The organism is Marinobacter sp. L-80 (assembly GCF_056859395.1).
This window is the reverse complement of the sequence record NZ_JBSXOI010000031.1, coordinates 1-47789: the sequence shown is the minus strand read 5'-3', so window position 1 is coordinate 47789 and position 47789 is coordinate 1. Positions and strand designations below refer to the sequence as shown.

The window sequence follows — 47789 nt, the reverse complement described above, 5'->3', positions numbered from 1 at the left end:
AGGCTGTGCTGTCTGACCTGGTGTGCGCCTGCCATTCGCGGCAGGGGAATGTTTCGTGTCCGCTGATTGCGTCGTTGCAAGGTGGAACGAGCTTGGCAGGGGCTTCCACAGCTTAGCGTGCTTTATTTTCCGTTTTCTGAGACGACCACAGATCAGAAAAGACTGTGCAGCCGACTCTTGATATTCCGTGCAGTCACCTTCTGAAAATGACAAAAGACAACGGATTTGCAGTATATCCCAAGTTAATATACTCGGTTAATATTTCAATGTTAATATACAGCCTAGAATTACGAGTAAATTAACTTTTTTCGAGCGATGACCGGGTAGCTGCGATAACCGCCAACTTTTTTGGCCCGGCGGAAGAACCCCCAAATCTGTAAAGTTTGCCTGGAGAGTGAAAAGCACATGCTGGTTGGTTATGCACGAGTATCGACTGACGATCAAAACCTCAACCTGCAACGAGACGCCCTCGATCAGGCTGGGTGTGAGCAAATCTTCGAGGATCAACTCAGCGGTGCCAAAGCGGAACGCCCAGGGCTACACCAAGCTTTGCAGTACGCTAGAGCGGGTGACACCATAGTGGTCTGGCGACTGGACCGCCTGAGCCGGTCACTCAAAGACCTGATTGAGATGGTGACATTGCTTGAATCCAAGGGAATCGGCTTGAAGAGCCTCCAAGAAGCCATCGACACCTCATCCAGCTCCGGAAAGCTAATTTTCCATATATTCGGAGCGCTGGCCGAATTTGAACGGAACCTGATCCGTGAGCGCACACAGGCGGGACTCCAGGCAGCGCGAGCGCGAGGACGAAAAGGCGGTAGACCTAAGTCGCTCAACAAAGATAAGCAGGCCTTGGCCGTGAAGCTTTACGATGAAAAGAAACACACCGTGGATCAGATCTGCGAAATGATGGGGATTTCAAAGCCCACACTCTACAAATACATCGAAGCTGCTAAAAGTTGATGGTGGAAGAACCCTCGAAAGTGACGAGTAATCAATATGTGGATTAATTGCAAAGAAGAAATGCCGGAGGATATGGAGGTTGTCATTGCCTTGTATCTGGGGCACTGGCCAGGACGTGGTAACAGCGGCATTGCGGATGTTTACGCTGCGGATGGCGAATGGTTCAACATTCCTGAGGGTGTTGCCATCATTGGGTGGATGCCGGTACCGGACACTGGGCATTTACCTATTGCTGAGCACTATGCTGGCTCAACAGTCGCGTCCAGGCCAGGCAATCTCCTTGGAAGTATCGAAACCGAAGTTCCTTCGATTTTCGAATGCATATTTGAAGGGGATTATTCAGAGGTAAAACGACCAGAGTGATTTTGCACAGGAATTTACGGTTTGAGGTGGATCCGCGAGGGCGAAACCGTAAGTTTCTGTTCAAATGCCCCCGCTAGTCCATATTGACCTCACAGACGTCATTGCTGGGGCACAGACTCTTATTAGCCCCGAATGCTGACGATTTCCTTTGGAATCACCACCGGTTGTTTTTCTACGACTTGCCAGCCATCGTTATGCCGGCGGAATTCGAGCGTTCCCGTTTTTTGGATAACGTCGCCTTTGCTGAATTTGCCAAAGGACCGGCGAGCCCAGTATGCGTTCTCCCCTTCTTCCCCTTCCTTGGTGAACACATATTCCCCGTAGTCCATGGTGAACTCCAGGGTGCCATACAGTTCGACAACATAGAGATCCTGACTTTTCAGACTGCCCTTCCCGGCTCGCCATTGAACAGTCTTCAAGAAGCTTTGCTCAGATACTTCCTCGCCGGGCTTCCAGCGAAGTACTTCCAACGCAGATGGGGCGTTCACCTGCAGAGCCTGGCTGATGAATTCTTCACTGGGTTGCTTGGATTGACTGTCAAGACAACCGGTTAAGAGGAGACCTGCAATCATAAGCAGGACATACCGTATTTTCATGGGTCTTTCTCTCGCTGTCTTGTGGGGGTGTGATTTTAGATTGGTGCGGGTGGGGCTGCCACCCGCTGCAGCATCACTTCGAACTCAGACGTGCATTCAGAGTCTTGCTGGCGTTGACTCTTTTCATCTTGTGAACCGCTACTGCCTGCTCAACCAGTTCCTTCGTTGTGTTGGATCCTTCGAATACCGCTAACTGGTACTCGTTGAAGCCTTGGGGAATGAACCGGACAATGACCGTCCACGGAACCCGCTTGTCATTGTTCATTTCCGAGTAGCGCAAACCTCTGAGGATCTTGTCGTAACTGCCCTGATCGATCTCAAATTCAGTCTCCTGCCCAGGCATAACAACCCCTTGTGACCGCAAATCGATCGTAGCTTCCCGATAGCCCAGCTTAACGGTCATGGACTGCAGTGCGGCGGGGAGTTCACTGTGGTTGTGAATCACCCAGGGGTTCAGGTTGGTCGGGTCGTGTTTCAGGGTCAGGCCAAGGCCGATTTTCTTCTCGATTACCGGGAACGTGCTTTCTGGCACCCTGGCGCCCATGACGAAGAAATCCACGGTGACTTCATCCAAATGAGCCGGTATGTCGCTTGGGCAATTGAAATCCATCCGCAAGATACTGTTGGTGAAGTCGCATTCGGCGCTGTAGGTAAAGATGGCTTCGCCCGGGGACGGCAAGCGATCGTGCAGCTGCTTGAGTGACTGGAATTCGCCGAGATTCCCCAGTACGGCCGTCGCCGGTTTGGCTTTGACGGTCACTTCCGGAAAGCTGCTGACGTAGACGTCGCTCAGGGCATCGAGCAGGCTTTCGCCATTGTTGAGCCGCGGCATCTGGTCAATCGCATTAAGCTTCACTTTGGGCATTGGCTGCGCCTGGTAATCCTTGAACGCCTGAGACTCTGAGACGTTCAGTTTCTGCTGGATCTGGCGCATGGTCGCATCGAAATTCGGAATCTTGCCCTTGGCATCGTCCACGGCATCCTGAAAATCACCTTCCTGGAAGGTCGGCTCCATCGGCAACCCGCCGAGCAGCGACAGGCCCATGGTCAGGGTGGCAACGGCGGCCGTGCCGCCCAGAGCGCTGCCATCAACTTCCGCTTCCATGAACAGGGCCGGATTGTCCTGCTCACACCAGCTGGGACGCATCGTGGCGGATTCGCCGCAGGACTCAGGTGCGTTGGTGTTCCACATCGGATCAAAGTCATTGAGCCTTACCCACGGTAGGTCAGATCGGATATCGTCGCGATCCAGAGTGAAGCGGGTGAACTCGTAGCCTTGGCCGGCCTGTGTCAGGTACCCGTAGATGGGTGCCTGGTCATGGTCGGCAAGGCCAGTGGTGCCGGTGGCAGTCGGTGTGCTTGAGCACCCGGCGAGAGCTAGCGAGCCGAGACACAAAGCGGCGGTCAGTCGTGTTTTCTTCATCATGTAGCGATTCCTTGTCATGCGATTCGTTCGTAAATCCGGGTGGCCGTTCAGGGGTTAAGGGTGTGCGGACGGCCCTTTTTCATTCAGGGCCTGCGAGCTCGGTGAATCCGGAATCGGCATGGCATCGGCGATCGCGCCGATGAATGCGAACACGATCAGCACGTAGCCATCGGAAAACCCCAGCAGCGCACCCAGCACGCCGGCGCCGGCCAATGTGAGCCACAAAATCCGCAGTGATCTGACCATGTTCATCCTCCCCGGCCGCGCCGGTCCAATACCAAAAGGTCGACTCAATACCAGTTCCCGGCCCCGGTTTTCACCGTGAAAATGACCACCTCACTACCGGCCGACCGCCATATCTATGAGAACAATTAGAACACACGGTCAAGCATCAAGCAATAATTTACCCCCCAACCAGAGCGAACGCCGATCTCACGCCAGCCTGCCAGTTGAGAGTCCAAACCGATAACCAGGAGGGGTCCTTTCGTCCTGAGAAATTTGGTGGCAACTTACCTTCGTTTTCTCTGGTGATTCGAACCTGCCTACAACATCGGCACCGTATGTTAGTCAACACTAAATTATTTTTGCGCGGCGCGGCGCGGGCCCTGCCCCACTTTCGGTAAGGCAACGGCTTCGCCGGCTGGGGAACGGGGCGCACCGGTGCTGGTTGGGGGGTAAATTATAAGGGGAGAGTGCGGCTCGACCGTGGTGGGCGGCGCGGGGCGCCAGGTCAGTTGTATTGGTGTGAGGTTGGCGATAAGATAACTTTAACTTCAAGACAACAGGAGCGGCTGGTGCAAACACCGGTGCAATTGGAACCTTTTCCCAAAAATGGAACCCCGAGACTGCTGGCCCGGCCGCACCCGATCGAGCTGGCCCGCGGACTGGGGTTCAGTCTCTGGGGTGTCGCCCTTGGCGTGTTCGCCGTGGCCACCGCCTTCACCGATCAAAACACCGTCTTTATGTCCGGGCTCAAGACGCTGTTTTGCGTCGGCGCCGGCGCCCTGGCGGTGGACGCGCTGACCACCGGCCTGCGGCACATTGTCCATTACCGGCACAGCGTCCTGATGATTTCCGATCAGTACATCGCCACGCTCTCCGGCGCCGCCGGCATCGTCCGGGCCTACCCCCGAACCAGCTGCCACGTTCATGACCTTCGCTACTCCTGGCTGGGCAATCGGCTAAACTACGGGTTGATAAGGATCGATGACCCGAACGGCCATCACCTGATTGGCCTGCCGGTTCGGAACCCGGACTATGCCTTGATGGTTGCCAACCCCGGCGAGCCGCAACCTGCGGAGGCACATGGATAGTGAGTGCGCACGAGCTGGACGTCATTATGACCATCGCCTCGAGCATCAACCAGGTGCTTGAGGAATATCGGGATGACCCACGCCTGAGTGCCATTCACGGTCGCAGTTGTGTGTACCGGGCCGCCCTCACCCGCGCCCTTCTGGCCCGTCAGGGCATTACAAACACGTTCTGGTCCGGCGATGTTCGCTGGGCCGCCACCGGCCAACCGCCTCGCTACCTTGATTGTTTCGAGCGCGATGCCGCAAAAGGTGATCTTGGTGGCCACGTCTGCAACCTGGCTCAACTGCGCGACGGCACCTGCTGGTTACTCGACATTACCATGGACCAGTTTCACCGGTGCGCAACCATACGCGATGGAGTTGACCTTCCCGCGATTCAGCCTCCGCAAATCTTACTGGCCCTCACACCCAACAAGCGATTTGAAGCCATTAAGAAATCAGGCTGGCTATTTTACAGGGCCTTCCCAGGCACCAATACCTGGTGCGAATACCGGTATGAGAGTCTGATCGGTTTTCGCCGGCTTCGTAAATTGTACAACCAGGGCCAGGAGACCGGGCTCAACGCCCAGCGGTGGCCGGATGTTTACCGGGATATCCTGACGAGACTGGATTTCCGGCTTCACACTCTGGCAACGTTACCCTCCGTCGCTGACACCGCAAATTACTAAGAGCTATCGCTAACTCCCGGCAAAACCGGTTCGGAGGAACATTGAAAACCCCACCACTGCTTGAGCCCTACGAAAAAGGCGCCAAACGGCTCTGGCTGACACGACCCCACCCGATTGTTCTGATTGCCTGCCTCTTCTATCTATCGATCACGATCGTCTGCGGATACGTAATCTTTGAGGCGGTCTCCGGCGGATCTCGAAATTTCATTACCGGGCTGATTGTCTTTTTCTTCGGCCTACTCGCTCTGCAGATGCTCGGCCTGGCCACGATGCGCGGGATTACCTATTACACCAGCTACTTGATGGTGACCAACCATTGCGTGATCGTTCAGCAAGGTATTGCCCGCCAGCTCTCAAAGCTTGACCATTCGGACATTGAAAGCACCGGGACCAGCGAGACTCTGCTGGGGCGCCTGCTGGGCTATGGTCGATTGCTGGTGGCGCCGGCCTCCGGCATCAACCTTCCCACCTTTCCCCTGCGCAACCAGAATGAACTGGAAGTTCTCGTGAATGATTGCCGTACAGCCAGGGCACAATAACACTGAGACGTTGCCGCAGATTGCCTGTGAGATGTTTTTGTTTTATCATAATTCGCATGTCGATTTGTTTTTCTACAACACTGAATTCACGGACGGGTTATGAGTGAGATGCCCTATGATGTGGCGAGGCCGGGTTCCAATCGGACCAGAGAGCTGTCGCTGACGGATGCCAAACGATTCTTTCTGGAATTGGCTCAGGCAACGTGGTCCCCGGATCTGGATACGTGTGCTGATTACGAAGACTTGACCCAACACCTTCTTTATATCATTTCCAGTTATCAGGAGAACAAGCACTCCCTCGCCAAAGAGCTGTTTCTGTGGAAGAACCAACAGGACTTTTCAATTACGGAGCGTCTGGCCAACTTGCGAGCCAAAGTCGAAGAACTCTGTCCGCCAGACACTGAGGAAGGCAAAGCGCTTCAGAAGGACATCCAGGCTCTGCACAGCCATCTCAAACTGATTCAAAGCGAGAAAAACTCGTTCTATCACCCATCCCGGTACCAGCTGACCTATTTCGAAAACGGCATCCCGGTACCGCTCAACCCCTTGCGCATTATCCAGGTTCTTGAAGGAAAGGAAGGCCTGGTGAACCTGCATATCAATCACAACAAGCGTCTCTAATCTGGGACGCCTGCGGCCTACCCGCCACAACAGCACACATTGACTTGAAAACTGATCTCCGCAGAGGTAACCTTGCAAGGTGTACTCTAATGGTGCTTACCCATGTCCGACAAGACTTCCGAAGGCGTTCCCAGCGAACTGATTGAACCGTTGCAAGCTGCCTGGCGTGAATACCAGATGGCTCGGGGTGCCGTTCGCAAAAATCTTGTCGACGATGAAAGGGCCGGTTATCAGGGCATGGCACTTGATGAAGATGGGGAACCGGCGAACCCGCACGAATTGGCATCTCAGCTTTACACTGACTGTGAGCGAGAGGAAGGCGATGATCCCAAGCGTTCAAACCATGCTTTCGGCGTCATCGTGGTTTCCACCAAAACCCAGACCTCATTTGAATACCTTAACCGAACCAAGGCCGATCTGATTGCTGTCCTTGATGACCTCAAAGGGCATCCAAAATATTCGCTCGAGTCCATAAAGGCTGCCGCCGGCCTTACCCGCATTCATTACTACAAGATCAAACGGCCGGTGAAAGGCCTCAGTGGAGAGCGACCGGAGAGTGTACGCCTATCCATTGAGCAGAAGATCGATGTGGGTAAGCGCAGTGTTGAAGAATGCATGGAGCTACTCGAGGAGTTCGACACCACGCAGATGCACATCCAGGTGCAGCTTGATGCGTTACGCCGTGTTCCCCGATCGGAACCACTGGCCTACGTCTTCGAGACCTCGAACATGCGCATTCTGGCCAACGTTTCGTTCCCGAAGGATCCCAATACCGGGCGCCGGCGGCACATGAAGCTCCGTAGCGTTATGCCTTTTTATGTGACGTCTCAAACCCCCGACTGGGCTCCCGCTATCAAGCTGCCCAGTGCAGTTCGCCTAGAAGAGAGAGTTGAGCGCAAAGAGAGAAAGGATCGGCGGATTGATCCAACGCCTTTCCTGCCAAGCATCCACGTCCATCGTTATATCGGTTGAACACGCTCCCAGGCTTTCTGGGAGCATTCTCAACGTGTTTAACGCTCGCTGAGCACCCCCACTTTAAATCCTAAAGCACTCGCTTCACTCATAAATTCGTGCACCCGGGCGTTATAGACCTCCCTGAGCTTCTTGCAACTTTTTGCCTGCCCACCCGGGGCAACGCCGCGAATCCCGTCCTTCTCTAATACGATAACTTTGCAATCACCTCGATTCGTGAACGTATCAGAAAGGGCTTGAAGCATCTCCCGCAACTCTTCGACTGACTCGTAGTAAAGACTCTCTACAAGAAACGCTGCATCAATCGGAACGGTTAAGGTCTCTTCACACTCGCAAAGGGCATAATAGAAAGAGGTCATTTCGTCAGATATCACGTCGAACAAGTCAAAATATCCATCAATGGGGAATTCGTTTTCATTATTGAGGTAGACCCCACCGAGGGTATGCTTTCTCCCACAGGTATCAACGGTGACATAGTGCAGACCGAATGGATATAAGATCGGAGCGCCATACCTCTCTGCCATCCACTCTTCACCAAACCCCTCTTTCAGTTCATTTACCAGTTCGTCACGCTGCTCTTTTAAATCCGATTCCTCTTCATCCTTACTCCATGCTATACCTTCCTCCGTAACCCACTGGCGGTACTCCTCCCGACGCTCAGGAATGCTCTCCTCAAACTCCGCAAGCAAGGGTTTTGAATGAGCCTCCCAGGCTTCCTCCCTCTGTACCTTGAGCTCGGCTTCGTAATCTGCCCCACTCACGTCCTCTATAAAGCAGGTGTGCTCAACCTCTTCGTCCTCATACATGTCTTCAAGAACACCTTTACCAAAACTCACCCGATTAATCCTCAGTGATTCGGAGACCTGGATAACGGCATTGTGGCGCTCTGCTGCCCGCAATGAAGAGTTAAGCGATGGGATAGGTTCGATTGGCCTTGGTTCAAACAGCATTTCGAGAGGATCGTTCCAGAACTCTTGCTTCAACAGCCAGGCTTCAACCATCTTCTCCAGGGTTAATTGAACGCTGGGCATTCTGTAAATGCAAAGCAAAGCTGGGCCTGTAACTTCTTCAGGCACGGAATCGAAGCGCCCTTCAAATACCAACTGCTTTAGAGTGGATGAGAATTCGGGATCTTCGAAAAGCTTTTTAATAACTCGCTCTACTCCATGGAATGCTTCATCAGAAACCGACTTCCAGATTGTCTCGGGTGCCTGGACCATGCGGTTGTCTTCGGGGCTAAGCCATGGAGATGGGATGACAGAAAAATTGATGCGGTTTTTAAGGGGGCGCCTCATGAATTCTCTGACGGATGAGCTCAGCCACGGGGTTATATCAACGAACTCGCCAGCCTCGTTATAGAGATCTCGACTCACAGCACTGCGGATAATGTTCGGGATGATCTCCGGGAGCCCGCTATCGTTCAGAGCGGATTCGATATGAGCGTATTGGTTGCTAAACAGAGCAATAACTTCAGGAGAGACAGCCTTTTCTTCTACAGCTTTCCGGGCTGTCGCTTCAGCTTCCAAATGCTCATGGTAGATGTTACTCAGCCCCAAGCGCCCATCCGCTAGCCTTTGCAGGTGCGCAAATGAATCATAAGGGGCAATCCATCCACCTTTCCCATCAGGAGACAATTTAACTAGAGTTTTATTGTCGTAGTTTCGGAACAGGCTGGCTGGTTCATCGTAATGTCGCTCAGGCACTTGAAATCGCTCTTCCAGAGATCGGATCTTCTGGAGGGCAGAGGAATCAGAGAGCAGGATTTGAAGTTCATCGGCCGTAAATTCTGTTCCTTTTGGCCATGGCAGAAAGCACAGTGGCTTTGCGTATTCAATGCGGTGCTCTTCACTCAGTAGTTGGCTGAGTTTGACGTCAAATTCGGGGATTAAAGGCTGGGGCAGTGAAGCGATGAGGCCATTGGAAGATCTGTGGTTAAGGGCCCTGGCGACAATTTCTCGTACGGAGCTTAGTTTAATGCTATTGCCGTAAGTAGCGACGACATCCTCTCGGATGGCTTTTACGAGTGCATTGAAGTCACTCTTGGAGTGAATCAGCATAGAATTCTCCTCGCAGTATTGGCCCCCGCTTAAACCACTGCGCTGAGAATAGGGATGCGTGCTCAACAAGCCGTGGCGATCAGTGTCTACAAGTCAGAAATTCGAGTCGAGGGAACTCGGGCTGGTTCTGTATGCCCTGTCACCGCAATGACAGATATATACTCGCCCAGGGAGAGCTTAAAGTCCACTTCCCGAAATCCGCAGGCGGGTTTTCGAGCAAAGAGGGATGGATACAAAGAAAAAGGGGTTGCCTTGGCGACAACCCCCTGAAACGTACTGAAGCGATTGGTTAGCCGGCCGCTGCGACTTCTTCTTCAGCACCCTCACCGCCAACAGCCCTGACCTCGTGCAGAGGCGGGAAGTCGTCAGTGACAGCTGAGTACACACCGTGGGATACCCGCTGAATGACCACCGAGAAGTTCAGCTTGCTCCGAATGTTGTACCGGTCAGTTTCCCGCTCTTTGATAGCGGCCATGATATCGCTGTCCCGGGATTCTGGATTCTTTTTCAGGAACTCCCAGATGCGGTATTCCATACTGACTTTCATGGTCTGCTTTGGATCAAGCTTGATTGCACGCTCGAAGATCTCTGGGTTCTTCGTCGGCTTGCAAATGCCTTTTTCCACACCGATCTGAGCAATGGCTTCGGGCGGAATATCCACTTCGTTCTTCATGGCCTTGCGCGAGCGGGCAATCTTGGAGTGCAGCCAACGCATGTTGCACTTCTTCCGGACAGAGAAAATACGGCGCAAGCGAAGCTCAACAGGATTGCGTCCGGCCTTCTTCAAAAGGAAGAAACCGTTACCACGTTCATCATCAGCGCCGGTCAGCCACACGAAGTCTGACTGAGCCTCAAGAGCCGCCACTACCAACCGAGTCTGGTTTGAGGCCAGCTTGTGGCCGATGGCGACTTCTTGTGTGATCTTGTTGACCGTACTGGCACCCAGGGTTGTGACTTCTTCCCGGGCTTTTTTCACGATGTCTTTGACCACGTTAGGGCTGGACGTTTTAACGACGAAACGACGCTTTCCCTCTTTAATGACTTCCACGCCTACCTGCACCGTCAGTTGCTCCAGCATATAGAGCAAAGCTTCGATGTCGATGTCTTTCTTGTCGGTGCATCCTTCCATATACAGGATGTGCTGAGCATCCTCTTCGCTGCAGGGAGCGCAGGCTTCCAGGAAGTGCCCCGCGTATACGGCCGACTTCAATGATTCAAAGGCGCTGTCATCAGTTCTGATCAGATCATTGATGCGATCGAGGCCTTTGATCGACCGTTGGCGAACAGCCTCTTTAGTGACGCCGAAATCTTTCGCGATATCTTCCAGTTTCTCGCGGGGTTTGCAGTTAAACCCGTTGTGGCGAAGCATCACTTCTTTGGTTGTTTCGTCAATGCCTTCCGTACGGTCGAGCAACTGCTCCAGCTCGGTTTCGATTGGCGAAAATGTTCCAGTCATTCGATCCTACTCTTAATTAGCGGCTCGCGGCGTTACTTCTTTTTTTGTCCTTTGCCACGGCTCGGAATTTTTTTCTGTGCCTCGATTTTATTTCTCGCTCTCCCGAGGAATTATAGTTTTAGATTTCAGGTTTTCTTAATATTCAAGCATAGTTTACTACAGTTAAAACTTGCCTCGTAGGGTTTTTTATTTTCTTTCGTAAATTCTTAATTTACCGTCACACCCTCCAATCTCGCTCCCAGTGCGGGCTTAGGGGATACCCTTAGGACCGGGAATTCCTTTTGACTTGTCAGTTTACATAAGTTAACTTATTAGCTCACCCGAAAATGATATTTCTACTATGGCGACGAAAACTATCAATCCGCAGCTAAACGCCTACTACCAGCAGCTGCGTCATCCGATGCCCGACTTCCTTCAGGATGTTGATATTCACAACATCCATGACCTCGCAAACATCCGTTACAACGAGCGTCTGTGGCAAAAGGTCAAAGAGCTGAACGAAGGCAATCAGGAACCTTCCATCTCAGAATTCCGCCATATCGCTGCGGAAATTCGTCGCCAGATCGATATTGAGCTTTACGAATGTGACGACCCCGACCGCTTGTCCATTGAGGATATTTGTCATCGCATTTGGGACGCACAGATCGGCATTTCACCCGTCAGCATGCCATCAGAAGCTACACAAGAAGATAGCACGGTTAATAGTTCCGAAGAAGTCGACCATTCGGGCGATTACAATCTTGCCATCAGCATTTCTATCGGTATGCGCGGGCTGTCACGGCGGGAAGCAAAGTGGATAGAGGAATGTTTCCGGGACTACAATCCGGACCTGTCAGCTGGGGACCACACCCTTGCCCTTCTATCAACCATGGAAGTGGACAGCATTGAGCGGATTGACCGGTGGCTGCCGAAGAGAATCCGTACCCAGTTGCTCGGACACATCAACAGCAGCGCCCAGGCCGATGACAACGACCTGACGCTGCCCCTGAAGTACCGAATAAAGTTACTTCTTCGGCAGATTCTTTAACGGCAACGGCTGCAGTTTAATCTGCGGTCGATTGGCAGACTTCCGCAAAGCCCCTACCCCAATCCAGATAGCTGCGATCCCCAGGACCACAGCTCCAGCAATCAGAAAAGTAAACATAGTCAGTTCCTCACAGTTCCCCGTTCTTCCAACATACGCATGATGGTCGAAACCGGGTTTTCTCGTGGGTAGCCATCAACACGAAGGCCATTGGCCGCCATCAGTGTTGGCGTACTTGTCACCGCCAGCCCGTTCTCCTGAGCGACGGCAATATCTCGAATATTCTGCAAATAATCATTTTCACACATCGGCGCATCCGCCAGGCTGTCACCGGTATAGGCCCGATCAAGCAGCGTCCGACGCTCTTCCATGGTCGGGGCACACAGGACTTTGCTCATCACTTCGGCCTCTGGCGCCTCCATACCGCGCCGTGGGAACAATGCAGCTCGAATGGTGACCCCTTGAGCCTGGAAATCGTCGTAATCCTCGTGATTTCTCTTGCACACAGGACAGGTGATATCGCTAAACACTGTTAATTGGTGCGTTTCCTCGCCTTGCGCCGGGTATACCACGGTCATTTCATCCGGGATGATATCGTTGGCCAGAATCGCCAGAGCGACATTCAGACGTTGCGTATCCTGCTGCAGCAGCCCTGGCGATGACTCAGAACCAGAGCTGCTCGGGGCTGTCTGCTGGACTGGAGCAGGAGATTGCTGAGCAACCTTGGGCCGCTCTGAAGGCTGTGCAGTGGCAACGCTGGAAGAATCACCCCCAGACGTACCCTGCAATGCTCTCAGAGCCTTCACCGTCTTCTGAGTCAGGTTCTCACCCGTCTCAATATCGATCAGCTCACCGCGAATTACGAGATCACCCAGAACGTAGCGGAGCTTTCCATCGTGATAGACCTCTACAAGGCCCGGATACAGATCACTGGCGCGTACCTGGTTCAGAGTGAGCTGAGGCTCAACGATACGCACTTTATCGAAGGCGGCCTTTTCGAGCGCTTCATCACTCTTGATATCAACAGCCTCAGCCGAGCTTTTGGCGTCCTTGTAAATCTGCGGGTCAGGTGACTGCCATTGAACCAAGAAATAAATAAGAGCTGCCGTAGCTAAGCCAACTATCAAGCCTATAACTATATCTCTTCCCGGAATTTCACTAACGTTCATACTTAGTTCTACCCTTCTCTACCTATGCGTAATGTTCGTTGGTGTATGCGCTCAGGCTGGTCGGAACCTTCCCTGATCCCGCTTCCACCTCAAACCTTTCGTGGGCTGATTCTTCTAACACCCGCCTCCCTTGCAGAACCAGAGACCGAACGCCATCGTGGCGGCCAGGGTGATGACAACAATCACCAACCCCACATCCACTCTCGATAGCTTTCCCTTGTCCTCATTCATTCGCTCTCTCCATTAGGCGGCAATGCTGGATTTGAGTCCGTTACGACAGAATGCCTTCAGTTCGCATGTGTTACAGGCCTTGTTCTGGTCGACCGGATCAATGGCCACGGAACCGGCCAGGATCTTCCCGCTGATTTCCTTGAGGGATTCGTTCCACCCCTCCTTCATGTCGTCCATGTCCTGAGGGGTCACTGTCCGTAGGGCGTTTTCGTCTCCACTGTGAGAAACATACCCGAACAGAGAGGCTTTATCCCGATTCAGGGCACCCAGTGCAACACCGGTCACGGGGTTTCCGGACTTCCGAGTCAGGGCTCCAATGGGCACCTGAGGCTCATAGAGGGTATCCGGATTCCAGCCAGACAAGCTTGGCGCGTTCTCTTTGTAGTCGATAACGACTTCCCCGCCGCCGTCGACCAGATCCACACGGTCGCGTTTGATAGTCACAGTGACGCCATGGACGTCGACATCGGTGGCCTCTTCCATTTCAACAACCGAGAAAGGCGCCCGCTTAGCATCGATGTTCAGCCAGTTCAGGGCCATCAGGCACAGTCGGCGACGCTCGAGGCGCTTTACGGCACTGGAGAGCAGGTCGGCCCGCTCGTAGTTTTCAACCGCGTGCTCGGCCGTACGCTCCAGGAGTTCCTGCAGGTCGTCTGGGCGCTCCATCAGTTCGAGCAATGTCTTCTGATCTTTGAGCTCTTTCCAGATGAAATACATCATGCCGTGGCTCAACTGACCGCGAATGCTATGACTAATTCCCTCTTCTGGTTCTTCCAGCGGTTTGATGCCAAGCCGGTGCTTGGAGAAGCCACGGAACGGACACAGCGCGTAATCCTTGAACAGGCCAACGCCCCCTTTCATGTTCGGCAACTGTGGTGGTGCATTGGTTTCCATTTCAGTGACCAGCTTGCCACCGGTACCGGAGGACCAGAAATCACCGTTGGAGGTATAGCCTTCGATGACCGCTGTGCGATCCACCTGCGGGTGCCGGGCAACCAGAGAGGACGGCGAAAGCTCGTTGTCTCGATCGCTTTGTGGGTAGCTGAAGATCACCTGATAGCCAGCCTGGCTGTAGCGATCGGTCAGCGACCGGGCGAACTGCAATTCCCGCTCTGGTGAGGCGTTGGGCATATTCCTTGCCCGCTGCAGCATCACAGGGATAAACGGCGTCGGAGTCGGTGACGCCGGCCAGCGATCGTCACGCATACCCATGACCCAGACATAATCGAAATTCAGGCCAGCACCTTCCAGGGCGCCGAGAATCTGCACCGGTGAATCCTTGGTTTCCGGTTGGAACGGCGTGGTGCGAACCAGACGGCCCAGCACGGAGATGGCCTTGGACATCGGGATGCTTTCGAGCACCGCGTCATTGCCCGCCAGCTCATGCAGAACCCGGTGAAATGCCCGCACGACCTGATATTCGATGGAGTTCAGGCCGATATCACCGGGCCAGCCGATGGCCTCGAGCTGGTCACCGATGTCTTTGGCCCATTCGCTGGGCAACTTCACGCTGTCGGGTTCCGGAATGGCGTGCAGCGCCGCTACCAACCCATCTTTGAGACCTTCGCAGTCGGCTAAGCCTTTCAGCCATTCACTGCGCTTGAGCTTGCGTGCGCGTGCCTCAGAGAGCTTCCTCCAGACCCTTGCGCGTTGTTTTGACTCGTGAACACCACCCCCAATCAGAGGCGAGAGCATGACCCGCTTAATGGTATCGGCGTCCACATCCTGGCGGTTCAGGGCCAGCACATCCATGGCGGCCGCCACCAGCGGCTGAGTGAACAGAGGCTGACCGGCCGAGATGTTGAACACTGGGGCGTAATCGTTCACGTCGACACGCAGATGATGCGGATCCAGTACTTCTGAGAACACGCGATGCACTTCATCCCGGCGTTGACCGAGATCCGGAACAATGATGCCTACGGTCTTCTCGCCCTGGCTGACAATGCTCTGAGCCCACATGGCGGCAAGACGCACTTCGTCACGTTCATCACGGGCAGCTACCAAGGATGCTTTACCTTCCGGTACCGGGCGTACTTCTTCGCGAACCTGGCTCTTAGCCGCCAGCGCAAAGATCGCCTCGTATACGGGCGGGACATCATCAAAGCCAACCAGAGTGATTTCGTCTACCGGGTTGAGCAGCCCCTGCTCATAGGATTCCAGCAGTACGGACGGAACCTGGGCTGCCGGGAGAACATTCAACAGGTGGCACACAGACTCGAAGTTCTGGACCCAGCCGGCAAAGGCTTCGGTGGCCTCGGTATCCTTGAAGGTCTGGGCGTCCACTTCTTCCTGCCACAGGCACATGGTCTTATAGGCCTTGGCAGCTTGTTCGGCTGCGGCCCGGGGGCTCAGGATGCCGGACTGGGCCTGTGTGGCGGAAATCACCTGCTCCCAGATAGAGATCTCCTGATCGCCAGACAATGTAGTGGTTGGCTGCTCGGACTCGAGACTCTGATAGACGGCCTCTTCGAACTGCGACTGCACCCAACCTTCCAGTGAATGCACGTTGGGCGTGTTCCATGCAGAGGTGGAGGTGCTTTTGCGCTGGGCGAAGCTTTGCAGCATCTTGGCCCGGATACGCCTGTTGGGCGTGAGGATCAGACTCCCCTTCTCCAGCTTGTCGGCGTACCCCGAAATATCAAACAGTGAAATCGACATGGTGTTCTCTCCTAATTCCTAACCTAACCCAAATGATACATTAACTTTAAACATCCGGCAAGCTGTATTGATAATGCCTTTTGCTCTTGGAGGGTTACCTATTGTTGGAATCAGGGTTCATCTCATGCTCACAAAATTCTCGTTTCATACTTGACGGGATGGCTACATTATTATATCTTCAAGTTGTCAATGAGGTTTCATTGATTTAAGTGTGTCACGTTTAGCTTGTAATTCTCCTGTATTGGTTTTTCTTCGCCGGCGCTCCCGCCGGCTTTTTTCGTCTGCACAAAAGTCTCCAGCCAAAAACCCGAGTGGGTTAGTGGCTAGGTTAGAAAAAGTTGGCTAAACCTAATCATTTGGAGGTTTCCAAAATGAGGAAGGTTATCCACGCACCCCTTTCCATTGTTCTCGGCCAGACTCTATGGAAAGCGTTCCCACAAGAATCGCAAAATGGTTGCTTGATACTGTACAAATAAACAGTATTATTGAGTTATGAATGTTGCCTTCAAAACTCAACTGCTGCCCAACAACAAGCAGCGAACCTACTTCGCCAAAGCCAGTGGAATTTCACGATTCACCTGGAACTGGGCGTTGGCGGAATGGGATCGGCAATACGCCATACACAAAGACGGAAATGGGGATCGCCCTTCGGGTATGGCGCTAAAGCGCCAATTCAATGCCCTGAAGAAATCCGAGTTTCCCTGGTTGTACGAAGTGACCAAGTATGCCAGCCAGCAACCGTTCATTTCGCTTCAGCGGGCCTTCTCCGACTGGATGAAGGATCTGAAATCTTCCAAGCCCCAACATCTGAAGAAGCGCCGTCCGCGCTTCAAGAAAAAAGGCAAAGCGTCGGATTCGTTCTACGTGGGCGGAGACCTGGTGAAAGTGGAAGGTTGCCGGGTCAAAGTGCCGAACCTTGGATGGGTCCGCATGGCGGAACCCATCAAGTACGGTGGTCACATCAACAGCATGACCATCAGCCGCCAGGCTGATAAATGGTTTGTGTCCTTTTCCCTGAAAGTCGAAGTTTGCTCGCTCCCAAGCAAAAGCCAAGCACGGTGCGGCGTAGACCTCGGTATCAAGGCATTGGCAACGATGTCTCAGGGAGATGTTCGGGAATGGAAATCCCCAAAACCACTGCAACAAGCGCTACGGAAGCTGGCGCGGTACCAGAGGCGGCTTGCCAAGAAGGTGAAGGGCAGTGGCGGTTATCGAAAGCTGAAGAACCGCATCGCCCGGTTGCACAAGCGGATCGCCGATATCCGGGCGAACACGCTTCACCAACTAACCAGCTACCTAGCGACAAACTTTGCCGAAGTCGTGATCGAGGATCTCAACGTCAGAGGCATGATGTCGAACGGCAAGCTTGCTCGACACATTGCCGATGTTGGGTTGTTCGAGTTCCGCCGGCAGATGACTTACAAGATGGACTGGCGGGGCGGCGTGCTCACCGTTGCGGATCGGTGGTATCCATCCAGCAAGCTTTGCTCTGAGTGCGGGAGTCACAATCCGGATCTGACGCTGAAGGACCGCGTTTACCAATGCGGGGCCTGCGGTCAACAAGAATGCCGCGACTACAACGCCAGCAGGAATCTGGAAAAATTCAGTACGGCTCGTTCAGCCGGAATGTACGCTGCCGGAGATGACGGCTCTGCCCTGGCTGCTTAGCAGCCAAGGCAACCAGCATCGGTGAAAGCAGAAGTGAGCAATAAGCCTGAGGATCAGGTTTGAATAGGTCTCACAGAACGGTACCAATTTTTAGCAGCCACTCTGACCTTTCGATGGCTTTTCATCCCTGAAAATAACTCCTGCCGATTGCGCGAGGTGATCGGCCTTTATTTATTGGCATGAAGTAGGAGCTAACAATGCAGTTCAGTTCACCACTGGGTATGGTTCGACAGTTCATTGCGGATAACACCGCGGTTATGTGCGGGTACCGGGAATCTGGCAGGACGATCCTGATTGCGGCATGCGGGGAGGCGATCGCCTGTAGCGATATGAACGCGCTTCAAGTCGCGGAGATTCCGGACGATTCGGTCCAGGGCGATTACTTTGAGATTGCCCGGGGGTTGGCACGGTCTGTGGGCGCCGCACTCACCGAGGAGGAATTCGGCTGGTTTGCAGAGCGGCTTTTCTGAGCTTCCCGCCCCGCCTGACGCGGGGCCCTTCCCATACACCTTGATTGGTGATTCTTTTTTGATAGACTTTCGTGTGTAGCGTGTGTAGCGTGTGTAGTTTTACTGCTTTCCACTTCGGGAGTTAGATTTGTCGATCCATCATTACGGCCCGGGCGATCTGTCCAGCGGGTTCGTTGGTTTCCGCGTGGTTGTCGCCTTAGACAAGAAACATCGTCAGTCGTGGTTTTCGACCAAAGAGGCGAAAGTCCAGGACGAGTCCGATTTTGTCTATAAACGGGCTCATCTTCAGGCGCAGATCCGTGAGGCAGAGCTGCTGGCAGAATCGGCCCTCCATCAGTACCAGACTTTCGTGACGACGAACCACCCGAACCTTGCTCCCGAAAGAGCGCTCGGCGTACACGCCCTTACCCTTCAGATTCGCCGAGATAATGGTCGGCCAGGCTGTTCTGAACCCCGGTTCGAGCCGGGCTTTCTGGTTACCTACAAGGGTGATGACCGAGGGAGCAACAAGCTTTTCACGTTTTTTAACCAGAGCTATTCGACAGCCTGGCGCGAGGCGGTGCTTTTCTGGGGCGAGGAACATGAGATCCTGCAGGAAGACATTGACCGGATGCTGGCCAATCCGCCAGCCCCGGAGCGCTTCAAAGAGTTACGGCGCTATTTGAACGAAAAGGCAGGCAATGAATTGGCAGACCTGATCCCTGTTGAGGCATTGGAGCCCGTTTTCAGAGAGCAGCGTGCCCAATTGGCCTCAAAGCGTGCGGCGCAGAAATATAGACTGGGCCAGAGTGACAAGGATGCGACCGAAAGCGAAATTGCGCTCTGGTTCGAAAAAGAGTCCGCCAAGGCGGGATAAACGCTTTTTCAGTTTTTCCGCCTTTTTTTCAATTTCTCATAGTCTTTTTTCACCGATTCCGGTGCGTTTTTCATTTTTTCTCTGACGGTGGCAGCAACTGCCTCTTCGTGCTGTTCCGGTGTGGTGACCTCTTCGATATTAATTCCGATCGCCTCAAAGAGAGGGCCGTATACCTCTCGGCCTGATTTCGTGTAGGTGATTCGGCCCTCTGAGTCCTTGGTGTACCAGATCGAACTTAAATCATCGAGCATCAAAATCTCCTGAGTTTCCGCGTGGACCTGCCCCTTGGCTGGCATTTTCCGCAAGACTTTTCATTTTTGATAATATAATATTGTCATTCAGAAAAATTGAACAAACAGCCGTTATCTATTATCAAATCGTCATTGATTAATAGACTCTGCGAAACTCACACTGGTACGATCCCGCATGAGATCCACTGTCCTCGAAACCGACTACAACCCCCAACGCTTTTTCTGGAACAATCTGACCGGTATTCCCCGGGCCCCAATGGTTTATCAGTTGCTCAACGAAGACGGTAGCTGGCTTGACCCAAAGATCCATAATAACCCCTGGGCGCCCGCCAGCCTCAACCTGATCATGACTCAGCTCGTTACCCAGTACCCGGGGGATGCGTCTGTTTCTGAGGGCGGCGATCCACGACGCTTTCTTGTGGGTACAAGCGCCGAATTGGTCGCTTATTGCGGGGAAATCGGCATTCTTTCCACGACTCATGTTTTTCTGTCCGGCCCGGTAGATATCGCCACCACCCATCAGCGGAACCCTTTTCAGGCCCTGGATATCCCCTTCAATGTTCAGGACTGGGTGGAGGAGATTTCTGACTTCCCTATGGCCTACCCGTTCTCGATGTTCTTCCTGCGGCCGGAGCGGGATGTGGTACACATTCATGGATTCACACCCCTGACTCGGGAAACTCAGCCCGATGGCAGCGTCTGGTACCAATCGCCCTATCCAGGCGAAGAAACCCTGTCACCTCACACCGTCAGCCGGGCTCCCTGCCGCGTCATCGCGGAAATCGATACACGGATGGCATAACCAAACTGGTAGTTTAATCTTCGTAGACAGACAACCTTCCGGAGACTTATGGCCAAATTCAAAGCACTGACCGACACCCACCTTGCTATTGCTCGACATCTGGAGTTTTTGAGCCGCTCTCCGGCCTATAAGGGCTACGACATCATCACCTGGGCAACCGGCGGACAGGACAACATCCTTGCTGCAGCCGACCTCTCCGACCGGGGCTTTATGGGCGTTGAAACCAATCATTATTGTCATCAGCCGCTGGTCACTATCTCCATCGCTCGCTACCGCATCCCTGAGCTCATGGCCTTTGTCGAGCAGAGCATTCCCAAGGCTGCCTGATACCGGGCCGGCAGCCTCGCCGGCCCCTCTGCACGATCTGCAAGCGCTTCACCTTCCGCCAGCCTAATACTGTATAAATCAACACGTATGCGCCTTTTCATCACACCGGTATAGTGAGTGAATCCGTACACTCGCAACCGAGGCGCTGAATGGAATTTGGTCTCCAGAAAATCGTATTGATTGATAGCTACGTCGAGGGAAGAGCCTCCGAGATTGACGTTTCCGGCCACACCAACATCAGTGGTGATAACGGCATCGGGAAAACCAGCTTTCTAAAGCTGGTACCCATCTTCTACGGGGAGCAGCCGAGGCGACTGATAATGGAGAGCGCCAACGGGAACGAAGGGTTTAACCAGTTCTACCTGCCGCGCACAGGTTCCTACCTGGTCTTTGAATACCTCAGTCATGGCCAGCCCCGCATGGTGGTGTTCTGCAACCAGCGCGAGCGCACCAGGCACCGGCACGTTTTCATCGATTCCCCGTACCGGGAAGACATCTTCATGGATGTTGAAAACAAGGAGATCTTGCCTGCTCACTCACTGCTAACGCGCCTCAACGCCATGGGTCTCCAGTACCTCAATGTCGACACGACGCAGCAATACCGGAAAATCCTTCTCGATGGCACGGTACCCAAGGCCTACCACTTCAGCATGTGCCCCCGTAACAGCCGGATGTCGAAGCTCACACCGCTGTTTACAGGCATGTTCAAACGGGACGTTCAGTTTGCGGACCTATCCCGGGTTATCCAGGAATACGCCATGGATAAGCTGGACGATGACGCAAGGCAGATCCTCGAGAATTTCTCCGTACACAGGGACCACCTGACCACCACCCTCACCCAGTACGACGCCTATCAGGCACTTGAGAAGGCCCGCCCGGAATCCGAGGATCTAAGCCGTCTTCTGGATGAATACACCCTTACCAACCGCAAGCTTTCTTCGCTGGTCGTGGCCGCCAAGAGCAAGGTCACCGATCTGGATATTGAAGTACGCGCCTGTGATGAGGCGATCGGAGAGATAAACACGACCATCGCACGCGAAGGGACAGATCACGAGACAGCGCTGTCTAAGCTGGACGAGGATAAAAGGGCGGTTGAGCAAAAGCGCGGGCCTGTTGCCACGGCTATTGATGATCTGAAGCGCAACAAGACCTCCTACGACCAGAAGGATATGCCCCAATGGCAACGCAAACTTGAAGGTATTGGCCAGCTTGAAGAGCGCCATGGCAGTTACCTGAAGCAGCTGACGACGCTGGAGGAAAAGTCCGCCTCCATCCGCCAGCCCATTGAACGTGAAATGTCGGCGGCAAAAGAAACCGCTCAGAATGAGCTGGAACGACTGAACGAGGAATACAAAAAGGCCACGGGCCAGCACAATCAGGAGCGCAAGCGGATCACTGACCGGCAAACCGTCGAGATCCGGGAGCAAGCACAAAGCCAGCAAAAAGAAGCCTCTGCCGTTCAGTCCGACCTTGGCAAACTCAACGCCAGCATCAGCACACTGGAAGAGCGAGCCAAGAACCCCCTGGCCTCAGAGGATCTTATTCGGCAGTTCACGATAGCAGAGTCCGCCAAAGACAAGGCTCAGGATCTGTCTGACGATGCTCATGACGCACTGAGAAACGCCGAACAGAAACTCAAGACAGCTAATGAGCGGTACACGAGCGCCGATGAGCGATTCACCAAGGCCCGGAACCAATGTGAAAAAGTGGAGGACCAGTACAACGACGTACTGAGCCTGATCAACGGCCAGGAATCCTCGCTTATCTACTTCCTCAACAACAACAAGCCGGGGTGGCAAAACACCCTTGGCCGGGTTCTGACCCCTGACATCCTGCGTGAAAAGAACCTTTCGCCCTCGCTTGATGAAGAAGCTCCGGACAGCACCAGCCTATGCGGCATTCAGATCGACTTCTCTCGACTGCCAGAGCAGGAACTGACACCGGCCGCCCTGCAGGCTCGCCTTGAAGAACTTTCGACGGAGCTGGCCACTGCTGAATCTGAAGAAGGGGATGCGGAAAAAGCACTAAACCGGGCAAACGACGAGCGAGAGAGCGCAAAAACCCATGAGTCTTCATGCCGCGAGATCTACAAGCGCACTTTCAGGGAGCTCGGGGACGCCCGGGAAACCCTGAAGAAGATAAAAGCCGAGAAGGAGCAGTCTGAGCGGGACAATAAAGCGGCCACCGAGCACGAACTCAAAGGTTTGTACGAGCACAGGGATTCGCTCACTGAGAAGGCCGACCAACTCCAGGAGCTGCATGAAGAACAAGCACGCGAGCTCGAGGAAATGCACAAGGCTCAGCTTGAAGAGTTCGAAGGTGCTCATGAACGCGCCCTTCAGGAAATCGAGCAGGCTCGCACGGCAGTTATCGAAACCCGGAACAAGGATCTGAAGCGCCTGCAGAAGCATCTGGATCAGGCGCTTGCCGGCGAACAGATCGACCCTCAGGAGATAGCCTCTCTCAAACAGCAGGTCGACGAGCTGGGCCAAGAGATAAAGAAAATCCGCGAGAAGGAAGTTCTGATCAGCAGTTTCCGGCGGTTCATGGACGAGGAGTACGGACAGCTTCCCGATCATGAGGCGAACCTCGAAAAACTGGACAAGGACCTCTTTGATATCCGCCAGCAGCGGAAGGAAGAGATCAAACGATGGGAAGTCCGGAAGAAGGAGTTGACCACCAAGGCCGAGAGCACCGAGACAAAAATGAACCAGGCCAACTCCGACGCAAACTCGCTAAGGGTCAGCATCCTACAGAGCGCCGGCGACCGCGAACTGTTTGTACGTGAGGATGACGAAAACCTTGCCCTGTACCGGGAAATGAAAGCGGCCCACCTGATCCGGGACTACCAGACATTGCTGCAGACAGAGAGCTCCAAGCTCAATGAGCTGAAGAAACTCGGCACCCGGTTCGCGACGATATTCGAGAAGTACAGCGGCACCCCCAGCACGCAATACTGGCAAGAAACAGTCATGGACTGGGATGGCACCGACGAGCAAATCATTACCAGGGCCCGGGCGGTTCTGGAGTACTTCAACGGTGGCAAGCATGACCTCGTGCGGGAAACCCTGGCGTCCGGGTTCAGCAACCTTGACCAGATCGACATCTACCGGAGCGCGATGGAAGGCTTCGACAAGCGGATACGTCGCTTTAACCGGGAACTGTCCGGACACATTCAGGAGAACCTGAACTTCCCGGCCATTGAGCGGGTGGAGCCGACGATCACCTTTGAGCTGGAAGAACTGGACTACTGGAAAGACATTAAGGCAGTCGCCGATGGGGTTCGCGCCTGGCGAGAGAATTCCCCGCTCAACAGTCTTCCTGATGAGGATCTGGTGTTGTCACTGCGCAACTATCTGGACACTTTTGAGGAGTCCCGGGCCAATGTCTCGGTGAAGGAGCTGTGGCGCCTTATTCGGTTCCGGTTCTCGATCATTGAGAATGGCCACCACAAGGTCGGTTCAAGCTCCAAGGATCTGGCCAGCAGTGAAGGCCTCTCCTCGAATGGCTTGTCATACATCGTTCTGATTGTTCTGTTCCTCGGGTTTATCGACATGCACCGAAGCGGGCAACCGGTTCATCTGTCCTGGGCCCTTGATGAGCTGCGGGCCTTCAGTAACAAGAACAAGCGGGTACTGCTGGACATGCTCACCGAGCACAACATCAGTCTGGTGACCGCCTGCCCGGACATGGAAGATCGGGAGCTGGGCATCTTCAATCAGGTCTACATGATGGACCGCACCGATGGTGACCGCCGGTTTATCCATTGGAACGTGCCTGAGCCGGGCGCAGTGGCGGCAAACAACCCGTTCAAGGACATTGAGCCGGCCGCAGCGGGCCAGCAGGGAGACGTATGATGACCGATACCCTTTCCCCCAACGACTCGCAATCGACAACCTCAGAGGCTTACCGCACCCTCCTGACACAACTGATGTCCGGACAGGTCATCTGCCAATGGTCTGCCCCGTCACTTGCCCGACTCCTCGAGCGCGAGGATGTGAAGAACCGGGTAAACCGCTGGGCGTCCGAAATCGGCATGCAGTTGGCCTCGACCAGTTCCGGCGCCGGGCACTATCTGGTGTACGAGGGGTTCGACAGCAATGCCAAGGCGGTATCCCGGGAACTGTTTACTCGCCTGATGAAGAGCCTTCGCTTTTACGTGCAGACGCTTGAGATGCTGATGAATGCGCTGCACCCGGAGATGACCTTGGTCCCCGGTGAAGAGTTGCGCTTCCATAACCTTCTGCACCAGGTTGGCCAGAGCCCCAGCCTTCAGACCCAGCTGGGCAACCTCCCGTCATCAAAGCGGCATACGGCCTACAAAGAGCAGCTGGACAGTCTGTTCTCGGTTCTACTGAAGGAAGGGCTTCTGGTGGAGGCCAATGCCAAGCACTCGATCTATCAGGTGACCTCCCGCATTGAGTTGATACAGGACCTGATCATTTTCATTCAGGAGAATGAAGAACTACCGGAGCCTGAGATTGATAATCCCGGGCCCCGGCAGGGGCAGCTGACATGACCATGGAGAACAACCACCACCCGCTACTGGACCTGATCCAGCAACTCTACAATGCCAGGGAGTTGGTGGTTAGCGCCTACGAGCGTTCCGGGGTGGATCTGGATGAAAAGTCGCTGCGCTTACTTGAGCCTTTGATGAAAACGCATCTGGTGCGCACAGAAGGGGCATCGGGCATCCGCCTGAACCAGAAGCTGCAGAAAGTTTTCGACTCCGCCCTGCGCAAGGACCGGATTGCTGCGATCAACACCGACCTCAATTCAGAACTGCAGGCCGCGGAGCTGGCCATGCGTCAGCTTCAGGATGTGAAAGGGCGTGGCCGGTACGATGAGATGCTGGCCGCCCGGGACGACGTGGAGCAGCACTTGTTGTCGATCTACGACATTCTCGACGATAGCAGCACGACCATCTTTAACCGAGTCACCAGCAGCTACGGGATTCGGAGCAATCCGGAATTCCGGGTTCGTGAAAACGAGATGTACAACCGCCAGCTCTCGAATCTGGTGGAAAGCTACAACCAGATGCGATCGGGCCTGAAGGACGAGCCCTTTTCGCTGGATGCGGATATCAGCGCCTTCATCGGCAACCTCGATGTCCGCTGCATGGAAGTGGTCGATCGGATCCGGCTGACCCAGAACACCATCCGAGACAACCTGTTCCGCGTCCGGGCCCTTGAGGAGCGGGCACGTAAAATCCGGGCGGTGGCCGATCACCTGCGACTGAACCCGGGGTTTGAAGCCGAAAAAACACAGGATGCTCTCGGCAAGCACCCGTACTTCTCCAGCATTACCCCATTGGCCGTGCAGGCCGCTCCTGACCTTAGCGATATTGGTGCGGAAGAAGGGTGTGCGGAGCTGGTTGCCCGACTCAGCCACTCGCTCAAATATGAAGTACCCAAGGTTAAGCGGGAAGACTCCAAGTTCCGGTCTGCTGACAATGAAGAACGCACTATCGAGGTTTCAGCACGGGACAAGATGGTGAAGCGAATGCTGGCTGCCTGCATTGACCAGGGCACACCCGTCTCTGCCCTTTCCTTCTGGCACAGCCAGGAGCGCGAACCGGAAATCGTAGACCTTGAAGACCGGGAATGGCTCTACGCGGTTGCCATCTACATGGACAGCGACCCGGTACTTCCGAACGGCCGGAAGACCTCGGGCTTTGTTCGAATGCACATCCATGCCGTACCCACACACGCTTTGTCAGGCACCTTTTCATTGGTGGACCTGTACCTGTATCCGGCAGGCACCCGCATTGAGACGGTAAAGCGAATGGCCGCCGGCCAGTCAGAACCCACAGCCGATGAGGATGTCAGTGCGTGAAACCCAGTCGGCGTGAAATTCAGCAGGCCCTGAAAGTCGTTCAGTCCGCCAGCAGCAACTTTACGGTCAACCAGACCCTCAGAGAACTGCAACAGCGGGGGTTTGGTTACTGTGTGGGTAAGGAATACCGGATTGAGCGTCTGCAAAAGCGACTGCTCAAGGACTGGCTGAGGCAGCATGGCATCAACTGGCAAACACCATGGTCTGCGTTCAGCGGGGACCGGGTGCAGACGGCGGCCTCGGCGATCGATGAAAAGCTCTCGAAGAGAACGGATGAGGGAAAGCGGATACTCATGGGAGCCTTGGGGTGCCCGGCCATTAATGGGCAGCAGATTCCCCAACTGCCTGGCGGGTACCTGTCGATGCCGCAGGAGGCAATTACCTGGATCGAATGCGACTATCTGGTTCTGGTCGAGAACTACCCGGCCTTCACCCGCTTGAGCGAGACCTCCGGTCACTTCAAGGGACTGCGACTGCTTGCGGTGTACCGGGGGGACCCGGAACGCCCGAACGGTCAGGTCTGGGCCCGGGAGATGGCGGGCCGTACCGGCATACCCCTGGCCGCTTACGCTGATTTCGACCCCGCCGGTTTGTGCATTGCCTTCCAGTCTGGTGCGCAACACCTGATCCTCCCGGAACTGGAAAGTCTTTCAGTCGTACAGGGTTCAGCCGAGGATTTCACTAATCAGCATATCCAGTGGGAACACCTGAGAAACATGGTTATGCCGGCCTCCCTGCAACCGTATTTTCGCTTCCTTGAGCAACGGCGGGAAGGGTTCACTCAGGAACGGCAGATTGCACAGCATACCACTCTGAAACTGGTGTCCATGGCACCTGCCCGTGGGGGCCACCACTCATGAATAGCCGTGCTGATTTCTGGGACTTCTCCCGCGAAGACCGGTACCGGGCCATGGAGGTCCTGCTGCAGTGGGAAGGCGCCTGCAATGCTTCTCGGTTGAGTGAGCTCTTTCGTGTCCGGCGGGAGAACGTGACGCGGCACATCCAGGAGTATCGGGCGGAGTTTCCCGGGCAAATGGATTACGACGCAATCGGCAAGGTGTTTCGCCCTACCCCGGCCTTCGAGCCCCGGTACAGCCGTGGTGTAATCAGCGAATACCTGACCCTGGCCCGGCGATTTTACACCGGTGATGGCAACCATTCATGGCTGGATTGCGGCCCCTCGCCTCACATAGAGCCGGACCCGGCCATTTTCCGGGGCATCATAAGCGCCATCAAAGACCAACAGCCTCTACTGGTCACCTACCGGTCATGGAACCACCCATCAGGCCTACAGCGGCGAATTCACCCCCATGCATTGGCGTATTCCGGACTCCGGTGGCATTGCCGGGCCTTCGACGAACGTACCGAGAGTTTCCGGGACTTCCACCTTGGGCGGATCGACCAGCTGGACCATGACGGCGAGACCGGTACCGGAACTACCGGGACGCATGACCGGGATTGGAATGAATACATCTCCCTGACAATTGTGCCCAACCCGAAGCTGAGCGATGACGAACAGAACTTGGTCAGGGCGGATTATGGCATGATCGAGGGGAAACTCAGCGTGCAGTGCCGGCGCTCAATGGCGCACTATGTACTGCAGGGGTACCAGGTGCCCACTGGGGGTGATAGCCCAGATATGAACCCCAGGGCTACTCCGCTGATCTGCGAGAACCTTGGTGAGATCCGGACCACCTTGTTCCAGTGATCCCGATGCCCGCTAGTTTCGAATGCGCTGCGGCAGATCCTCTTCCTCAAGCATCTGTCCCAGTTCATCGTTAGCCAGAGAGGCCAGATCAGCCAGGCGGTCTAACATCTGCAGGACGAACAGCGCTTGCGCAACATGGCCGAATTGCACTGATGGATCGCCATTCTCAATCTTCCTCAATGTCGGCTCGCTCACACCCATTCGATCAGCCATGGTCGCCACTTTGATCAGGCGACGCTTTCGGGCGGAACGCAGGTCAGAACCTATCTTTTTCATGGCCTTTTGGACCGGTACTGGATGCTTGCGCTTCATTTCATTAGCCAAACCATAATTTGCTTTATCTTCGTATAAGCGAAGCTACATTTTCGCTTATGCGACACTCAGTGGCCGGAACTTCCAAGAGACCCTTCGATCTTTCGGCGCTCTTCTTGTAGGCGTGCAATCTCTTGGTCAATCTTTTTCAGAGCGCTACCAAAGGCCCGGTTATAGCTGTCCTCAGCCTCCTGCGTGTCGATGTCGCCGGTTTTCACCCAGTCATAATCGAAACTACCGATCTCACAAACTCCCCTGAGATTGTCATGAGAGATATGACCATTCCGGCGCCAGGCGCTCACGGATTGTTTGGTAGTGCCAAGGGCGTCGGCAATCTGGGAATCGGCCATGGGGATAGCATCAAGCACAGCCGTTAGGCGCTGAATGAAGCCCTCGATGCCAGGCTTGCCTTTTCTGACGGTTGGTAATGACTTCTTCGTCTCTGGCGTCATGGGGCCGCGATTGAGCAACACATAATCCCGGTTGATCCCCGACACTTTGCAGACCTCCGTGAGGGTGTCGTAGGGCATCAACTCTTCCTGCGTCAGCATCTGTTGAAGGCTGTCTTCTGAAACGCCCATGGCGCCCGCAATTTGCTTTGTGTCCTTGCCGAGATTGACGAGCGCATGGGTCAGGCGGGCATTGGCTGGATGAGACATGATGAACTCCTACGTTGACGGTTATTTTAAATTAGCAGTCAATCTGCTTTACCGTCAACTTAATTTACTTGAGAGCTTATCAAGCTGTTTTAGTAGCGCCCTACCGGCACTTCTTCAGACATTCCTCAGACTCACCAACACCATTGGCGATCGCCATCTCGGCATAACCACCGTGCAACTCATGACCCGCGGAATCCACGTCGTCGCCAATAGCGCCCTGAAGGCGCAGTAACCGCACAGCAAGGTTATGTTCCGCACCGCGCAGAAGGAACCCGGCACACATTGCCGGCTTCTTCTTTCCGGACTGGTGACAGGCAAATTTCCTCTGAGACATGTCGTACGCGGTTGGTGCGGAGTGACGAAAGGCTTCGGCCGGAAACACCCCCACGGCATCCTTTCTCCAGGGACAGTCACTGCAAGGCGTCCGGCGGTATAGCGCGTCGCCACCAAGCACAGTCACTACCTGGTGCTCCTCGCCGGCCGGGCGAACATTTGTAATAACTGATTGCGCTTTCGACTCGCCTTTCGTGCGGGATTCTTCGTCCGCCCAGGTGTGCGTGGTGGATTGGTCAATTGAGCGGGGCATGCTGGTCTCCTGATGTCGGTTACTGAATCGTCTGGCTTCCATTTTTGCCCAGGCGGTACCGGGCTGAACATATAAGGTTTTGCCGACCATAACCTTCGGCACTACGGCCTGTTAGAAGTCGTCCATTCCTCCAAACGAGTCATCGATACCGCATCCGAAGTCGTCATCGAAGCTGCTTCCAATGCCGTCATCGATTCCTGTTCCCAGATCATCCCCGATACCGCTATCAATGGAGTGCATGTCGTCGGAGGCGCCGGAGCATCCGTACAGGTTGCCATCAGTATCAATGCCGCCAACCATGGCCAGACCGGTAGCAGGATTGATTGAAGGCTCTGAAAGCGAGTCGTCAACAAAGTTTTCGGCCGTTGAGACGGGGCCGGAGGGATCATCAGGCCACGCGGTAGCTGCAGCAGTTGTTCCGGCAGCAGCACCTACGAAGGCGGAACTGGATTTTTTAGGCGCACTGCGTTGGTTTCTAGGATGATCAGGGTTCAGGTAAGGGTTGCCGGTTCTCGGATCAATCAGAATCTCTCCGTTGCGGTACCGCTTCAAGTTTCTGGCTCCAGAATTCATTTGCCAGAGCCCCCAAAGGGTCAAAAGCACGGGCGGGACAACAATGCCCCACGGATGAACCATTGCGCCAATGGGCATTGTGATTACCAGAAAAACAATATTGAACAGCATGTCGTTTCGGCTGGGCCGACCTCCTCACCAGTAATTCGTATTAGGTGAATGCTACCAACTTTTCCTTGCAAAGTACACCATGCACGGTGTATTATTGTTCTCAGGTTAGGACAAATTATTCGAGGCAGATATGACTATCGCACAAGACCAACAGGGCCGTGATCTGGCCGTAGACCCCAGCAAATCCGTTATCGTTGAGGCTGGCGCCGGTTCTGGCAAAACCGCCAATCTGGTTGTCCGGAAGCTTCGGTTGCTGGCTATTTCCGAGAACCCGGAAGAAGTGCTTTCCATTACCTTCACCCGCAAAGCAACAGCTGAAATGCGCAGCCGGGTCATTGGTGCGCTGCGCACCGTGGCTCTGGGTGCTACTGCCACGAACGCTTATGAAGAAGTGCTTTATGACAGCGCTCGCGCCGCCCTCAAGCGCGATAAAGAGATGGGCTGGAATCTTCTGGATAACCCGAGCCGTCTTCGGATCGTTACCTTCGACTCGCTGGCTCACATGATCGTCCGGATGTCTCCCATTACCTCCCAGCTTGGCGGGCCTGTGGTTGTTGAGGAAGACCCCTCACCTCTGTACGAGAAAGCAGTGGATCGCCTGTTTCAGTCTCTGGACTCCCAGGGCGACGACAGTCTGTCTGAAGCCGTTTTCCAGTTCCTCGACCTGATGGACAACCGCCAGGTTCGGGCCCGGTCGTTCCTTACCAACCTGCTGGCGCGTCGTGACCAGTGGCTGGCCTACGTACTCAGTGCGCGTGATCGTGGGGAGTTCTATGACCTGATCAACGAGTCCTGCACAGAGCTGGGCCTTGGCACCATTGCCGAGATTTCCACGGTTATTGAGGTGGCCGGCGTTGGCCCTGCTCTGGCTCAGCTGTGGTCCTATGCCACTGAGAACGGCGTTAAATCCAAAGCCATTGCAGAGCTTGCCCGCTACAAGCAGTTCCCGGATACCAAAGAGGTCGATCTTGTGTTCTGGCGCGGCCTGGTCGATTTCATGCTGACTTCCGGCGGTACATTCCGTAAGCGCCTGACCGACAAGGAAGGCTTCCCGGCTCCGAGCAAGCTCAAGGGTGAGGAGAAGAAAGAGGCGCAGGCCATGAAGGACCTGTTCTCTCAAGTGGTGAGCGAGATCGAGGATATCAATCCCGATGCCTGCGCCCTGCTGAATCGCTGCGGTGTTCTGCCAGAAGCAATCGAAGAAGGCTCTGATGCGTTGGCTCTGATGGATACCCTTGTTGAGATCCTGCCGGTATTGGCCGCAGACCTTCAGGTCATCTTTACCGAACACGGCGCCGCGGATCATGGCCATGTCTTTCAGGCGGCCCTGCAGGCGCTGGGTGATGAAACCATGCCCGGGGAAGCCTCTTTGTCTCTGGACTACCAGATTCGCCATATCCTGGTGGATGAGTATCAGGACACGTCGAAGCCGCAGACCCAGATGCTGAAGCGTCTGACGGCCGGCTGGGAGCAAGGCGATGGCCGGACTCTCTTTCTGGTTGGTGATCCGAAGCAGTCGATCTACAAGTTCCGGGACGCCAACGTTTCCAACTTCCTCGCGGCGCGTCGGAACGGGCTTGGCGATATTCGCCTGACCGCGGCGTATCTGACCGAGAACTTCCGGAGCACCGAAGCGATCATTGAGTGGAATAACATGGTGTATGGACCTGTGTTCCCGGCTGAGGAGAACATTGCTCGCAGTGAGGTCACCTTCAGCCCCTCTACTGTGCCGGCCGGTGTTTCCGGCGGCGATGGAGTGATTGTGCGGGGCTTCTACGGTGACCCGATCAATAACGCCATGTCTGAAGCCGATTATATCGCTACCAAGCTAAAGGACATTCAGGCCAAGCATCCGGAAGAGACTTCCGCCATTCTGGTGCGCAACCGCTCGCACCTGCGCGAGATCCTGCCGGCCCTGAAGCGTCACAAGATTGCGTGGAAAGCTTCGGACATTGATCCGCTGTCCTCTCTGGGGGTGGTCTCAGACCTTCTGTGCCTGACTCGAGCCATCATGAACCCGATGGATAAGCTGGCATGGGTCGCCCTGCTCCGCTCGCCGCTGGTAGGCCTCACAATGCTGGAAATCAACAGCTTTGTGGGTAGGGCGAACCACGTCTGGTCGGCTCTCGGCAATATTTCCCAGCCGATGGTGCCGGCAACCAAGGCGGTTCTGGCCCGGTTTACCGAAGTAATGAACGAGGCTCTGGGCCGGTACCAGCGCAAGTCCCTCCGCCAGGTGGTAGAAGGTGCATGGGTTGCCCTTGGCGGGCCCACCCTGACCAAAGACGCCGGGGAGCTCGAGGCCGTGCGCCAAACACTGGACCTGATTTCCGGTCTGGAGGTGGGCGGCACCATCATGGATACCGAGAACCTGAGCCGTTCAGCTGCTCGCCTCTATGCCTCTGATGCCGCCGGCGCGGATAACGCCGTTGAGATCATGACCATGCATAAGGCGAAAGGCCTTCAGTTTGACTCCGTATTCCTGCCGGGCCTGGCCAACGGCACCCGCCCGGATGAGAAGAGCCTTTTGTACTGGGATGAGTGGCTGAATGATTCCGGCCAGTACCGGATGGCCATGGCGCCTATGGCACCCCCAGGGTCCAAAGATGTCCCGCTGTATGATTTCTTGCGGGCTCGGGAATCCGACAAATCCCGCCAGGAAATGGCGCGACTGATGTACGTGGCCACCACACGCCCACAAAAGCGCCTGTTCCTGACCTTTGGCCTTGATGTTCTGGACTCCGGAAAGGTTGCCACACCGGGTAAAAGCTCACTGCTGGGCATCATCTGGAAACAGATCGAAGATCAGGCGGAGCTCTCTGAGTCCCCTGTCCGCGAATCTGTAACCAAGGCGCCGGAGATGGTCGTCACCCGCATTGAAGGCAAGAATTTCCTGAAGTCCGGGAAGCTGGCTGCTCCCCTTGCCCAGTATCGAGGCCCCGAGCAAGGTTTCGGCAATGAAAATGTCCCCGAGCTCTCATGGGACAATGCCGTAGCCATTGCTGCAGGTACTGTCTTCCACCGGTTCCTGCAGCTGCTCAATGACAAGCAGATCCGGGAAGTTAACCCCGCGGATGCTGCAAAGTTCAAACCGTTCTGGGAGCGCCAATTGCGCAGCCACGGCCTGCCGATCGGCAAGTTGAATCAGGGTGTAACTCTCGTGGAAGAGGCATTCAAAGGCCTGAACAGCGAGGACGGCCGCTATCTGCTGGCTGATCATGACCAGAAAGAGGCGGAGAAGCCGGTTACCCTGGTGGTCGATGGCGAAGTCCAGGATCTGGTGATCGATCTGACCTTCGTCGACAACGGCGTTCGCTGGATTGTCGACACCAAGACCAGTGCACCTGCTGAAGGGGAACCGGAGCACGCATTCATTGCCCGGGAATTGCAGCGCTACGAAGAGAAAATGGCTCTGTATGGAAAAGCGGTTGCCCATCTCGGCAATGAGCCGGTGAGACTGGCGCTCTACCTGCCGCGGATTGGCCGAGTGGCCACCTACGGCGAACATCGGGCGGCGGCTTAACGGCCGCCCCAACCATCAACCCAGGAGAATCTCATGCCACGTCATATCACTGTTGTTTACACCATTCACGACGAGGCGGCCGCCAAGGACGAACTTGAACAGCTTGGCCAGCGGTACCAGGCCTACGATCCGGAGAATCCGCCTGCGATCGGGATCTCAGCCATGTCGAACAGTAATGAAATGCTGCGTCTTGAGCAGATCGAAAAGGTCGTAGGGTCCAAATACGGTGACGAGGCTGTTGATGAAATTGAGACGATACTGAGCCGGGTTTCATGCTGACAAGTGACCATCGCATAGAAGGGCTGGGGCCATCGATCCGTTGTGATGGTCCCGATAGTCAAACCGTCTGCCTGTACAGCGTCGATAACGGTGAAATCAAAGCCATTGGCGCTGCCGAGCTCAACGTCTCAACCTCCCCTTGGGAGCTAAAACGCGCTATCGCGCCGGGCCATGGATATCGTTTTTTTGAAATGCTGATAGAGCTTTCAGGTGAAAATGGCATCAGGCCTACGACCCAAGGTGGGGAAGTTACGCCCAGGGCATCCGGGGTTTTCCAAAAGCTTTACATGGCCAAGCAGATCGAACACAGACCGGTTAACGGTCTTCACTTTGAACGATGGCTGAACTGCGCTTACTACTCGATTAATCCTGATCAACTGAGTGATGTGCCCTTAAAGAACCATGAACGATGGATTAAGCAATCACGATGCCGTTTTCTTCGCTGGATGAACAAACTCGACATTGATGATAGGGGTGTTCTGAGCTCAGCAAGTACACTTCTGCGGAAAGTGGCTGACCTATATCAGCGTGACGAAGAGGGACACATGAGCATTGTCCGTTACGCTGCAAAGCTGCTTGGAGCAGAGTATAGGCGCATTGGCACTCCTCATATATCCCAGTTAAAAGCAGGATCTAGGCTTCCCGGATTCAAGGTTGATGCCTCCCCAAATTGTCAGTGGTATCTCTTTGATTCCTTAAGTACGGCTCAATCTCATGCGGCTTTGTGGGGAAAGAAGGTTGAGTACAAGTACTTCGAATCGGCGACACCTATTATTCATGTTGACCTTCACAGACTTGTCGAAGGTAACGAGCTTTTGCGGTCCAAGGTGATCAGCCGGCTGGGTATGAATAGCGCTTGGCAATTCATTGGTTTGTACTGGGGCATAGTTTCGGGTGAACTCGGAGAGAAGCGCTCAGCGGGATTTCGGGATAACTCGCAAATCTACTTCCAGGAAGGCGCTTTAAATCCTTCGTCTTCCTCATAACCAAAGGATACGTTCCGTAACGGACAGGTCGATGTAGTTTCGAGAAACTCTAAGCTATGCCTGATGGCTTCAAATAGGACTTTATATGACCGATGCCACCCAACCCTTATTCAATGATCCATGGTCCTCTCAGGAATATGCTGCACGCTGTGCACTGGATGTCGGGGACAACTGGAAGATTCGCTCTGTTTTCAGAGGGGTTCATCCTATGCTTGAAGACAGGATCATAGAGCTGGAACACGATAAGGCGCTTGAGGACGATCAAAAGTGGGCGGAACTCGACGCCACTTCAGGCCCGGTTGCATGGCTTCCGGAGGGCTGGATTCTGGTGGTGATGTACGATGAGGAAAACCCGCAGGACCTTAAAACAGGCTTCGTGAACGTGGACAAATACATGCGCAAACCGGCCGAGGCGTCCAACGACCACTAATGCAAATTTCAAAACAGATTCAGCAGATTGAAAACGACTGGCGCGATGTGTTGCTAGCGCATGTCGACAACCCGAAAGTCCAAGCTCTGGAAGCCTTCCTTGCTGGCGACTGCCTAGAACATGAGATCTGCCCTCCCCGGGAAGACTGGTTTCGCGCATTTCACACTACCCCACCGGACCAGGTGAAGGTAGTGATTGTCGGGCAAGATCCTTACATGAATGGCGAGGCTACCGGCCTGTCGTTCAGTGTGAAGCCTGGATACAAACTGACCCCATCGGCTCGAAACATCGTCAAAGAGATCACTGGAGTTAGCAAGATCGTTACCTTCCACAATGGCGACTTCTCGGAATGGGCTGAAAATGGCGTTTTGATGCTCAACACCTGCTTAACCACACGCTTTGGACAAGCCGGGGCCCATGGCAAGAAGGGCTGGGAGATTCTTACCGGTGCTGCCATTGATTACTTGGCAACACTCGACCAGCCGATTGTGTATCTTGCGTGGGGACGCTGGGCGCATGATGTTGCGGCTCAAGACCAAAACCCGAACCACCACGTCATTCGAACGTCACATCCGAGCCCTCTTGCTGCAAGCAGGAGCGGCAAAGACTTCCCGGCGTTTCTAGGGTCTGGCTGCTTTGAAGCTGCCAACCAGATACTCTGTTTTAATGGACTGACGCCGGTACAATGGACGGTTCCAGTACAACCTACCACTGAGCCGGAGTCAGCCCAGGAGAGCCTTTTTTGAAGGTGCAGATTAGCGGGAATAAGATCAGACCAGCCAAATGCCCTTTGTGTGAGTCAGCGTTACGCGACTCTCTGGGCTTCCTATTTCCCTGCAAACACTACCCTCTGACCGAGCTTGATAATGCGAGGAACGAGCGGACAAAAAGGGAGCTGCAGAGGAAGGCGCCCAGAGTTTAGACGCCTCCTCTGCCGGTTTTCGATTCAGAAGAAGGAATACTGACGCTTGCCAGTCAGCGTGGTGGGTACAGGCGCAGACTTCTTGTTTTCGTCTCCAATGATCGGATCCCACTTATCCCGCTCTACCTGGATGATTAGGTTGTCACGGGTTTTGTATTCTGGATCCGGATCCAGCAAGCGGAAAAGGGTTATGTAATAGCCGCAGAATTTCACCTTCACCGGATCGCCGGATTCTTCAACCCAGCCTTCAAACGGGCCAGGGTCGTGAGCCTTCAGACCCTTGATGAACTTTTCCTTGAACGCGGAATAATCCATCGAAGGAACGAGGGTCCGGGCGAAATGTTGGAGCGGCTTATTGATCTTGCGCTCTCTCTTGTTTCCCGGGGTTTTAAATATCACCGGGCGCAGATAATCGTAGACAACCTGCATAATTCCACTGACGCGGTGACTGAGCATCTCTCGATGCGCCCTGAAAATCGCCTTGGTCGTGGGATTGTTCTTGATCCGGTACCAGAGATGAGCTCCGAGACTAACCACGAGATGACGCGGCACTTCCCTTTGAGTCATATCATCGTATATATCAATGTGCGAGAGCAGTCGGAAATGAGCTTCACTCAGATAGTGTGTGCTCTCATCCAAGTTGAAGAACTTCATGAACTTACTGTTTTGTACGTCGTCGACTTTGACATCAAAACGGGTACTTTCCATGGCCCGGATCGCATTGTATATCCGGCGCTGATTCTTCGTGTTGGATGGATGCTCCAGCTCCATCAGATCCGCTATTTCCACGGTATCTATGGGAAACGCATTCTCCAACTGATTCACATCACCACCGACTTCTGCAAGGCGTACTTCGATTAAACCAGCAATTTGCGTCAAAAGCGCCCGCATAACCGGCTTATCGCTCCAGGTGAGAAGGCGGTCACCATTGGTCTGCGTTGATGTCTCAATGGTCACCATCTCATTCTGGAACGTCAGCTGTGTCACCATGAAGTTGTCGGGCACGTCTTCCCAGCTGGAACGAGGCATGCAGCGATCAAGAATACCGAAGAAGAAATTCTCACTGCGTGGGGTGGCCCCTTCGAGGGACTTTAGATATTGAGTATTGCTTTCCCGTATTCTCTGGCTTCGGGCAATGGGGTTTCGTTTCTTCCTGGCACTTGTTTCGATCTTTTGGTCAACGGACTGTTTGACGGAGGTGTAGTCCCTCAGGCGCCAGAGTCTACGCTTCCTGCTATTGTGCCCGTACTTCCGAAAAGCACCATCGAAAACACCGTAATCATTGAGCGTTCTGCCATAACGGTCGATCGAAGGCCGTGAGCTGGCGATCTTTCTGGCCTTTAGCTCTTCCACCAGTTCCACAGAGGTAACGATGGAGCTGCCATGTTTTTCAGCTGCATCAAATAGAGCTGCCAAAAACTGAATCTCACGCGGATTCAGTGGTAGCTCCAGGTAATCCTGTCTTTCCGCAACAGAATATTCCGGCACCTCGAAGTGGGTACCCGTGGTGTCATCTTGTGTGGCTTTGCTCATGAGTGCCTTTAGACCTATCTATGGTGCAAAGGATCGACGTATTTTGAGCAGCATAGCGGGTTTTTTTTGAGTGTCAAACTTTTCTAAAGGTGAAAGTTAAAATATCTAATTTGGTCACAATCCAAAGGTGGTTATGACAGGAAATTTCGTCTAATTCGGGTACTGATCGAATGGAAATGGAGCCCATTCGGGACGGGTTTAAGCGAGCCAACGCGCTTAATACGTTATTACTACGTTATGATACGTTATCAGTTATAGGGGAAATCAGGCGCAAGCTTTAAAAACGGATTTTCCATAAATTTCAATATTTTGAAGCGCAAAAAAAGATCTGGGATTTCGTTATCCACAAGCTGCTTACACCATTTTTTGTTCTGCTTACACCATTTTAAGCTGCTGCTTACACCACTTTTTTCTGCTGCTTACACCATTTTCTTTGCTGCTTACACCATCAATCCACAAGTCCCTGGCCTGGGCACTATTCCATACCCGTAATCGCCCCATTTAGCTTGTCCGAGACGGACGGTTTATTTTATTGAAACGAAAGGCAAGCAAAAATTGCCCTTGGTTGGTGTATTTTAATGTCTATATATGAGCAGCAGGTATCGAACAAATCCCTGCATATCACGAGGTTGGTGAATTTCTACGTCTATATTTGAGCAGCACGCCATGGTGAATTTTGAGGGCTATATATGAGCACCAAACAGGGTGTTTTCAGGAGCCTGTGGTGATTTTCTGATGCTATATGTGAGCAGTTGTAACCAGGGATCGAAGATCTCGCCGCGCTAGCGGGGCCTTTTAAGGCCGGGGATTAATCGAGGTGATTTTCGATGTCTATATATGAGCAGCAGTATTCCATTTATTATCAATGGCTTAGATGTAACGCTTAAGTCTTGATCAACGTTTAAGCTCCTCATGGCGTGGCTTACACCCCGGTCAGGCCCTAGCATCAACTCCTCACCTGCTGCTTACACCACTTTTTGAGAGGCAATGCTGCTGCTTACACCATACGAGCAACGGTGATTCTGCCGCTTCCACCACCGGAACTCAGTAATAACAGGGGTTTGCGCCTGTCCGTGTCAATCGATCTGCTGCTTACACCTTTTTGATGAGCTGGTGATCTGCTGCTTACACCACTCTGAGCTCGGTTGATTCTGCTGCTTACACCACCGGAAACCCGTAATAACAGGGGTTTGTGCCTGTTCATGGTCAATCGATCTGCTGCTTACACCATTTTCCGAGGTGCAATCCTGCTGCTTACACCATTCTGAGTACCGGTGATTCTGTTGCTTACACCACTGAAATTCAGCAACGACGGGTGTTCTCGCCCGTTTGCGAACAATGACCCTGCTGCTTACACCATTTTGATGAGCTGGTGTTCTGTTGCTTACACCAGTTTCACCTGGCCCCTATGTGCTGCTTACACCATTCTGATTGCGGTTGATTCTGCTGCTTACATCACCGGAGCCCAGTAACGACGGGAGTTTCACCCGCTTTTTGGGTAATCACCCTGCTGCTTACACCATTTTGATGAGCAATCTGCCCCCTGAATGGCGAAAAATTTCAATTTTTTTTCGTGCTGCTTACACCACAGAAAATACTGCTATCAGCGGCTTTATCCCGAATTTATGGTGCAAAAGGCCAACAAATATTGAGCAGCATGACTATTAAGGCTTGTCATGAAACTGCCGTGCCGTCTAAATTATGAAGCCATAACAACAGGTTTGTAGGCGCTGTTGGATGAGCTACCAGGCTACCGGCACCTCAGTAGAAGCAACACAGGCACTTCCGTTAGACGAAGGAACGTTCAGATGGCTTATTAACTGACAGGCAAAAAAAAACCTGAAGTTGGCGCTTCAGGTTTTTCTCAAAATTAGATCTGCGAATTGGCGTTCGCAGCAGTTACCCAAGCTTTGATCAAGAGCAACCTCAACACCTCCGATCTTAGCTTGCGGGTACCTTTTGTGCAACTGAAAAAGGACTTGCATGCATTCCCTGTGCATCAAACAATGCCAGCCATCCTGGCAAGGAAGGGGTTTATAGATGGGCGCCTACGTGCCTATCCACTACCCCTCCGCCCTATCCAGGGCATTTGGCGAGGCACCCTATTTCCCCCGCTGCTCATACAACAAGACTGCGGTATTCAGTCGACCCCGCCATTTAGCGTTCGACTATCCCTACATGCAGGTGAACAGGAAAGATCTGAGAAGCTGGCTTGTCTTCGATCTTGACCACGCCGGCGACTGGCTCTGGGAATCCGAACAATTCCCCGCTCCGAACCTGATTGTCCGGGATCCTAAGTCTGGATCGAGCCATTGGTTTTACGCCATCGAGCCAGTACGGACAGGCCCGGATTCCCGGCCGGCTCCGCAGCGGTTCATGAAATCAGTGTATCGGGCCATGCGCTCCCGTATTGGCGCGGATATCGATTATGCCGGCGGGCCAGTTGCGAAAACGCCAGGCCATCCGCAATGGGAAACCCTGGAACTGCATAGTCATATCTATTCGCTTGGCGAGCTGGCGGACTTCCCTTTCTTTGACGATTACCAATCCCAGCAACCACCCCCATGGTCAAACAAAGATTGCGACACGCTTGATCAGGACCGTTCGCAACTGGAATCCCGACACGTTTCCCTATTCCTAAGCCTCCAGCGAATAGCCTTCTCGGCTGTCTGGTCATTCCGCTGCCAGGGCTCTCGAGCGTTCCCGCGGTTTTATGACCATCTCCTCTCGCAGGCCCATGGATTAAACCGGTTCAGCACCATGGGGTATGCAAAGGGGAATCTTCCGACCTCTTCTCTGAAATCGACCGTTAAAAGTGTGAGCCGCTGGGTATGGGATAACTATTACGCCAGTTCCCGCCCGAATACTGGGATCATGAATCTCGACCCTTCCCTCCCTCAGAAGGAACGTCAGCGCTTATCCGCACTGCGCACGCACGCTTTACGAGCCAATGCGACAAAACAGCGAATAGGGACAGCTGTTCGGACGCTTTATGCACAAGGATCCAAAATCAGCTTCTCCGCCATTGCCCGTGAATCAGGCTTGTGCAGACAAACGGTATCGAAATACCGCGAGGCAATTACCACGGCCTTATCCACGTTAGACAAACCTTCGGGATCCATTCCTGATCGAGCTGCCGGGAGCGATCAACGCCGGGAAACCGGACTTGTTAATTTTGGTGCACATCAGGTAACTACCAGTTTGGGCCTTCTGACAGTCGAAGTCTTTAACGGGTTTAAGTTGGCCTTCGCAGATGGAAAAGATAAAACGGTGAGTACCGTGATATTTCCGAAGTGCCGTAGTGGACCATGACACTGAACTATGACTGTACGATCACTGTGCAAATTCATACCAAGTCTCCAATAGTGTGGATTTGTTAGTCACTTACGGAGCCCCGGGGTAAAGTTATCCACAGGGTTACGCACAAATTCTGTGGATGAAATCTTTCTGGAATTTACCGTTTATCTGAGTAATATTTTCAAGGGAACCAAGCCCCTTTTGGAGTTGATCATGACGGCACCGCTTAATGCCCTTTCCAGAAAAGCGTTCGAATTTCGTAGCCAGAGAGGGCTAAAAGGAGGAGTGGTTTTGATCTATGAGGGCCAGGCCTACGGTTGGAAAGATGGTCTGCGCGACGCAGAACATGAGAAGCCTGGGGCTATTGCTGTCGATGAAAATGGAGTGGTGTTTATTGCCGAGGGTGGGAGCGAATATTCTGGCGCTAAGGCATGGGCGCTCCACCCTCAACACATGGCCTAAACGGCAATCTTTAAGTTAGAAATCAGTCGGTAAGCCTCTGAAGAAGTACTGACAAATTCAGTTTGAATATCCCGAGACAGGTAGATCTCTTTGAGGTCCTGAAGGACCTGAGGCTTTACATGAGATCCGACAATTACTACCTGCAATCTCATCCCGTTGTTTGCTGACCACCAGTTCAGATCCGCAATTCTCTTTCGTGTTTTGGAAGCTTTTAAGCTGCTCAGATCTTTCCTAGAACTGACAAACTGGGATAGATCTACAACCTTCACCCAGTCGTGGCACATCCTCTTTTCTACCATTGCTTTGTACGCAGCTTCGTAGTCCAGGAAGCTGATCCCTTCCCACGTCGACAGAGATGTTATCCAGAGGGTGTTTTGTTCCCACGAAATCATGTTTTTTCCTGTGTTGCTTCGTTGGTGAGCATTGCCCAAGAAATCAAACTGCTAGTTCAACTTTCCTTGAGTTTCAAATGATGCGATTATCCGTATAATAAAATTATTTAAGCCACTTACCAAGTGAGTACTTTCATTGTGAGAAAACAATTTGCGGCATCGCTTCTTGCTGTCACCGTAATGGCTGGATGCAGCAGCACCCCATCTGGTACGACTGGAACAAGTGACGGATTGATCACCACATACCGAACCGGTGACGTTCCTTTCAGTTATCCCGAATCGCTTCTCACGGGCTATAACAGCCGCGAATGCCTGAAGTGGTCAAACAGCAACATCATTGCGACAGACAAGTTATTCCTCTTCAACGCCGCAGGAATGACACCAAACCAGTCCGAGACGCTCGCCACCAGGCTTGACGCTGAAATCACCAAGCTGTCTACGTCGTTAGACTGGGCCCCGTATCGTTGGCTCGATAGCCTTCCAGTGATCAACGAGCCCAATGGGGCGGCATTGTTTGCCGACTCGCTTGTTACGCTCGATAGACAGGTTGGCACTGCGCGAGTTTCATCGGATGCTTCAAAATCTCGAAGTGGCGAGCCGCCGGCAGGCAAGAAATCATTGTTTGTAAGTCAGATGACCAAAGAGGTCGACGTTCTTGATTACGTCTTGCCAGGCTTCAAGTCGGTCAATGATTGGCGAGCTCCCTCACACCACGTTTATAAGCATTATTTGAAGTTGCCCAGGCCAGAGCGTGTTGAAGCGGTGCGCCGGTTCAATCAGATGTCCGCCTTTGATGCTATGACCGATTCCTTCGAGATTCTTCCCGGCCGTCTACTGGTATGTGTCTACCGGGAACAGACGCACTTGTCTGAATCCGAAAGTCACGACATGGGCATCAACATCAAAGCTGGCGCCTCTGATCAAGCTATCCGCACGGCACTGGTTGGCGCTTACCAGGCGGCCCGGACCCGAGCCTATGGCCAGCTCGAAGATCTGGTACCGGAGTGGTTTCTGACCGGTCAGCGTGTTTTCCATGGGGGTGAGCGCATTGCTGATCTGGACGAAGCACTGTACAACAGCCCTATCAATTCCCATGGCAGCGCTTACGCCAAGAAGCCGGACAACTACCCTGCCCTTGCCGGACTAGCCTACCGCTATCTAGGTGAAGCCAATGAGATGTCGTTAATCGCGAGCTTGCTTGATGCGGTGCGCTATCGAGATATGCCGAAAGTTGGTGTTGATAGCCAGCATCCTGAGCGCTTTTTTAATGAGGCGTTTAACGATCGCATGAAAGCCTTGGATGGCGGCCCACTAACACTTCGCGGTTTCGATTACGGTTGGAATGGCTTTGTCGGCGAGCTGCTCCAAACTCGCTAACTTGACTTTATATTGATGTTATTTTATTATTTAAAGGGTTAGGTCCATACAGGAGAGAAGAATGAATCGTTCAATTTTTGCAGTTGGTTTTTCAGTTGTCCTTGCCGCGTGCGGCGGGGGCGGTGGCGGCGGTGGTACCGTGGAAACGCCAGTCACTCCCGGCGATGGTATTGTCGAGGCAGATCACTTGCCTGCAATCAACGCCGATTATGCAGCCAACCTCTCTATCACGGGCTCCGGGGTAACCGTCGCGGTTATTGATTCCGGCGTAAACGTTGCTCATGAGGAGTTTTCAGGCAAGACACTCAATCAGAACAGCGGCTCTTTCTCTGATCCTGCCAGCGTCTACACCCAGCAGGAAATTCAGGACATGGGCATTTCTGGCAACGACTTCAACGATGCCATCAGAACCGGTGACCAGGAAGATGTTCAAGGTCATGGCACTCACGTTACCAGTCAACTCTGGGGCGAAAATGTTGGTGTTGCGCCGGGTGTCGACCTGCTAATGCTCGATGTTTATGAGCAGTTCAGTCCGAATTCCGTCACTGCAAAGGGTCTCATCGAAGACCTGAACGGTTGGGGTGTAGATTTTGCCAATGCCTCTTTGACTGGTGTCGACTACTTCGAAAATAGCCAGTTTCGCGATGAGCGGCCGACATTTGCTCCGCTGGAGCAAAACGACATTGGCTGGATCGTTGCCGCTGGTAACTTCGGGCTGGACATGACTGAAGTCTTTGTCACCAACCCGATCGATTGTGGCGCTCTCACTCAAGAACAGCGCGATGCGAATCTGGTCTGCACTTTCATTTTTGACGCAACGACCGTTGATCTGCTGGTGAAGGATACAGGGCTGGCGGAGCAGACGCTTTGGGTTGGCGCAGTTGACGATGAGACTTTCGAAATCTCTGAGTTTACGCTTTCTGGCGGAATTGCAGCCGGCTCTAATGTCCCGGGTTCAGATCCTGACATTCAGGCTCGCTGGATTTCTGCCCCAGGCACGCAAATCAATGGTCCGTTCTTTGATAACAACACGGACTACATCAACGTATCTGGCACGTCCCAGGCGGCGCCTATGGTGACTGGTGCAGCGGCACTGGTTAAGAGTCAGTTCCCGACTCTGAGCAATGCTGCCGTCCTGCAGATTCTTCTGGATACCGCCGACAGCAGCTTCGCAGGCTACGACGTTACCCAGCACGGCCAGGGTGTCCTCGATATTGAGGCGGCCCTCCAGGTTAATCCTGCTGACTACGTTGACCCCATTTAAGCTGGGGGATGAAAGGGAAAAGCGCTCAACTGAGCGCTTTTCTTGTTTCTGGGGCTTGGAAATCTGGACTTAGTAGTCCGATTACGACGATCTGCAAACACAAATACCGGTGAATTTAATAAAACAATCTGGTACATTTGCAAAGTTGTTTGATTGACTTAACAAGAGTCACATGCATGGACTTGTACCTCTGTGAAAAACCGAAAGTTGGCCGGGCCCTGGCGAGCATCCTCAAGGCCAACGATCGCAAAGAAGGCTACGCCACCGATGGCGGCCAGATCTACGTAACTTGGGCGGTTGGCCATATTCTGGAGGTTTTCGAACCCGCCGAGTATGACGAGAAGTGGAAACGATGGGATGTTCAGCACCTCCCTATCCTTCCACAACAGTTCCAGATGAAGGTAAAGCCCAGCTTCAAGAAACAGTACGACGTCGTTGAGAAGCTGCTCAAGAAAGCCACAACGGTTTACATCGCTACAGACATCGACCGCGAGGGTGAATCGATTGCGCGGGAACTCATGGACCGTGCCGGCTATTGGGGAACAACTTACCGGGTTCCGATCGCCTCACTGGATCCTGTCAGCATTCGTGAAGCCTTGAACGATATCCGGCCGGGCGAAGAGACCTACAACCTCTATTTGGCAGCCATCGGCCGGACTCATGCTGACTGGCTTATTGGCATGAACTTCAGTCGGCTTGCCAGTTTGACGGCACAGGCTGCTGGAAGCCGGGAGTCGTTACCCGTTGGCCGGGTTCTGACGGCTATTGTTGCCCTTGTTGCTTTCCATGATGAACGTCGGAAGAACTTTGTCCCGCATGATTACTTCACGATCGACGTAACCGGTGATTTTGCCAAAGGCAGTTTGAAGGCAAACTGGATTCCACCTCGCTCAATCACTGACGATGGCGGGCGCTGTGTTGACCAGGCGTATGCTCAAAAGCTGGCGGCTCAACTGAGATCCGCACCAATCACGGTCGTGGATGTAAAAACACGGGAGACGTCCAAAAAACCGCCTCTACCCTTTGATATGACCTCGCTGCAGCAATATTGCGCTAACCGCTGGGGATATTCAGCTTCAAAAACCCTGAAGGCGGCACAAGAGCTGTATGAGACGCACACCCTGATTACTTACCCGCGCTCTGATTGCAAGTATCTTCCTGACTCCCAGTTTCCTCAGGTGCAATCGATACTTGATGCGTTGGTAGAGGGTGATGCCGGGCTGGCGGACAAAGCGGCTCTGGCCGACTCCTCCAAGAAGCCCATGGCTTACAACACGTCAAAGGTCGGCGCCCACCACGCGATCATTCCAACAACCAAAGTTGGCGATTTTAAAGCGCTACCCGAGGCCGAGAAGAATGTATTTGACGCGGTTCGCCTGAGGTTTATTGCCCAGTTCTGTGAAGACCAGGTGGATAAGGTCACCAAGATCAATCTTGAAGCTGTGGGACAGAAATTCCTCGCATCAGGCAAGGTTCCAGTATCCCCGGGGTGGGCAGCTGTCTATGGAAACGACCCTGAGGCATGCGACCCCAAGGACGACAAAGACGACGAGGAAACAGACAGCACCAAGCAAAAACTGCCTTCCCTCGAGACCGGTGATCAAGGGACCGTCTCCGAGGCATTACTCCAAAGTAAAAAGACTCAACCGCCGAAGCCTTTCACTGAAAGCACGCTTCTCGGTGCAATGAACAACGTCTCCCGTTTTGTAGATGAGCCTGAGCTCAAGAAGATTTTGGACGAAAAAGACGGCATCGGCACCCAGGCCACCAGAGCTGGGATTCTTGATAACGCTTTCCGTTACGGCTATCTCCAGCGCAAAAAGAAACAGATTGTGGCTACGGACAAGGCTTACGGGATGCTGAAGATTGTTCCCCCGGCCCTTGCCTCCCCAGGTATGACGGCCGGCTGGGAAAAGCAGCTGGATAAGATTGCCGCCGGCGAACTTTCGCTCGAAGAGTTCGAACAGAAAATCGTCAACTGGATGACCAAGTTGGTTGCTGCCGGAAAAGAGAAGATTGCCAATAATGATCTGGGTTCTGCCGCTACTGACTTTGCAGAGAAGGCGGAGGAATCGAATCATCAATGTTTCGAATGCTCTGCCCCACTGAAACGAATTCCCGGCAAGAACGGTTATTTCTGGGGATGCCAGGATCGTGAGAAGTGTGGTGCCACGTTCCCAGACGCCCGCGGCAAGCCAAAGAAACGAGAGAAACAGCCGGATAACGCGCCAGAGTGCCCCGACTGCGGAAAGGCCATGCGCATGCGGACATCCAAGAAAGGTAAAGGAAAAGGGCCTTCGAAATTTTGGGGATGCAGTGGCTTCCCAGAGTGTAAATCCACCATGGAATTTAAAGGATAAAAACCCCTTGCAATATACACCGCGCAAGGTGTATTATTAGGTTTCTGGTTAGGAATTCACATGAGTATTTTTCAGGTTAGGAAAGAGGTATAAATTATGGCCCGTGGAGTGAATAAAGTCATACTTATCGGGAACTTAGGTCAAGATCCTGATACTAGATACACCCCAAACGGCAACGCTGTGGTGAATCTAAATCTTGCAACTGACGAAAGCTATAAAGATCGTCAGACCGGTCAGCTGGTACCGAAAACTGAGTGGCATCGTGTGGTGATGTTCGGGAAGATCGCCGAGGTTGCCGGGCAGTACTTGCGCAAGGGATCGAAGGTCTACATCGAAGGCAAACTTCAAACGCGGAAGTGGCAGAACAAGGAAGGCCAGGATGTTTACACGACAGAGGTTGTAGTGGATATCAACGGCCAGATGCAGATGCTGGACACTCGGGGTTCGGATCAGGGCGCTCCTGCAGGTCGCTCCCAGTCTTCCGGTAACGGTCCAGTGGGCGGTCAGCAGAACAATGCACCGGCGCAATCAGGCGGCTACAGCAATCAGCCTTCACAAGGCAGTATGCCTGAGCCTGTGGATGACTTTGACGATGACATACCGTTCTAGGTGCGCCGTTTTGCTAGGTAAATCAAGCGCTTACGGCATTCGTGCTACAAGTATAGGCTGTTGGTAGGCCTATTGCAAACCTGACTTATCCTCGCCCAGTAATGGGCTTGAACCTCGAAAGAGGGAGGGGAGTGCAGCATG

The 47789-nt window shown here is 53.6% G+C and carries 43 protein-coding genes and 1 pseudogene; 30 read left to right on the top strand and 14 right to left on the bottom strand.

Annotated elements, in window-relative coordinates; all coding sequences use genetic code 11:
* From AC13E3_RS01355 to AC13E3_RS01345, 3 genes and pseudogenes are all read left to right on the top strand, one after another.
* Positions 1-116, top strand: a pseudogene (locus tag AC13E3_RS01355) (MerR family transcriptional regulator); the annotation flags it as partial.
* A 289-nt stretch (positions 117-405) separates the two neighbouring features.
* Entirely contained in the window at positions 406-963 is a 558-nt protein-coding gene (locus AC13E3_RS01350) for a recombinase family protein (protein WP_405417566.1), read from the top strand.
* Between the two features lie 36 nt (positions 964-999).
* A complete protein-coding gene (locus tag AC13E3_RS01345; RefSeq protein ID WP_405417569.1) occupies positions 1000-1326 on the top strand; it encodes a DUF551 domain-containing protein in 327 nt (108 codons plus the stop codon).
* A gap of 122 nt (positions 1327-1448) precedes the next feature.
* Here the strand turns inward: AC13E3_RS01345 and AC13E3_RS01340 are convergent, their stop codons facing one another.
* From AC13E3_RS01340 to AC13E3_RS01330, 3 genes are all read right to left on the bottom strand, one after another.
* The gene (locus tag AC13E3_RS01340; RefSeq protein WP_482901633.1) at positions 1449-1814 is read right to left on the bottom strand and encodes a hypothetical protein; all 366 of its coding nucleotides are present in this window, start codon (positions 1812-1814) and stop codon (positions 1449-1451) included.
* Positions 1815-1995: 181 nt separating this feature from the next.
* Positions 1996-3348 carry a hypothetical protein gene (locus tag AC13E3_RS01335; protein ID WP_482901632.1) on the bottom strand — a complete coding sequence of 451 codons (1353 nt, stop codon included), beginning with the start codon at positions 3346-3348 and terminating at the stop codon, positions 1996-1998.
* A gap of 54 nt (positions 3349-3402) precedes the next feature.
* Positions 3403-3594, bottom strand: a complete 192-nt coding sequence (locus AC13E3_RS01330) for a hypothetical protein (protein WP_136631003.1) — start codon at positions 3592-3594, stop codon at positions 3403-3405.
* Positions 3595-4142: 548 nt separating this feature from the next.
* Here AC13E3_RS01330 and AC13E3_RS01325 point away from each other — a divergent pair.
* From AC13E3_RS01325 to AC13E3_RS01305, 5 genes are all read left to right on the top strand, one after another.
* Positions 4143-4661, top strand: coding sequence for a hypothetical protein (locus tag AC13E3_RS01325; protein ID WP_482901631.1), 519 nt, complete (start codon positions 4143-4145; stop codon positions 4659-4661).
* Positions 4661-5329 carry a hypothetical protein gene (locus tag AC13E3_RS01320; RefSeq protein WP_482901630.1) on the top strand — a complete coding sequence of 223 codons (669 nt, stop codon included), beginning with the start codon at positions 4661-4663 and terminating at the stop codon, positions 5327-5329. Before AC13E3_RS01325 ends, AC13E3_RS01320 begins: the two co-directional genes overlap by 1 nt.
* 41 nt (positions 5330-5370) lie before the next feature.
* Positions 5371-5868 (top strand): PH domain-containing protein, encoded by a 498-nt coding sequence (locus AC13E3_RS01315; protein WP_482901629.1) that lies wholly within the window; start codon positions 5371-5373, stop codon positions 5866-5868.
* 99 nt (positions 5869-5967) lie between these two features.
* Positions 5968-6489, top strand: coding sequence for a hypothetical protein (locus AC13E3_RS01310; RefSeq protein WP_136630999.1), 522 nt, complete (start codon positions 5968-5970; stop codon positions 6487-6489).
* 102 nt (positions 6490-6591) lie between these two features.
* On the top strand, positions 6592-7461 hold the full coding sequence (locus AC13E3_RS01305; RefSeq protein ID WP_136630998.1) for a hypothetical protein: 870 nt from the start codon (positions 6592-6594) through the stop codon (positions 7459-7461).
* A gap of 38 nt (positions 7462-7499) precedes the next feature.
* Here AC13E3_RS01305 and AC13E3_RS01300 read toward each other — a convergent pair whose 3' ends face one another.
* Both AC13E3_RS01300 and AC13E3_RS01295 read right to left on the bottom strand, forming a co-directional pair.
* Entirely contained in the window at positions 7500-9518 is a 2019-nt protein-coding gene (locus AC13E3_RS01300) for a hypothetical protein (protein WP_482901628.1), read from the bottom strand.
* A 289-nt stretch (positions 9519-9807) separates the two neighbouring features.
* The gene (locus AC13E3_RS01295; protein ID WP_482901627.1) at positions 9808-10974 is read right to left on the bottom strand and encodes a hypothetical protein; all 1167 of its coding nucleotides are present in this window, start codon (positions 10972-10974) and stop codon (positions 9808-9810) included.
* A gap of 340 nt (positions 10975-11314) precedes the next feature.
* On the opposite strand from AC13E3_RS01295, the gene AC13E3_RS01290 reads away from it, so the two are divergent.
* A complete protein-coding gene (locus AC13E3_RS01290) occupies positions 11315-12001 on the top strand; it encodes a hypothetical protein (RefSeq protein WP_482901626.1) in 687 nt (228 codons plus the stop codon).
* Between the two features lie 119 nt (positions 12002-12120).
* Here AC13E3_RS01290 and AC13E3_RS01285 read toward each other — a convergent pair whose 3' ends face one another.
* Together AC13E3_RS01285 and AC13E3_RS01280 are read right to left on the bottom strand one after the other, a co-directional pair.
* Positions 12121-13167 carry a thioredoxin fold domain-containing protein gene (locus tag AC13E3_RS01285; RefSeq protein WP_482901625.1) on the bottom strand — a complete coding sequence of 349 codons (1047 nt, stop codon included), beginning with the start codon at positions 13165-13167 and terminating at the stop codon, positions 12121-12123.
* Between the two features lie 243 nt (positions 13168-13410).
* Positions 13411-16056 (bottom strand): PD-(D/E)XK nuclease family protein, encoded by a 2646-nt coding sequence (locus AC13E3_RS01280; protein WP_482901624.1) that lies wholly within the window; start codon positions 16054-16056, stop codon positions 13411-13413.
* A 492-nt stretch (positions 16057-16548) separates the two neighbouring features.
* On the opposite strand from AC13E3_RS01280, the gene AC13E3_RS01275 reads away from it, so the two are divergent.
* From AC13E3_RS01275 to AC13E3_RS01265, 3 genes are all read left to right on the top strand, one after another.
* Positions 16549-17724 (top strand): RNA-guided endonuclease InsQ/TnpB family protein, encoded by a 1176-nt coding sequence (locus AC13E3_RS01275; protein WP_482901623.1) that lies wholly within the window; start codon positions 16549-16551, stop codon positions 17722-17724.
* A gap of 197 nt (positions 17725-17921) precedes the next feature.
* Positions 17922-18194, top strand: a complete 273-nt coding sequence (locus AC13E3_RS01270; RefSeq protein WP_482901622.1) for a hypothetical protein — start codon at positions 17922-17924, stop codon at positions 18192-18194.
* A gap of 127 nt (positions 18195-18321) precedes the next feature.
* On the top strand, positions 18322-19050 hold the full coding sequence (locus AC13E3_RS01265; RefSeq protein WP_482901621.1) for a hypothetical protein: 729 nt from the start codon (positions 18322-18324) through the stop codon (positions 19048-19050).
* Positions 19051-19058: 8 nt separating this feature from the next.
* Here the strand turns inward: AC13E3_RS01265 and AC13E3_RS01260 are convergent, their stop codons facing one another.
* On the bottom strand, positions 19059-19301 hold the full coding sequence (locus AC13E3_RS01260; protein WP_482901620.1) for a hypothetical protein: 243 nt from the start codon (positions 19299-19301) through the stop codon (positions 19059-19061).
* A 175-nt stretch (positions 19302-19476) separates the two neighbouring features.
* Between AC13E3_RS01260 and AC13E3_RS01255 the strand changes: the two genes are divergently transcribed.
* The 7 genes from AC13E3_RS01255 to AC13E3_RS01225 all read left to right on the top strand — a co-directional run bounded on the left by AC13E3_RS01255 (position 19477) and on the right by AC13E3_RS01225 (position 27973).
* A complete protein-coding gene (locus AC13E3_RS01255; protein WP_482901619.1) occupies positions 19477-20103 on the top strand; it encodes a hypothetical protein in 627 nt (208 codons plus the stop codon).
* A 48-nt stretch (positions 20104-20151) separates the two neighbouring features.
* Positions 20152-20430, top strand: coding sequence for a hypothetical protein (locus AC13E3_RS01250; RefSeq protein WP_482901618.1), 279 nt, complete (start codon positions 20152-20154; stop codon positions 20428-20430).
* Between the two features lie 149 nt (positions 20431-20579).
* Complete coding sequence (locus tag AC13E3_RS01245) at positions 20580-24287, top strand: ATP-binding protein (RefSeq protein WP_482901617.1); 3708 nt, start codon at positions 20580-20582, stop codon at positions 24285-24287.
* Positions 24284-24949, top strand: a complete 666-nt coding sequence (locus AC13E3_RS01240; protein ID WP_136630783.1) for a hypothetical protein — start codon at positions 24284-24286, stop codon at positions 24947-24949. The genes AC13E3_RS01245 and AC13E3_RS01240 overlap by 4 nt, the downstream gene beginning before the upstream one ends.
* On the top strand, positions 24946-26265 hold the full coding sequence (locus tag AC13E3_RS01235) for a hypothetical protein (RefSeq protein ID WP_482901616.1): 1320 nt from the start codon (positions 24946-24948) through the stop codon (positions 26263-26265). The genes AC13E3_RS01240 and AC13E3_RS01235 overlap by 4 nt, the downstream gene beginning before the upstream one ends.
* Positions 26262-27125, top strand: coding sequence for a DUF7281 domain-containing protein (locus AC13E3_RS01230; RefSeq protein WP_482901615.1), 864 nt, complete (start codon positions 26262-26264; stop codon positions 27123-27125). The genes AC13E3_RS01235 and AC13E3_RS01230 overlap by 4 nt, the downstream gene beginning before the upstream one ends.
* On the top strand, positions 27122-27973 hold the full coding sequence (locus AC13E3_RS01225; RefSeq protein ID WP_136630780.1) for a WYL domain-containing protein: 852 nt from the start codon (positions 27122-27124) through the stop codon (positions 27971-27973). The genes AC13E3_RS01230 and AC13E3_RS01225 overlap by 4 nt, the downstream gene beginning before the upstream one ends.
* 12 nt (positions 27974-27985) lie before the next feature.
* Here the strand turns inward: AC13E3_RS01225 and AC13E3_RS01220 are convergent, their stop codons facing one another.
* The 4 genes from AC13E3_RS01220 to AC13E3_RS01205 form a co-directional block, all read right to left on the bottom strand.
* Entirely contained in the window at positions 27986-28249 is a 264-nt protein-coding gene (locus AC13E3_RS01220; RefSeq protein WP_227549570.1) for a helix-turn-helix domain-containing protein, read from the bottom strand.
* A gap of 104 nt (positions 28250-28353) precedes the next feature.
* The gene (locus tag AC13E3_RS01215; protein WP_136630778.1) at positions 28354-28944 is read right to left on the bottom strand and encodes a hypothetical protein; all 591 of its coding nucleotides are present in this window, start codon (positions 28942-28944) and stop codon (positions 28354-28356) included.
* 100 nt (positions 28945-29044) lie between these two features.
* Complete coding sequence (locus AC13E3_RS01210) at positions 29045-29530, bottom strand: DUF6283 family protein (protein ID WP_227549571.1); 486 nt, start codon at positions 29528-29530, stop codon at positions 29045-29047.
* 111 nt (positions 29531-29641) lie between these two features.
* Entirely contained in the window at positions 29642-30082 is a 441-nt protein-coding gene (locus AC13E3_RS01205) for a hypothetical protein (protein WP_136630777.1), read from the bottom strand.
* 262 nt (positions 30083-30344) lie between these two features.
* Between AC13E3_RS01205 and AC13E3_RS01200 the strand changes: the two genes are divergently transcribed.
* From AC13E3_RS01200 to AC13E3_RS01180, 5 genes are all read left to right on the top strand, one after another.
* Positions 30345-33737 carry a UvrD-helicase domain-containing protein gene (locus AC13E3_RS01200; RefSeq protein ID WP_153637499.1) on the top strand — a complete coding sequence of 1131 codons (3393 nt, stop codon included), beginning with the start codon at positions 30345-30347 and terminating at the stop codon, positions 33735-33737.
* Positions 33738-33770: 33 nt separating this feature from the next.
* Positions 33771-34016, top strand: a complete 246-nt coding sequence (locus AC13E3_RS01195) for a hypothetical protein (protein ID WP_136630775.1) — start codon at positions 33771-33773, stop codon at positions 34014-34016.
* Positions 34010-35002, top strand: coding sequence for a hypothetical protein (locus tag AC13E3_RS01190; RefSeq protein WP_482901614.1), 993 nt, complete (start codon positions 34010-34012; stop codon positions 35000-35002). The genes AC13E3_RS01195 and AC13E3_RS01190 overlap by 7 nt, the downstream gene beginning before the upstream one ends.
* An 85-nt stretch (positions 35003-35087) precedes the next feature.
* Complete coding sequence (locus AC13E3_RS01185) at positions 35088-35432, top strand: hypothetical protein (protein WP_136630773.1); 345 nt, start codon at positions 35088-35090, stop codon at positions 35430-35432.
* Positions 35432-36178 carry a uracil-DNA glycosylase gene (locus tag AC13E3_RS01180; protein ID WP_482901613.1) on the top strand — a complete coding sequence of 249 codons (747 nt, stop codon included), beginning with the start codon at positions 35432-35434 and terminating at the stop codon, positions 36176-36178. The genes AC13E3_RS01185 and AC13E3_RS01180 overlap by 1 nt, the downstream gene beginning before the upstream one ends.
* A 200-nt stretch (positions 36179-36378) precedes the next feature.
* On the opposite strand, the gene AC13E3_RS01175 is transcribed toward AC13E3_RS01180, so the two are convergent.
* Positions 36379-37887: a hypothetical protein gene (locus AC13E3_RS01175; protein ID WP_482901612.1), complete on the bottom strand. Its 1509-nt coding sequence runs from the start codon at positions 37885-37887 to the stop codon at positions 36379-36381.
* A gap of 2040 nt (positions 37888-39927) precedes the next feature.
* On the opposite strand from AC13E3_RS01175, the gene AC13E3_RS01170 reads away from it, so the two are divergent.
* Both AC13E3_RS01170 and AC13E3_RS01165 read left to right on the top strand, forming a co-directional pair.
* Positions 39928-41199: a replication initiation protein gene (locus AC13E3_RS01170; RefSeq protein WP_482901611.1), complete on the top strand. Its 1272-nt coding sequence runs from the start codon at positions 39928-39930 to the stop codon at positions 41197-41199.
* 120 nt (positions 41200-41319) lie between these two features.
* Positions 41320-41646, top strand: a complete 327-nt coding sequence (locus tag AC13E3_RS01165; RefSeq protein WP_482901610.1) for an antirestriction protein ArdR — start codon at positions 41320-41322, stop codon at positions 41644-41646.
* Here the strand turns inward: AC13E3_RS01165 and AC13E3_RS01160 are convergent.
* Positions 41643-42038: a hypothetical protein gene (locus tag AC13E3_RS01160; RefSeq protein ID WP_482901609.1), complete on the bottom strand. Its 396-nt coding sequence runs from the start codon at positions 42036-42038 to the stop codon at positions 41643-41645. The two genes, AC13E3_RS01165 and AC13E3_RS01160, sit on opposite strands and share 4 nt — an antisense overlap.
* A gap of 138 nt (positions 42039-42176) precedes the next feature.
* Here AC13E3_RS01160 and AC13E3_RS01155 point away from each other — a divergent pair, with 138 nt between their 5' ends.
* From AC13E3_RS01155 to ssb, 4 genes are all read left to right on the top strand, one after another.
* A complete protein-coding gene (locus AC13E3_RS01155; protein WP_482901608.1) occupies positions 42177-43415 on the top strand; it encodes a hypothetical protein in 1239 nt (412 codons plus the stop codon).
* Between the two features lie 61 nt (positions 43416-43476).
* Positions 43477-44679 carry a S8 family serine peptidase gene (locus AC13E3_RS01150; protein ID WP_482901607.1) on the top strand — a complete coding sequence of 401 codons (1203 nt, stop codon included), beginning with the start codon at positions 43477-43479 and terminating at the stop codon, positions 44677-44679.
* Between the two features lie 137 nt (positions 44680-44816).
* Complete coding sequence (locus AC13E3_RS01145; RefSeq protein ID WP_482901606.1) at positions 44817-47039, top strand: DNA topoisomerase 3; 2223 nt, start codon at positions 44817-44819, stop codon at positions 47037-47039.
* 96 nt (positions 47040-47135) lie between these two features.
* Positions 47136-47648, top strand: a complete 513-nt coding sequence (gene ssb / locus AC13E3_RS01140; protein WP_153637503.1) for a single-stranded DNA-binding protein — start codon at positions 47136-47138, stop codon at positions 47646-47648.
* Positions 47649-47789: the final 141 nt, after the last annotated feature.

What these genes read in the sequence shown, in the direction of transcription:
- AC13E3_RS01350 (WP_405417566.1), top strand. Translation starts at nt 406, where the DNA reads ATGCTGGTTGGTTATGCACGAGTATCGACTGACGATCAAAACCTCAAC.
- AC13E3_RS01345 (WP_405417569.1), top strand. Translation starts at nt 1,000, where the DNA reads ATGTGGATTAATTGCAAAGAAGAAATGCCGGAGGATATGGAGGTTGTC.
- AC13E3_RS01335 (WP_482901632.1), bottom strand. Translation starts at nt 3,348, where the DNA reads ATGATGAAGAAAACACGACTGACCGCCGCTTTGTGTCTCGGCTCGCTA.
- AC13E3_RS01330 (WP_136631003.1), bottom strand. Translation starts at nt 3,594, where the DNA reads ATGGTCAGATCACTGCGGATTTTGTGGCTCACATTGGCCGGCGCCGGC.
- AC13E3_RS01310 (WP_136630999.1), top strand. Translation starts at nt 5,968, where the DNA reads ATGAGTGAGATGCCCTATGATGTGGCGAGGCCGGGTTCCAATCGGACC.
- AC13E3_RS01305 (WP_136630998.1), top strand. Translation starts at nt 6,592, where the DNA reads ATGTCCGACAAGACTTCCGAAGGCGTTCCCAGCGAACTGATTGAACCG.
- AC13E3_RS01300 (WP_482901628.1), bottom strand. Translation starts at nt 9,518, where the DNA reads ATGCTGATTCACTCCAAGAGTGACTTCAATGCACTCGTAAAAGCCATC.
- AC13E3_RS01295 (WP_482901627.1), bottom strand. Translation starts at nt 10,974, where the DNA reads ATGACTGGAACATTTTCGCCAATCGAAACCGAGCTGGAGCAGTTGCTC.
- AC13E3_RS01290 (WP_482901626.1), top strand. Translation starts at nt 11,315, where the DNA reads ATGGCGACGAAAACTATCAATCCGCAGCTAAACGCCTACTACCAGCAG.
- AC13E3_RS01285 (WP_482901625.1), bottom strand. Translation starts at nt 13,167, where the DNA reads ATGAACGTTAGTGAAATTCCGGGAAGAGATATAGTTATAGGCTTGATA.
- AC13E3_RS01280 (WP_482901624.1), bottom strand. Translation starts at nt 16,056, where the DNA reads ATGTCGATTTCACTGTTTGATATTTCGGGGTACGCCGACAAGCTGGAG.
- AC13E3_RS01275 (WP_482901623.1), top strand. Translation starts at nt 16,549, where the DNA reads ATGAATGTTGCCTTCAAAACTCAACTGCTGCCCAACAACAAGCAGCGA.
- AC13E3_RS01270 (WP_482901622.1), top strand. Translation starts at nt 17,922, where the DNA reads ATGCAGTTCAGTTCACCACTGGGTATGGTTCGACAGTTCATTGCGGAT.
- AC13E3_RS01260 (WP_482901620.1), bottom strand. Translation starts at nt 19,301, where the DNA reads ATGCTCGATGATTTAAGTTCGATCTGGTACACCAAGGACTCAGAGGGC.
- AC13E3_RS01255 (WP_482901619.1), top strand. Translation starts at nt 19,477, where the DNA reads ATGAGATCCACTGTCCTCGAAACCGACTACAACCCCCAACGCTTTTTC.
- AC13E3_RS01250 (WP_482901618.1), top strand. Translation starts at nt 20,152, where the DNA reads ATGGCCAAATTCAAAGCACTGACCGACACCCACCTTGCTATTGCTCGA.
- AC13E3_RS01245 (WP_482901617.1), top strand. Translation starts at nt 20,580, where the DNA reads ATGGAATTTGGTCTCCAGAAAATCGTATTGATTGATAGCTACGTCGAG.
- AC13E3_RS01240 (WP_136630783.1), top strand. Translation starts at nt 24,284, where the DNA reads ATGATGACCGATACCCTTTCCCCCAACGACTCGCAATCGACAACCTCA.
- AC13E3_RS01235 (WP_482901616.1), top strand. Translation starts at nt 24,946, where the DNA reads ATGACCATGGAGAACAACCACCACCCGCTACTGGACCTGATCCAGCAA.
- AC13E3_RS01225 (WP_136630780.1), top strand. Translation starts at nt 27,122, where the DNA reads ATGAATAGCCGTGCTGATTTCTGGGACTTCTCCCGCGAAGACCGGTAC.
- AC13E3_RS01220 (WP_227549570.1), bottom strand. Translation starts at nt 28,249, where the DNA reads ATGAAAAAGATAGGTTCTGACCTGCGTTCCGCCCGAAAGCGTCGCCTG.
- AC13E3_RS01215 (WP_136630778.1), bottom strand. Translation starts at nt 28,944, where the DNA reads ATGTCTCATCCAGCCAATGCCCGCCTGACCCATGCGCTCGTCAATCTC.
- AC13E3_RS01210 (WP_227549571.1), bottom strand. Translation starts at nt 29,530, where the DNA reads ATGCCCCGCTCAATTGACCAATCCACCACGCACACCTGGGCGGACGAA.
- AC13E3_RS01200 (WP_153637499.1), top strand. Translation starts at nt 30,345, where the DNA reads ATGACTATCGCACAAGACCAACAGGGCCGTGATCTGGCCGTAGACCCC.
- AC13E3_RS01195 (WP_136630775.1), top strand. Translation starts at nt 33,771, where the DNA reads ATGCCACGTCATATCACTGTTGTTTACACCATTCACGACGAGGCGGCC.
- AC13E3_RS01190 (WP_482901614.1), top strand. Translation starts at nt 34,010, where the DNA reads ATGCTGACAAGTGACCATCGCATAGAAGGGCTGGGGCCATCGATCCGT.
- AC13E3_RS01185 (WP_136630773.1), top strand. Translation starts at nt 35,088, where the DNA reads ATGACCGATGCCACCCAACCCTTATTCAATGATCCATGGTCCTCTCAG.
- AC13E3_RS01180 (WP_482901613.1), top strand. Translation starts at nt 35,432, where the DNA reads ATGCAAATTTCAAAACAGATTCAGCAGATTGAAAACGACTGGCGCGAT.
- AC13E3_RS01175 (WP_482901612.1), bottom strand. Translation starts at nt 37,887, where the DNA reads ATGAGCAAAGCCACACAAGATGACACCACGGGTACCCACTTCGAGGTG.
- AC13E3_RS01170 (WP_482901611.1), top strand. Translation starts at nt 39,928, where the DNA reads ATGGGCGCCTACGTGCCTATCCACTACCCCTCCGCCCTATCCAGGGCA.
- AC13E3_RS01160 (WP_482901609.1), bottom strand. Translation starts at nt 42,038, where the DNA reads ATGATTTCGTGGGAACAAAACACCCTCTGGATAACATCTCTGTCGACG.
- AC13E3_RS01150 (WP_482901607.1), top strand. Translation starts at nt 43,477, where the DNA reads ATGAATCGTTCAATTTTTGCAGTTGGTTTTTCAGTTGTCCTTGCCGCG.
- ssb (WP_153637503.1), top strand. Translation starts at nt 47,136, where the DNA reads ATGGCCCGTGGAGTGAATAAAGTCATACTTATCGGGAACTTAGGTCAA.